The organism is Pseudomonas sp. B21-032, from assembly GCF_024748965.1.
Classification (GTDB): Bacteria; Pseudomonadota; Gammaproteobacteria; order Pseudomonadales; family Pseudomonadaceae; genus Aquipseudomonas.
In genome coordinates this window covers 804509-860740 of record NZ_CP087180.1, presented here as the reverse complement: position 1 = coordinate 860740, position 56232 = coordinate 804509, and the positions used below count along the sequence as shown (strand labels likewise).

General features: G+C 63.0%; 54 protein-coding genes and 2 tRNA genes (2 of these 56 only partly in view). 31 read left to right on the top strand and 25 right to left on the bottom strand.

Annotated elements, in window-relative coordinates:
- The 5 genes from LOY54_RS03805 to LOY54_RS03785 form a co-directional block, all read left to right on the top strand.
- Positions 1–278 carry the 3' end of an NAD(P)/FAD-dependent oxidoreductase gene (locus LOY54_RS03805; RefSeq protein WP_045195999.1) on the top strand. Its footprint begins 709 nt before the window's first position, so 278 of the gene's 987 nt are visible here — the last part of the coding sequence; its start codon lies off the left edge, out of view; it ends in the stop codon at positions 276–278.
- 155 nt (positions 279–433) lie between these two features.
- On the top strand, positions 434–1402 hold the full coding sequence (locus tag LOY54_RS03800) for a DUF523 and DUF1722 domain-containing protein (RefSeq protein ID WP_045195997.1): 969 nt from the start codon (positions 434–436) through the stop codon (positions 1400–1402).
- Positions 1392–2297, top strand: a complete 906-nt coding sequence (locus tag LOY54_RS03795; RefSeq protein ID WP_258609346.1) for a MerR family transcriptional regulator — start codon at positions 1392–1394, stop codon at positions 2295–2297. Before LOY54_RS03800 ends, LOY54_RS03795 begins: the two co-directional genes overlap by 11 nt.
- A gap of 9 nt (positions 2298–2306) precedes the next feature.
- Entirely contained in the window at positions 2307–3749 is a 1443-nt protein-coding gene (gene phrB / locus LOY54_RS03790; protein ID WP_258609344.1) for a deoxyribodipyrimidine photo-lyase, read from the top strand.
- Positions 3746–4468 carry an SDR family oxidoreductase gene (locus tag LOY54_RS03785; protein WP_258609342.1) on the top strand — a complete coding sequence of 241 codons (723 nt, stop codon included), beginning with the start codon at positions 3746–3748 and terminating at the stop codon, positions 4466–4468. Before phrB ends, LOY54_RS03785 begins: the two co-directional genes overlap by 4 nt.
- A 24-nt stretch (positions 4469–4492) precedes the next feature.
- Here the strand turns inward: LOY54_RS03785 and LOY54_RS03780 are convergent, their stop codons facing one another.
- The 6 genes from LOY54_RS03780 to hemA form a co-directional block, all read right to left on the bottom strand.
- On the bottom strand, positions 4493–5011 hold the full coding sequence (locus LOY54_RS03780; protein ID WP_093387937.1) for an acyloxyacyl hydrolase: 519 nt from the start codon (positions 5009–5011) through the stop codon (positions 4493–4495).
- 115 nt (positions 5012–5126) lie between these two features.
- On the bottom strand, positions 5127–5927 hold the full coding sequence (murI, locus tag LOY54_RS03775; protein WP_093387934.1) for a glutamate racemase: 801 nt from the start codon (positions 5925–5927) through the stop codon (positions 5127–5129).
- Positions 5920–6675, bottom strand: a complete 756-nt coding sequence (locus LOY54_RS03770; RefSeq protein WP_093387931.1) for a molybdopterin-synthase adenylyltransferase MoeB — start codon at positions 6673–6675, stop codon at positions 5920–5922. Before LOY54_RS03770 ends, murI begins: the two co-directional genes overlap by 8 nt.
- Positions 6669–7499 (bottom strand): peptide chain release factor N(5)-glutamine methyltransferase, encoded by an 831-nt coding sequence (gene prmC / locus LOY54_RS03765; protein WP_045195982.1) that lies wholly within the window; start codon positions 7497–7499, stop codon positions 6669–6671. Before prmC ends, LOY54_RS03770 begins: the two co-directional genes overlap by 7 nt.
- Positions 7500–8582 carry a peptide chain release factor 1 gene (prfA, locus tag LOY54_RS03760; protein ID WP_045195980.1) on the bottom strand — a complete coding sequence of 361 codons (1083 nt, stop codon included), beginning with the start codon at positions 8580–8582 and terminating at the stop codon, positions 7500–7502.
- Positions 8579–9856 carry a glutamyl-tRNA reductase gene (hemA, locus tag LOY54_RS03755; RefSeq protein ID WP_045195978.1) on the bottom strand — a complete coding sequence of 426 codons (1278 nt, stop codon included), beginning with the start codon at positions 9854–9856 and terminating at the stop codon, positions 8579–8581. Before hemA ends, prfA begins: the two co-directional genes overlap by 4 nt.
- Before the next feature lie 176 nt (positions 9857–10032).
- On the opposite strand from hemA, the gene LOY54_RS03750 reads away from it, so the two are divergent.
- The 9 genes from LOY54_RS03750 (at position 10033) to ppk2 (ending at position 17810) form a co-directional block, all read left to right on the top strand.
- Positions 10033–11757 carry a tetratricopeptide repeat protein gene (locus LOY54_RS03750; RefSeq protein WP_258609339.1) on the top strand — a complete coding sequence of 575 codons (1725 nt, stop codon included), beginning with the start codon at positions 10033–10035 and terminating at the stop codon, positions 11755–11757.
- A gap of 4 nt (positions 11758–11761) precedes the next feature.
- The gene (gene lolB / locus LOY54_RS03745) at positions 11762–12379 is read left to right on the top strand and encodes a lipoprotein insertase outer membrane protein LolB (RefSeq protein WP_045195974.1); all 618 of its coding nucleotides are present in this window, start codon (positions 11762–11764) and stop codon (positions 12377–12379) included.
- Between the two features lie 3 nt (positions 12380–12382).
- Entirely contained in the window at positions 12383–13234 is an 852-nt protein-coding gene (ispE, locus tag LOY54_RS03740) for a 4-(cytidine 5'-diphospho)-2-C-methyl-D-erythritol kinase (protein ID WP_045195972.1), read from the top strand.
- 34 nt (positions 13235–13268) lie between these two features.
- A tRNA-Gln gene (locus LOY54_RS03735) sits at positions 13269–13343 on the top strand.
- Between the two features lie 48 nt (positions 13344–13391).
- On the top strand, positions 13392–14333 hold the full coding sequence (locus LOY54_RS03730) for a ribose-phosphate pyrophosphokinase (RefSeq protein WP_010225730.1): 942 nt from the start codon (positions 13392–13394) through the stop codon (positions 14331–14333).
- A gap of 137 nt (positions 14334–14470) precedes the next feature.
- Positions 14471–15070: a 50S ribosomal protein L25/general stress protein Ctc gene (locus tag LOY54_RS03725; protein WP_045195970.1), complete on the top strand. Its 600-nt coding sequence runs from the start codon at positions 14471–14473 to the stop codon at positions 15068–15070.
- 77 nt (positions 15071–15147) lie between these two features.
- On the top strand, positions 15148–15732 hold the full coding sequence (pth, locus tag LOY54_RS03720) for an aminoacyl-tRNA hydrolase (protein WP_038997179.1): 585 nt from the start codon (positions 15148–15150) through the stop codon (positions 15730–15732).
- 21 nt (positions 15733–15753) lie between these two features.
- The gene (ychF, locus tag LOY54_RS03715; RefSeq protein ID WP_045195968.1) at positions 15754–16854 is read left to right on the top strand and encodes a redox-regulated ATPase YchF; all 1101 of its coding nucleotides are present in this window, start codon (positions 15754–15756) and stop codon (positions 16852–16854) included.
- Between the two features lie 146 nt (positions 16855–17000).
- Positions 17001–17810 (top strand): polyphosphate kinase 2, encoded by an 810-nt coding sequence (ppk2, locus tag LOY54_RS03710; protein ID WP_045195966.1) that lies wholly within the window; start codon positions 17001–17003, stop codon positions 17808–17810.
- A gap of 13 nt (positions 17811–17823) precedes the next feature.
- Here the strand turns inward: ppk2 and LOY54_RS03705 are convergent, their stop codons facing one another.
- Both LOY54_RS03705 and LOY54_RS03700 read right to left on the bottom strand, forming a co-directional pair.
- On the bottom strand, positions 17824–18993 hold the full coding sequence (locus LOY54_RS03705) for an MFS transporter (protein ID WP_093387925.1): 1170 nt from the start codon (positions 18991–18993) through the stop codon (positions 17824–17826).
- Between the two features lie 345 nt (positions 18994–19338).
- A complete protein-coding gene (locus LOY54_RS03700) occupies positions 19339–20556 on the bottom strand; it encodes an MFS transporter (RefSeq protein ID WP_258596387.1) in 1218 nt (405 codons plus the stop codon).
- A gap of 174 nt (positions 20557–20730) precedes the next feature.
- Between LOY54_RS03700 and LOY54_RS03695 the strand changes: the two genes are divergently transcribed.
- The 4 genes from LOY54_RS03695 (at position 20731) to LOY54_RS03680 (ending at position 24878) form a co-directional block, all read left to right on the top strand.
- Positions 20731–21252: an RNA polymerase sigma factor gene (locus tag LOY54_RS03695; protein WP_045195961.1), complete on the top strand. Its 522-nt coding sequence runs from the start codon at positions 20731–20733 to the stop codon at positions 21250–21252.
- Entirely contained in the window at positions 21249–22190 is a 942-nt protein-coding gene (locus tag LOY54_RS03690; RefSeq protein ID WP_258609337.1) for a FecR domain-containing protein, read from the top strand. Before LOY54_RS03695 ends, LOY54_RS03690 begins: the two co-directional genes overlap by 4 nt.
- A gap of 103 nt (positions 22191–22293) precedes the next feature.
- Complete coding sequence (locus tag LOY54_RS03685) at positions 22294–24708, top strand: TonB-dependent siderophore receptor (protein WP_258609335.1); 2415 nt, start codon at positions 22294–22296, stop codon at positions 24706–24708.
- A 93-nt stretch (positions 24709–24801) separates the two neighbouring features.
- Positions 24802–24878, top strand: a tRNA-Met gene (locus tag LOY54_RS03680).
- Between the two features lie 66 nt (positions 24879–24944).
- Here the strand turns inward: LOY54_RS03680 and LOY54_RS03675 are convergent.
- Positions 24945–25559: a LysE family translocator gene (locus tag LOY54_RS03675; protein WP_258609333.1), complete on the bottom strand. Its 615-nt coding sequence runs from the start codon at positions 25557–25559 to the stop codon at positions 24945–24947.
- A 123-nt stretch (positions 25560–25682) separates the two neighbouring features.
- On the opposite strand from LOY54_RS03675, the gene LOY54_RS03670 reads away from it, so the two are divergent.
- Positions 25683–26561, top strand: a complete 879-nt coding sequence (locus LOY54_RS03670) for a LysR substrate-binding domain-containing protein (protein WP_258609331.1) — start codon at positions 25683–25685, stop codon at positions 26559–26561.
- Here LOY54_RS03670 and LOY54_RS03665 read toward each other — a convergent pair.
- On the bottom strand, positions 26549–27166 hold the full coding sequence (locus LOY54_RS03665; protein ID WP_258609329.1) for a D-Ala-D-Ala carboxypeptidase family metallohydrolase: 618 nt from the start codon (positions 27164–27166) through the stop codon (positions 26549–26551). The genes LOY54_RS03670 and LOY54_RS03665 overlap by 13 nt on opposite strands.
- Positions 27167–27254: 88 nt before the next feature.
- Here LOY54_RS03665 and LOY54_RS03660 point away from each other — a divergent pair, with 88 nt between their 5' ends.
- Positions 27255–28394 carry a hypothetical protein gene (locus tag LOY54_RS03660; protein ID WP_258609327.1) on the top strand — a complete coding sequence of 380 codons (1140 nt, stop codon included), beginning with the start codon at positions 27255–27257 and terminating at the stop codon, positions 28392–28394.
- Between the two features lie 42 nt (positions 28395–28436).
- Here the strand turns inward: LOY54_RS03660 and can are convergent, their stop codons facing one another.
- Positions 28437–29075, bottom strand: a complete 639-nt coding sequence (gene can / locus LOY54_RS03655) for a carbonate dehydratase (protein WP_038614773.1) — start codon at positions 29073–29075, stop codon at positions 28437–28439.
- Between the two features lie 120 nt (positions 29076–29195).
- Between can and LOY54_RS03650 the strand changes: the two genes are divergently transcribed.
- On the top strand, positions 29196–29519 hold the full coding sequence (locus tag LOY54_RS03650; protein WP_045195953.1) for a hypothetical protein: 324 nt from the start codon (positions 29196–29198) through the stop codon (positions 29517–29519).
- Between the two features lie 4 nt (positions 29520–29523).
- Here LOY54_RS03650 and rimI read toward each other — a convergent pair whose 3' ends face one another.
- Both rimI and LOY54_RS03640 read right to left on the bottom strand, forming a co-directional pair.
- A complete protein-coding gene (gene rimI / locus LOY54_RS03645) occupies positions 29524–29976 on the bottom strand; it encodes a ribosomal protein S18-alanine N-acetyltransferase (protein WP_258609325.1) in 453 nt (150 codons plus the stop codon).
- Positions 29969–30763 carry a hypothetical protein gene (locus tag LOY54_RS03640; protein WP_045195949.1) on the bottom strand — a complete coding sequence of 265 codons (795 nt, stop codon included), beginning with the start codon at positions 30761–30763 and terminating at the stop codon, positions 29969–29971. The genes rimI and LOY54_RS03640 overlap by 8 nt, the downstream gene beginning before the upstream one ends.
- A 180-nt stretch (positions 30764–30943) precedes the next feature.
- Here LOY54_RS03640 and mksB point away from each other — a divergent pair, with 180 nt between their 5' ends.
- From mksB to mksF, 3 genes are read left to right on the top strand one after another with little or no spacing between them, the layout of a single operon-like run.
- Positions 30944–32221 carry an Mks condensin complex protein MksB gene (mksB, locus tag LOY54_RS03635; protein WP_045195947.1) on the top strand — a complete coding sequence of 426 codons (1278 nt, stop codon included), beginning with the start codon at positions 30944–30946 and terminating at the stop codon, positions 32219–32221.
- Complete coding sequence (mksE, locus tag LOY54_RS03630) at positions 32211–32912, top strand: Mks condensin complex protein MksE (RefSeq protein ID WP_010225708.1); 702 nt, start codon at positions 32211–32213, stop codon at positions 32910–32912. The genes mksB and mksE overlap by 11 nt, the downstream gene beginning before the upstream one ends.
- The gene (gene mksF / locus LOY54_RS03625; protein WP_258609322.1) at positions 32909–35743 is read left to right on the top strand and encodes an Mks condensin complex protein MksF; all 2835 of its coding nucleotides are present in this window, start codon (positions 32909–32911) and stop codon (positions 35741–35743) included. Before mksE ends, mksF begins: the two co-directional genes overlap by 4 nt.
- A gap of 89 nt (positions 35744–35832) precedes the next feature.
- Here the strand turns inward: mksF and LOY54_RS03620 are convergent, their stop codons facing one another.
- The 5 genes from LOY54_RS03620 to rplU form a co-directional block, all read right to left on the bottom strand.
- On the bottom strand, positions 35833–36279 hold the full coding sequence (locus LOY54_RS03620; protein WP_093388208.1) for a CreA family protein: 447 nt from the start codon (positions 36277–36279) through the stop codon (positions 35833–35835).
- A gap of 22 nt (positions 36280–36301) precedes the next feature.
- The gene (gene proB, locus LOY54_RS03615) at positions 36302–37420 is read right to left on the bottom strand and encodes a glutamate 5-kinase (protein WP_045195944.1); all 1119 of its coding nucleotides are present in this window, start codon (positions 37418–37420) and stop codon (positions 36302–36304) included.
- 75 nt (positions 37421–37495) lie between these two features.
- The gene (cgtA, locus tag LOY54_RS03610; RefSeq protein WP_093387895.1) at positions 37496–38719 is read right to left on the bottom strand and encodes an Obg family GTPase CgtA; all 1224 of its coding nucleotides are present in this window, start codon (positions 38717–38719) and stop codon (positions 37496–37498) included.
- A 192-nt stretch (positions 38720–38911) separates the two neighbouring features.
- Complete coding sequence (gene rpmA, locus LOY54_RS03605) at positions 38912–39169, bottom strand: 50S ribosomal protein L27 (protein ID WP_010225698.1); 258 nt, start codon at positions 39167–39169, stop codon at positions 38912–38914.
- A gap of 32 nt (positions 39170–39201) precedes the next feature.
- A complete protein-coding gene (rplU, locus tag LOY54_RS03600) occupies positions 39202–39513 on the bottom strand; it encodes a 50S ribosomal protein L21 (RefSeq protein ID WP_010225695.1) in 312 nt (103 codons plus the stop codon).
- A gap of 252 nt (positions 39514–39765) precedes the next feature.
- Here rplU and LOY54_RS03595 point away from each other — a divergent pair, with 252 nt between their 5' ends.
- The 3 genes from LOY54_RS03595 to LOY54_RS03585 all read left to right on the top strand — a co-directional run bounded on the left by LOY54_RS03595 (position 39766) and on the right by LOY54_RS03585 (position 41551).
- The gene (locus tag LOY54_RS03595) at positions 39766–40734 is read left to right on the top strand and encodes a polyprenyl synthetase family protein (RefSeq protein WP_258609320.1); all 969 of its coding nucleotides are present in this window, start codon (positions 39766–39768) and stop codon (positions 40732–40734) included.
- A 101-nt stretch (positions 40735–40835) separates the two neighbouring features.
- Positions 40836–41177, top strand: a complete 342-nt coding sequence (locus LOY54_RS03590; protein ID WP_045195941.1) for a zinc ribbon domain-containing protein YjdM — start codon at positions 40836–40838, stop codon at positions 41175–41177.
- A gap of 125 nt (positions 41178–41302) precedes the next feature.
- On the top strand, positions 41303–41551 hold the full coding sequence (locus LOY54_RS03585; protein WP_038997219.1) for a hypothetical protein: 249 nt from the start codon (positions 41303–41305) through the stop codon (positions 41549–41551).
- Positions 41552–41618: 67 nt separating this feature from the next.
- Here the strand turns inward: LOY54_RS03585 and LOY54_RS03580 are convergent, their stop codons facing one another.
- The 5 genes from LOY54_RS03580 to LOY54_RS03560 all read right to left on the bottom strand — a co-directional run bounded on the left by LOY54_RS03580 (position 41619) and on the right by LOY54_RS03560 (position 46304).
- Positions 41619–42236 (bottom strand): FKBP-type peptidyl-prolyl cis-trans isomerase, encoded by a 618-nt coding sequence (locus LOY54_RS03580; protein ID WP_258609318.1) that lies wholly within the window; start codon positions 42234–42236, stop codon positions 41619–41621.
- A gap of 86 nt (positions 42237–42322) precedes the next feature.
- A complete protein-coding gene (locus LOY54_RS03575) occupies positions 42323–42628 on the bottom strand; it encodes a DUF6482 family protein (protein ID WP_258609316.1) in 306 nt (101 codons plus the stop codon).
- Positions 42629–42762: 134 nt separating this feature from the next.
- Positions 42763–43251 (bottom strand): TIGR00645 family protein, encoded by a 489-nt coding sequence (locus LOY54_RS03570; protein WP_010226381.1) that lies wholly within the window; start codon positions 43249–43251, stop codon positions 42763–42765.
- A gap of 100 nt (positions 43252–43351) precedes the next feature.
- Positions 43352–43693, bottom strand: a complete 342-nt coding sequence (locus LOY54_RS03565) for a hypothetical protein (protein ID WP_010226382.1) — start codon at positions 43691–43693, stop codon at positions 43352–43354.
- A 172-nt stretch (positions 43694–43865) separates the two neighbouring features.
- Positions 43866–46304, bottom strand: coding sequence for a Lon protease family protein (locus LOY54_RS03560; RefSeq protein WP_045195935.1), 2439 nt, complete (start codon positions 46302–46304; stop codon positions 43866–43868).
- A gap of 277 nt (positions 46305–46581) precedes the next feature.
- Between LOY54_RS03560 and LOY54_RS03555 the strand changes: the two genes are divergently transcribed.
- From LOY54_RS03555 to LOY54_RS03545, 3 genes are all read left to right on the top strand, one after another.
- On the top strand, positions 46582–47070 hold the full coding sequence (locus LOY54_RS03555) for a DUF3015 domain-containing protein (protein ID WP_093387889.1): 489 nt from the start codon (positions 46582–46584) through the stop codon (positions 47068–47070).
- Between the two features lie 77 nt (positions 47071–47147).
- Entirely contained in the window at positions 47148–49001 is a 1854-nt protein-coding gene (locus LOY54_RS03550; protein WP_258609314.1) for a DUF4105 domain-containing protein, read from the top strand.
- Positions 49002–49089: 88 nt separating this feature from the next.
- A complete protein-coding gene (locus LOY54_RS03545; protein WP_045195929.1) occupies positions 49090–49446 on the top strand; it encodes a lipoprotein in 357 nt (118 codons plus the stop codon).
- Between the two features lie 39 nt (positions 49447–49485).
- On the opposite strand, the gene gdhA is transcribed toward LOY54_RS03545, so the two are convergent.
- Positions 49486–50823, bottom strand: coding sequence for an NADP-specific glutamate dehydrogenase (gdhA, locus tag LOY54_RS03540; protein WP_045196574.1), 1338 nt, complete (start codon positions 50821–50823; stop codon positions 49486–49488).
- A 232-nt stretch (positions 50824–51055) separates the two neighbouring features.
- Positions 51056–52720, bottom strand: coding sequence for an energy-dependent translational throttle protein EttA (gene ettA, locus LOY54_RS03535; RefSeq protein ID WP_045195926.1), 1665 nt, complete (start codon positions 52718–52720; stop codon positions 51056–51058).
- Positions 52721–52987: 267 nt separating this feature from the next.
- On the opposite strand from ettA, the gene LOY54_RS03530 reads away from it, so the two are divergent.
- On the top strand, positions 52988–56232 hold the 5' portion of the coding sequence (locus LOY54_RS03530; RefSeq protein WP_093387881.1) for an EAL domain-containing protein. Its footprint extends 586 nt past the window's final position; 3245 of the gene's 3831 nt are visible here — the first part of the coding sequence; it begins with the start codon at positions 52988–52990; its stop codon lies beyond the right edge, outside the window.

Here is a 56232-nt window from a genome sequence, read left to right as displayed (position 1 = left end):
GGAGCAAGCAGCACATCGACCTGCCCAAGGAGGCGGTGATCGAGCAACTGTGGGGCGATTTCGCCGAGCTGGTCGGCTGCGTGGTGCCCGCCCCGAACTTCTCCCTCGCCCACCGCTGGCTGTATGCCCGCCCGGCCAGCAATCACGAATGGGGCGCCCTGGCCGACGCTGACCTGGGCCTGTATGCCTGTGGCGACTGGTGCCTGTCGGGCCGGGTCGAAGGCGCTTGGCTCAGCGGCCAGGAAGCGGCCCGTCGGCTGCTTGAGCATCTGGAGTAACAGCTGCCGGGGCTGCTCCTGTTCAGCCCCGCCTGACATTTTCGACATCCTGCACAAAAGTTGTACAAGTGATTTGACTTGCACAGGTTTGCCCCTATGATGGGATTTACCTGTACATAAAACTTTATTTGTACAATATTTTTCAGGATCTGTTCATGAACGCTCGTGACCTGCCGCGCAAGCCCCGCATTGCTGTCAGCGCCTGTCTGATCGGCCAGGAAGTGCGTTTCAACGGCGGCCACAAAGCCTCGCGCCTGTGCAACGAGGTCCTCAGCGAACACTTCGATTTGGTCCCGGTTTGCCCAGAAGTCGCCATCGGCCTGGGCGTGCCACGTGCACCCATCCGCCTGGTAGGTGATCCTGCCGACCCGCAGGCCGTGTGCAGCCGCGACCCCGGCCTGGATCTGTCCGGCCCGTTGCGCGCTTACGGGCAGCAGATGGCCAAGGATCTCGACGATATTTGCGGCTACATCTTCATGCACAAATCCCCCTCCTGCGGCCTGGAGCGAGTCAAGGTCTATCAGGCCAATGGCTATCCAGCGCCCGAGGGCGGCCGCGGGTTGTTCGCCGCCGCCTTCTGTGAGCAGCGTCCCGATTTACCGGTGGAAGAAGATGGCAGGCTCTGTGATCCGGTGCTGCGCGAGAACTTCATCACCCGGGTATATGCCTACGCCGACTGGCAGCAGCTGATCGCCGCTGGCGTCAGCCGCGGCGCCCTGATCGCGTTTCATTCCCGCTACAAGTACCAGCTGATGGCGCACAACCCGCAGCAGTACAAAGTCCTGGGCAAGCTGTTGGGCAGCATGGGCCGCGACGACGATCCCGAGTTGCTCGCCCCGCGTTACTTCAGCCAGTTGATCCAGGCCCTGAGCCGCTGCGCCAGCCGTGGCACCCACAGCAATGTACTGTTGCACCTGAGCGGTTACCTGCGCGATGCCTTGAGCCGCGCCGACAAGCAGGAAATCCAGCAACTGATCAGCCAGTACCATGCCGGCGTGGTGCCGCTGGTGGTGCCGCTGACCCTGCTCAAGCATCATTTGCGCAACCATCCCGACCCCTACCTGGCGCAGCAGGTGTACTTGCAACCGCACCCGGAAAACCTGAGCCTGCGCAATGCCATCTGAAGCCCTGTTGCCGATCCGCGAGGTGACGCGCCTGACCGGTATCAACCCGGTCACCCTGCGTGCCTGGGAGCGTCGTTACGGCTTGATCGTGCCGCAACGCACCGGCAAGGGGCATCGCCTCTACAGCCAGGAAGACGTCCAGCGTATCCAGCAGATCCTCACCTGGCTTGACCGGGGCGCAGCGGTCAGCCAGGTCAAAGCCTTGCTGCAAGCCAACCCGGGGGAGTCACCGTCGCCGGCCGGCAGCGACTGGCAGGCCCTGCGCGAGCAACTCAAGGGAGCCATCGCCGCCCTCGCCGAGCGCCGGCTTGAGCAGCAGTTGAACCAGGCCATGGCCCTGTACCCGGCGGCAACCCTCTGTGAACAGCTGTTGATGCCGCTGCTTGCCGACCTCGAACTGCGCTGGCAGGGCCAATTCGCCACTGGCCTTGAGCAGGTGTTCTTTTTCTCGTGGCTACGCAGCAAGCTCGGGGCACGGGTCTATCACAACAACCATCAGCTCGGCGGCGCCCCCTTGCTGCTGGTAAACGGCTCTGACCTGGCCTTCGACCCACGGCTGTGGCTGACGGCCTGGCTGGCCAGCAATGCCGGTTACCCGGTGCAGGTCTTCGACTGGCCACCACCGGGCAACGAGCTGAGCCTGGCGGTCGCCCAGTTGCGGCCATGGGCGTTGCTGCTGAGCATCGACAAGTCGCTGGACATCGCCCGCTTACAAAGAAACCTGGCCGACGTCGAAATTCCGAAACTCCTGTGCGGCCGCGCAGTCAGCATTCATAAGCATGCCCTGCAAGCCTGGACGGAGGAGACGCTGTTTGTCCTCGATTCACCCCAGGCGGCGCTTCAGTGCCTGCGCCAACTCAGGGGCGAACAGCCTGAATTTCACCTTCAAGGGTAACCAAACAGCATGCAACTGATCTGGCTGCGCAGCGACCTGCGCGTAATTGACAACACTGCACTGGCAGCAGCCTGCGAACGCGGCCCGACCCTGGCAGTATGGCTGCTCAGCCCTGGGCAGTGGCAGGCCCATGACGATGCGCCGTGCAAGGTCGACTTCTGGTTGCGCAATCTGCAAAGCCTGCGTGCGGCACTGGCGCAGTTGAACATCCCCCTGCTGATCCGTCACGCCGACACCTGGCAGCAGGCACCGCAGGTCTTGCTGCAGCTGTGCCAGGAGCATCAGGTGCAGGCGCTGCACTTCAACGAGGAATATGGCGTTGATGAAAGCGCCCGCGACCAGGCGGTGCAGGCTGCCCTGGGCGAGCACGGTATTGCCGCGCACGACTATCTTGACCAGTTACTGTTCCGCCCAGGCAGCATCCTGACCCGCAGCGCCAGCTACTTTCAGGTCTTCAGCCAGTTTCGCAAAGTGTGTTACGAACGCCTGCACCTGGGCGTGCCACCCTTGGCCAACCCAATCAGGGCGCAAGCGCCGACGGCTGTCGCCAGCGATCCGGTTCCCGTTGAGGTAACCGGTTTCCCACACCCTGCGCAGGCCTTGCGCGAGCTCTGGCCTGCCGGTGAAGAAGAAGCACAGCACCGCCTGCAACGCTTTATCGACGAATGCGCCGAGGACTACCAGAATCAGCGCGACCTCCCCGCCGTCGCCGGCACCAGCCAGCTGTCAGCCTACCTGGCCGCCGGGGTGATATCGCCGCGTCAGTGCCTGCATGCCGCGCTGAACCACAACTTCGGCGAGTTCGACAGTGGCAACCGCGGCCTGGTGACCTGGATCAACGAGCTGCTCTGGCGCGAGTTCTACAAACACATCCTGGTGGGCTATCCACGGGTCTCGATGCACCGTGCCTTCCGCCTGGAAACCGAGGCCCTGCCCTGGCGCCATGCACCGGAGGAACTCAAGGCCTGGCAGCAAGGACAGACCGGCATCCCGATCATCGATGCGGCCATGCGCCAATTGCTTGCCACCGGCTGGATGCACAACCGCCTGCGCATGATCGTTGCCATGTTCCTGACCAAGAACCTGCTGATCGACTGGCGCGAGGGCGAGCGCTTTTTCATGCGCCACCTGATCGATGGCGACCTGGCCGCCAACAACGGCGGCTGGCAGTGGAGTGCTTCGACCGGCACCGACGCAGCGCCCTATTTCCGCATTTTCAACCCTGTGAGCCAGTCTCAGCGCTTCGATAGCGCAGGGCATTTCATTCGGCAATGGCTGCCTGAGCTTGCCGACCTGGATGAAAAAAAAATCCACAATCCCGTGCCAGGTGGCGATCTTTTTGCTACTAATCATTATCCACAGCCTATTGTGGACCTCGGTAGCAGTCGCCAACGTGCGTTGAATGCATTCAGGAATTTACCCACGCGGCAGGAAGAGAGGGCAGTCATGTGAGCGAACCCATCGTGCGCAAGGTGTGGGTCACCGGGGCAAGCAGCGGCCTGGGCCTGGCGCTGGTGCAACAACTGCTTGAGCAGGGCTGGAAAGTCGCTGCCAGCGGACGTCCTTCGCCCGAGCTCAAGGGCCTTTCGCAGCTCAACCCCGAGCAGTTACTTTTGCTTGACGGCAATCTCGATGATGGCACGCAGGCCGCACACGCTGGCCAGCAACTCCAGGCCCATTGGGGCGCCCTCGATTGCCTGCTGGTGAATGCCGGCACCTGCGATTACCTGGACCCTGGCCTGCCGCCGACGGCCATTTTCGAAGCCATCGCCAGCAGCAACCTGAGCGCTTCGGTTCATTGCTTGAACGTGGCAGTGCCGCTGCTGGAAAAAGGCCAGGCGCCACAGGTGCTGGCTGTGCTCAGCCGCTATTCGGCGCTGCAACTCTACGAGCCCAGCCAGCCGGCAACCCCGGACAACAACCTGACACAAGTGTTTCGCGCTGAGCGTCAGAAGCTCGAGAGCAAAGGCATCGCCTTGACCGTGGTCGCACCACAGGCGTTGAAAACGCCACTGCTGGCGGTTCAGGTCCGACCTGAACAATGGACACCGGAAACTGCTGCCGATGTGATCATCCAGCGTTTGCCAGAGCGCGCCCCCGAGCTGCTGCTCGAAGCCCTCAACCTCAACAGCCTCTGGCCACTGCCCGAACTACCTGCAAGCCCTGTGTAAAACACAGGGCTGTGCTCTTTCAGGTCAGAGCGGCATGCGGTAGTGCAACGCGTAACTTTCTACCCCATCGTTGGGCGTTTGCAGCCCGGCGTTGGAGTAGTGGATCGCCCGCACGCCGACTTCATGCCCGCCGGCAAAGCGCAAACCAAAGCCGATGCGATCTTCGAACTGGAACGAAGAGCCGAGTTTGTTGCTTTCAACTTCGGTACTGGAGAATGCGGCCACACCAATACCGGCTTCGATATAGGGTTTGACCGACTCACCGGCGAACTCGTAAACGAACACCGGCGCAAACGACAGGCTGTGGTTACTCGACTTCTCGTCGCCATCCCAATAGGTGTAGGCACCGTCCCAATAGCCGGTGATACGGCCTACGCTGGTTTGCCACCAACTGACATCCCAGTTCGATTGCAGGCCGAGGCGATAGGTCATGGTCGAGTCGCCGGTCTGCCCGACCGAGAACGACACGTCCGCTGCTTGAGTTGTGAAAGATTGCCCCAGGGTAACGGCTGCAAGAGCAGCCAAGCAAAGCAGTTTCTTCATGAAAAACGTCCTTTTTCCTAATGCTGTTGTTGGTTTTTCTGTCTCACCAGACAATAAATAGAAATCGGCAGCGTTGCGTTAGTTCAGTCAATGTTGAGTGCTTTTCACACTTTTTTTACATTGGAAAGCTTCGCACACTGTCAGATTTATTCCACAACATTGGAAGGATCTTTCGCAAATGTTCAGGGCTGGCACTGGTCCAGAATTGCGCATCGCGCGCCGGTCCTGCAGCCAGCAATTCACCCTCGCCCAACAGGCGCTGCAATTGCCGGGCAACGGCGGCGCCAGTATCGATGATCGCCACCGAGGCGGGGATCATTTGCGCCAGCAGAGGCTTGAGGAAGGGGTAATGGGTGCAGCCCAGGATCAGGGTATCGCAGCCGGCGTCGAGCAAGGGCTTTACATACCCCTGGAGCATCTCACGCACCACCGGGCTACTCAGGTCGCCAGCCTCGATGCACTCCACCAGGCCCGGGCAAGGCTGGGTGACCACGCGAATGTCGTTGGCAAAGCGATCGAGCAAGGCAACGAACTTGGCGCTTTGCAGGGTGCCGGTGGTGGCCAGCACGCCGACCACACCGCTGCGGGTCGCGGCAGCGGCGGGTTTGACCGCAGGCTCCATCCCGACGATCGGCCAGTGCGGATACTGTTCGCGCAAATCTGCCACTGCCGCCACCGTAGCGGTGTTGCAAGCCAGGACCATGGCCTTGGCGCCTTGCTCGCGGAAGAACTCGGCGACCATGCGACAGCGCTGGCGGATGAACGCCGGCGACTTCTCGCCATAGGGGATGTAGCCGCAGTCGCCGACGTACAGCAGCGACTCGTCGGGCAGCAGGCGCTGGATCTCGGCCAGTACCGACAGGCCGCCGACTCCGGAATCGAAAACGCCGACCGGCGCCGCCGCAGCGTCAGCCATGATGCTCGCCACACACGCTGCAGCCCGGGTCGCGCTTGACCCGCAGCTCACGGAAGCGGCTGCCAAGGGCATCGATCAACAGCAAGCGCCCCACCAGCGGCTCGCCGAAACCGGCCAGCAGCTTCAGCGCCTCAAGTGCTTGCAAGCTGCCAACCAGCCCCACCAGCGGGCCCAGCACGCCGGCTTCGCTGCAGGTCAGTTCGGCTTCGCTGCCATGCCCGTACAGGCAGTGGTAGCAGGGGCTTAGCGGGTTGCGCGGGTCGAACACCGACAACTGCCCTTCCAGACGAATCGCCGCGCCGCTGACCAGCGGCTTGCCGTGGGCGACGCAGGCAGCATTGACCGCTTCGCGGGTAGTGAAGTTGTCCGAGCAATCGAGCACCAGGTCCACGGCCTTGACCGCTTCAGCCAGGGAGTCCTCATCCAGCGCGCGGCGATGCGCTTTGAGGGTGATTTGCGGGTTGATCGCGGTGAGCCGGGCAAGCGCCGAATCAACCTTGCTCAGGCCTACCGACGCACTGTCGTGCAAGACCTGACGCTGCAGGTTGGTGACATCCACCGTATCGAAGTCGGCCAGGTGCAATTCGCCAACCCCGGCGGCCGCCAGGTACAGCGCCACTGGCGAGCCGAGACCGCCGAGGCCGACGATCAGCGCCTTGCTGTTTTTCAGCCGCAGCTGACCGTCGATATCCACCTGCGCCAGGAGGATCTGCCGGCTGTAGCGCAACAGCTCCTGGTCGCTCAGCACGACAGCCGCCCCAGGGTGATGCGCTCGTGGCCGTTGAGGTCGAGGCGGCTTTCGATCTGCTCGAAATCATGCCTGGCCAGCAGCTCGCGCACGGCGGCGGCCTGGTCGTAACCGTGTTCGAGCAGCAGCCAGCCAGCCGGCGCCAGGTGCGCCGGCGCCTGGCTGACGATGCAGCGCAGGTCGTCCAGGCCGTCTTCGCCAGAGACCAGCGCGCTGCTGGGCTCAAAGCGCACGTCACCGGCCACCAGGTGCGGGTCGGCGGCGGCAATGTACGGCGGGTTGCTGATGATCAGGTCAAAGCGCTCGCCGGCCAGGGCATCGAACCAGTGGCTGCTGCGCACGTTGACGTTGTTCAGTTGCAGGCGCTGGCGGTTGCGCTCGGCCAGGGCCACGGCTTCGAGCACGCGGTCGACTGCGGTGACCTGCCACAACGGGCGCTCACTGGCCAGGGCCAGGGCAATTGCCCCGGTGCCGGTGCCCAGGTCGAGCAGCTTGACCGCACTACCCGGCAGCAACTGCAGGGCGGTTTCCACCAGCAGCTCGGTTTCCGGACGCGGGATCAAGGTATGCGGGGCCACTTCCAGGTCGAGGTTCCAGAACCCCTGCTGACCCAGAATGTAGGCCACCGGCTCACCGGCGCGGCGGCGCTGCAGGTAGTCGGCAAAGGTCAACGCCGCTTCGCTGCTGACAATCCGCTCCGGCCAGGTGTGCAGGTAGCTGCGCGACTTGCCGATGGCCGCCGCCAACAGCAGTTCGATATCCAGACGCGCGGTCGGCGAATCCGGCAGCTCCGCACCGCGGAGCAAGCTGGCAATAATCGTCATTTACTCACCCAGTGCCGCCAGTTGATCCGCCTGGTACTCGGCCAGCAACGGCTCGATTACCGCGTCGACCCCACCGGCCAGAACGTCATCCAGGGAATACAGGGTCAGGTTGATGCGGTGATCGGTCACCCGCCCCTGTGGATAGTTGTAGGTACGAATTCGTTCGGAACGGTCACCCGAGCCGACCAGCAGCTTGCGCTCGCTGGCCATGGCATTCTGCGCCGCGCTGGTCTGGATGTCGTTGAGCTTGGCCGACAGCCAGGACATCGCCCGGGCACGGTTCTTGTGCTGGGAACGTTCTTCCTGGCACTCGACGACAATGCCGGTGGGCAAGTGGGTGATGCGGATTGCCGAGTCAGTCTTGTTAATGTGCTGACCACCGGCACCGGAGGCACGGTAGGTGTCGACACGCAGGTCCGCCGGGTTGATCTCGATCGCCACCTGCTCGTCCGGCTCCGGCAGCACCGCCACGGTGCAGGCCGAGGTGTGAATGCGGCCCTGGGATTCGGTCTCGGGTACACGCTGGACGCGGTGGGCACCGGACTCGAATTTCAGCTTGCCGTAGACGCTGTCGCCTTCGACCCGGGCAATGATTTCCTTGTAGCCACCGTGCTCGCCCTCGTTTTCCGAGAGAATTTCCAGGCGCCAGCCGCGCTTTTCGGCATAGCGCGAATACATGCGGAACAGGTCGCCGGAAAAGATAGCCGCCTCGTCACCACCGGTACCGGCGCGGATTTCCAGGAACACGTTGCGCCCGTCGTTGGGGTCCTTGGGCAGCAACATGCGCTGCAGCTGGTTTTCCAGCTGCGCCAGTTGCTCCTTGGCTTCGCGCACTTCTTCCACGGCCATTTCGCGCAGGTCCGGGTCGCTGTCCTTGAGCAGCGCCTGGGCGCCGGCCAGATCATCCTGGACCTTGCGCCACTGGGCGTAGGCGACGGCGACCGGCTCGACTTCAGCGTATTCACGGGAATAGGCGCGAAAGCGCGTCTGGTCGCAAATGACCTCGGCATCGCCCAGCAGGGCGGTCAGTTCCTCGAAACGGTCCTGGAGCGTGTCCAGTTTATTCAGCAGCGACGCTTTCATTGCGGGGTTTTATCCGTCGAACCCTCGGAGAGGGCAAAGAGTTCCTGGGCCATGGCCAGCGCATCGAGGCGGCCTTCGGCAGAGAGCTTTTTCAGTTGCACGCTGGGCGCATGCAACAGCTTGTTGGTCAGGCCACGGGCCAGTTGCACCAGCACCTCATCGGCACTGGCGCCATTGGCCAGCAGGCGCTGGGCCTTTTGCAGCTCTTCGTCGCGCAGGCGCTCGCTCTGCTGACGGTAAGCCTTGAGTACATCCACCGCGGCCAGCTCGCGCAGGCGCAGCATGAAATCTTCGGCGCCCACCGAGACCAGCTCTTCAGCGGCCTGGGCAGCACCCTGGCGGCTCTTGAGGTTCTCGGCGACCACTTCGTGCAGGTCATCGACGGTGTACAGGTAAACGTCATCGAGCTCGCCCACCTGTGGCTCGATATCGCGCGGCACGGCGATGTCGACCATGAAGATCGGCTTATGCCGGCGCTGCTTCAGGGCGCTTTCCACCGCACCCTTGCCGAGGATCGGCAACTGGCTGGCGGTGGAGCTGATGACGATATCGCTGTTGACCAGCTCCTGGGGAATGTCGGCCAGCAGCACCGCATGGGCGCCGAACTGCTCGGCCAGGGTGCTGGCGCGCTCAAGGGTGCGGTTGGCGACGACGATGCGCCGCACGCCCTGCTCGTGCAGATGGCGGGCGACCAGGGTGATGGTTTCACCGGCGCCGATCAGTAGCGCCTGGCTGCGGCCCAGGTCGCTGAAGATCTGCTTGGCCAGGCTCACGGCGGCAAAGGCCACCGACACCGGGTTTTCGCCGATGGCGGTATCGGTACGCACCTGCTTGGCAGCGCTGAAGGTCGCCTGGAACAGCCGCCCTAGCAGCGGGCCGATGGTTCCGGCTTCGCGCGCCACGGCATAGGCCGACTTCATCTGGCCGAGGATCTGCGGCTCGCCCAGCACCAGCGAGTCGAGCCCGGAGGCCACCCGCATCATGTGCCGCACGGCATCGTGATCTTCATGGATGTAGGCGCTGGCGCGCAGTTCATCCAGGCTCAGTTGATGATATTCGGCCAGCCAGCGCAGGATGCTCTCCGCAGCCAGGTGGTCCTGCTCTATATAAAGCTCGCTGCGATTGCAGGTCGAAAGGATCGCGGCTTCGCGGCTGGCGGTCAGTCGGCAGAGCTGCTGCAAGGCGTCCACCAGCTGCTCAGGGGTAAACGCCACGCGCTCGCGTACGTCTACCGAGGCAGTCTTATGGTTGATACCGAGGGCAAGAAAGGCCATGCAAGGTCGCTGATTGTGACGAGAAGCCGATAATTGTCCTACTTCGCAGAGCGCAGAACAACCACCGCTCGCTATTGTCTCTATAGTCTACCCCTACCGAGACCTTCGCTTATGGGTTTGCCCCGGCGCTTGTGTCATGATGATCCGACCGCTGGTAAGCCGCCCAAATCCCGATTATGAATAGATCCTACGCGTTGCTCCTTGCCCTTGCCTTGCTCCAGGGCTGCCAGACCCTGGCTCCGGATTCCCCGGATGCCAAGGCGCCTGCAGATGCCGCCCCGGTGCAACCGGCCAAGCCCACCGTCTACGGATCGTTCAGCCAGGACACCGTGTACAGCCTGCTGACCGCAGAACTTGCCGGCCAGCGCGATCGTTTCGATATCGCCCTGGACAATTACGTCAGCCAGGCAATCAAGACTCAGGACCCGGGTATTTCCGAACGCGCCTACCGCATCGCCGAATACCTGGGCGCCGACCAGGCCGCGCTCGACACCTCGCTGATCTGGGCGAAAAACGACCCCGGCAACCTCGACTCCCAGCGCGCCGCCGCCATCCAGCTGGCTCGCAGCGGTCGCTATGACGAGTCCATGGTCTACATGGAAAAGGTCCTTCAGGGCCAGGGCGACACCCACTTCGACTTCCTCGCCCTGTCGGCACTGGAAACCGACCCGGACACCCGCGCCGGCCTGCAAAACAGTTTCGATCGTCTGTTGGTGAAGTACCCTGACAACGGTCAGCTGGTGTTCGGCAAGGCCCTGCTGCTGCAACAGGATGGCAAGGCCCAGGCGGCCCTCGACCTGCTCGAAGAACACCCGCCCGAAGCCGGCGAGATTGCCCCGGTGCTGCTGCGCGCGCGCCTGCTGCAAGGCCTGGACCGCGGCAAAGAGGCCCTGCCGCTGCTGCAGAAAACCATTCGCCAGTACCCGGACGACAAACGCCTGCGCCTGACTTACGCGCGCATGCTGGTCGAGCAGGATCGCCTGGCCGATGCCAAGGCCGAGTTTGTCAGCCTGGTCCAGCAATACCCGGACGACGATGAACTGCGTTACTCGCTGGCCCTGGTCAGCCTGGAAACCAAGGACTGGGACGAAGGCGCCGGCTACCTCGAAGAGCTGATCGCCCGCGACAGCCATGTCGATGCCGCGCACCTGAACCTGGGGCGCATCCATGAAGAGCGCAACGACCCCGAAAGCGCCCTCAACGAGTACGCCCTGGTCGGCCCCGGCAACGACTATCTGCCAGCGCAACTGCGCCAGGCCGACATCCTCATTGCCAACGGCGGCAGCGCCGAGGCCTCGCGGCGCCTGGCCGCAGCCCGCGAAGCCCAGCCCGACTACGCCATCCAGCTGTACCTGATCGAAGCCGAAGCCCTGGGCAACAACGACAAGGACGCCCAGGCCGAGCAGGTGCTGCAGCAAGCGATCAAGCAGTACCCGGACGACCTCAACCTGCTGTACACCCGGGCCATGCTGGCGGAAAAGCGCAACGACCTGGCGCAGATGGAAAAAGACCTGCGCAGCATCATCAGCCGCGAGCCGGAAAACGCCATGGCCCTCAACGCCCTGGGCTACACCCTGGCTGACCGCACCAGCCGCTATGCCGAAGCCAAGACCCTGATCGACAAGGCGCACCAGATCACCCCGGACGATCCGGCGGTGCTCGACAGCCTCGGCTGGGTCAACTACCGCATGGGCAACCTCGACGAAGCCGAGCGCCTGCTGCGCCAGGCCATCGAGCGTTTCCCCGATCACGAAGTCGCTGCCCACCTGGGTGAAGTGCTCTGGGCCAACGGCAAGCGCCGCGAAGCCCGCCAGGTCTGGGCCAAAGGTTTCGAAGCCCAGCCCGACAGCCCTATCCTGCGCAAGACCGTCCTGCGCCTGACCGGATCCGAGACTCTATAAGCCTATGTTTTTGCGCCACTGCATCACCTTCTGCCTGATTGCCCTGCTTGCCGGTTGTGCCGGCTTCGGCTCCCGTGAGGCCCTGCGGGGCGAAGGCAACCCCCAGCTGTGGCGCGAGCACAAGCAACAGCTGAGCACCCTCGATGGCTGGCAGATCAACGGCAAGGTCGGCATCCGCGCGCCGAAAGACTCCGGCAGCGGCACGCTGTTCTGGCTGCAACGCCAGGACTACTACGACATCCGCCTGTCCGGCCCGCTCGGCCGCGGCGCTGCACGCCTGACCGGGCGCCCCGGCGGCGTCACCCTCGAGGTCGCCAACCAGGGCCGCTTCGAGGCGCAAAGCCCGGAAGCCCTGCTGGCCGAACAACTGGGCTGGGAGCTGCCGGTGTCGCACCTGGTCTGGTGGATTCGCGGCCTGCCCGCCCCCGACAGCAAGAGCCAGCTGACCCTCGACGGCGACAGCCGCCTGGCCAGCCTCAAGCAGGACGGCTGGGACGTGCAATACCTGAGCTACGCCGAACAGAACGGCTACTGGCTGCCCGAGCGGATCAAGCTGCACGGGCAAAACCTCGACGTGACCCTGGTGGTCAAAGACTGGCAACCACGGCAACTGGGCCACTGATCAATGAACACTGCAACCCTGACCCTGCCGGCCCCGGCCAAGCTCAACCTGATGCTGCACATTCTTGGCCGCCGCGCCGATGGCTACCATGAGCTGGAAACCCTGTTCCAGTTTCTCGAGCATGCCGACGAGCTGTCTTTCGCCCTGCGCGAAGACGGTGAAGTGCGCCTGCACAGCGAGATCGACAACGTCCCCCATGAAAGCAACCTGATCGTCAAGGCCGCGCGCAAGCTCAAGGCCCTGACCGGCTGCGACAAGGGCGTGGATATCTGGCTGAAAAAAATCCTGCCCATGGGCGGCGGCATTGGCGGCGGCAGCTCCGACGCCGCCACTACCCTGCTCGGCCTCAACCATTTATGGCAACTGGGCTTGAGCGAAGACCAGCTGGCTGAACTGGGCCTGACCCTGGGCGCCGACGTGCCGGTTTTCGTCCGCGGCCATGCGGCGTTCGCCGAGGGCGTGGGCGAGAAGCTGACCCCGGTCGACCCCGAAGAGCCCTGGTATGTCGTGCTGGTCCCGCAAGTATTTGTTAGCACAGCAGAAATTTTTTCAGATCCGCTGTTGACACGTGATTCCTTGCCCCTTAAGATGCGCCCCGTTCCCAAGGGAAACAGTCGAAATGACTGCCAACCGGTGGTAGAGCAGCGTTACCCAGAGGTACGCAATTCATTGAATTTGTTAAACGAATTCACTGAGGCTCGGCTTACCGGAACTGGAAGTTGTGTGTTTGGGGCCTTCCCAAACAAAGCTGAAGCTGATAAAGTTTTGGCCCTTCTTGCAGAGACCCAAACAGGGTTTGTAGCTAAGGGAAGCAACGTTTCGATGTTGCATCGCACGCTGCAGAGTCTGCTCTAGGAATCGAGCACCAGGTGCTCGCAGCAACAGATACAGGGGCGTCGCCAAGCGGTAAGGCAGCAGGTTTTGATCCTGCCATGCGTTGGTTCGAATCCAGCCGCCCCTGCCATTTTCCTTATACTCATCCAGGTATACCCTCAGCCTTCAGGTACTGCGCGTGTCCAAGATGATGGTCTTTACGGGGAACGCTAACCCCGATCTGGCTCGGCGTGTCGTACGTCAGCTGCATATCCCACTGGGTGATGTTTCTGTCGGCAAATTCTCCGACGGCGAAATCAGCACTGAGATTAATGAAAATGTTCGTGGTAAGGACGTTTTCATCATTCAGCCGACTTGCGCGCCAACCAACGATAACCTGATGGAACTGGTAGTGATGGCCGATGCCTTCCGCCGCTCCTCAGCTTCCCGAATCACTGCCGTGATTCCTTACTTCGGATATGCCCGCCAGGATCGCCGTCCGCGTTCGGCGCGTGTTGCTATCAGTGCCAAAGTCGTCGCTGACATGCTCACCGTCGTCGGTATCGACCGTGTTCTCACTGTCGACCTGCACGCTGACCAGATCCAGGGTTTCTTCGATATTCCGGTAGATAACATCTACGGCTCCCCCGTTCTGGTGGATGACATCGAAGACCAGCGTTTCGAGAACCTCATGATCGTGTCCCCGGACATCGGCGGCGTCGTGCGTGCACGTGCTGTTGCCAAGTCCCTGGGTGTCGATCTGGGTATCATCGACAAACGCCGTGAAAAGGCCAATCACTCCGAAGTGATGCATATCATCGGCGACGTCGAAGGACGTACCTGTATTCTCGTCGACGACATGGTCGACACCGCCGGCACCCTGTGCCACGCGGCCAAGGCCCTGAAAGAACACGGCGCTGCCAAGGTTTACGCCTACTGCACGCACCCTGTCCTCTCGGGTCGGGCGATCGAGAATATCGAGAACTCCGTGCTGGACGCACTGGTGGTGACCAACACCATCCCGCTGTCCGCTGCAGCACAAGCCTGTGACCGTATCCGCCAACTGGATATTGCACCGGTTGTTGCCGAGGCGGTTCGCCGCATCAGCAATGAAGAATCGATCAGCGCGATGTTCCGCTGAGGGTTTTCCCTCGCGAACCTCTCGTTGACGAAAAGCGCCCCGCCCCAACACCTGTTGTTGGGGCGGGGCTTTTTTGCCCACCCCGTTTGGCGCTGGTCGCAAACGCCTGCGGGAGATGGCTATTTTGGAGATACAAAATGACTGATTTCACTCTGAACGCCCAAGCGCGTACCGACCTGGGGAAAGGTGCGAGCCGCCGCCTGCGTCGTCTCGCCGCCCAGATCCCTGCCGTTGTTTACGGTGGTGACAAAGAAGCTCAATCCCTGACCATCGTGGCCAAGGAAATCGCCAAACTGTTCGAAAACGAAGCTGCCTACAGCCACGTTATCGAGCTGAACATCGACGGCAAGAAAGAAAACGTCGTTGTCAAAGCGATGCAGCGTCACCCAGCCAAGCAGTTCATCCTGCACGCTGACTTCGTCCGCGTTGTTGCTGGCCAGAAACTGACCGCCAAAGTACCTGTGCACTTCGTCAACGAAGAAGCTCCGGTCAAGAAAGGCGGCGAGATCTCCCACGTTGTCAACGAGATCGAAGTTTCCTGCGAAGCCAAAGACCTGCCTGAGTTCATCGAAGTCGACCTGGCCAACGCCGAAGTCGGCGCGATCATCCACCTGTCGGACCTCAAAGCTCCGAAAGGCGTCGAGTTCGTCGCTCTGGCTCACGGTAACGACCTGGCTGTTGCCAACGTTCACGCTCCGCGTGTTGCGCCTGAAGCTGCAGAAGGCGCTGCCGAGTAATCTACTCAGCACGCCGGCGTTGACCGGGTTACAGTGCCCCGCACTGTAACCCACAACTCCAAGGAAGAGCCCCTGACGTGACCGCCATCCAACTGATCGTCGGCCTGGGAAACCCCGGCCCCGAATACGAACAGACCCGGCATAACGCAGGGGCTCTTTTCGTAGAACGCATTGCCAGCGCCCAGCGCGTCAACCTGACCGCTGACCGCAAGTATTTCGGCCTGACGGCTAAATTCAGCCATCAGGGCAACGACGTTCGTCTGCTGATCCCGACCACCTACATGAACCGCAGCGGCCAGGCCGTTGCTGCACTGGCGAACTTTTTCCGCATCCCGCCAGATGCCATCCTGGTGGCCCACGACGAACTCGACCTGCCTCCCGGCGTCGCCAAGCTCAAAAAGGGCGGCGGCCATGGCGGGCACAACGGGCTGCGCGACATCATCGCCCAGCTCGGCAACCAGAATGACTTTCACCGTCTGCGGCTTGGCATCGGCCACCCGGGTGACAGCAGCAGGGTCTCCGGTTTCGTCCTCGGCAAGGCGCCACGCGCCGAGCAGGAGAAGCTGGACGCCAGTATCGATTTTGCCCTCGGCGTGCTGCCGGACATCCTCGCCGGCGACTGGACGCGTGCGATGAGAGAGCTGCACAGCCAAAAGGCCTGACTCCACGAAGAGGGATTCACCATGGGTTTCAATTGCGGCATCGTCGGCCTGCCCAACGTCGGCAAGTCCACCCTGTTCAACGCCCTGACCAAATCCGGCATCGCCGCCGAGAACTTCCCGTTCTGCACCATCGAGCCGAACAGCGGCATCGTGCCGATGCCCGATGCACGCCTGGACGCGCTGGCGGCCATCGTCAAGCCGAACCGCGTGCTGCCGACCACCATGGAATTCGTCGACATCGCCGGCCTGGTTGCCGGTGCCTCGAAAGGTGAAGGCCTGGGCAACAAGTTCCTCGCCAACATCCGCGAGACCGACGCCATCGCCCACGTGGTGCGCTGCTTCGAAGACGAGAACGTGATTCACGTCTCCAACAGCGTCAACCCCAAGCGCGACATCGAGATCATCGACCTGGAACTGATCTTCGCCGACCTCGACAGCTGCGAGAAGCAACTGCAGAAGGTTGCGCGCAACGCCAAGGGTGGTGACAAGGACGCCCTGGCGCAGAAAGCCATCCTCGAAAAACTGATCCCGCACTTCACCGAAGGCAAGCCTGCGCGCAGCCTGATGAAGAACATGGCAGACGACGAGAAGGCCCTGATCCGCGGCTTCCACCTGCTGACCAGCAAGCCTGTGATGTACATCGCCAACGTTGCCGAAGACGGTTTCGACAACAACCCGCACCTGGACGTGGTCAAGGCCATTGCCGAAGAAGAAGGTGCGATCGTGGTGCCGGTGTGCAACAAGATCGAAGCCGAGATCGCCGAGCTCGACGACGGTGAAGAGAAGGACATGTTCCTCGAAGCCCTGGGCCTCGAAGAGCCAGGCCTGAACCGCGTGATCCGCGCCGGTTACTCGCTGCTCAACCTGCAGACCTACTTCACTGCCGGCGTGCAGGAAGTCCGCGCCTGGACCGTGCGCGTCGGCGCCACCGCCCCGCAGGCGGCCGGCGTGATCCACACCGACTTCGAGAAAGGCTTCATCCGTGCCGAAGTGGTCGCCTACGACGACTTCATCCAGTACAAGGGTGAAAGCGGCGCGAAAGAAGCCGGTAAATGGCGTCTGGAAGGCAAGGACTACATCGTCAAGGACGGTGACGTGATGCACTTCCGCTTCAACGTCTGACCCGCTGCCAGCAGCCCGAAACCCCTTGAGGTCATGCCTCAAGGGGTTTTTCTTTGCCTGCGCCATGAGCAAACGCGGGCCAATACCTGGATCTATACTCAAAGCCGCATTCAAACGGCTCTTGTCCACAGATCAGGTATCGGCGCATGGCTAAGAAAAAGGAAAAGCAAGACAGCAGCGAACGCCTCCCCCGTAAAGAATACGAGCAAGCCCTCAAGGCCCTGCACATCGAGCTGGTCAAGTTGCAGCAGTGGGTGGTGGCCAAGGGTTTGAAGGTCTGTATTGTCTTCGAAGGCCGCGACGGCGCCGGCAAGGGCGGCACCATCAAGGCCATCACCGAGCGCGTCAGCCCGCGGGTGTTTCGCGTGGTGGCGCTGCCAGCACCGACCGAACGGGAAAAAAGCCAGATGTACGCCCAGCGCTACATACAGCACATGCCCTCGGCCGGCGAAGTGGTGATCTTCGACCGCAGCTGGTACAACCGCGCCGGCGTCGAGCGGGTGATGGGCTTTTGTACCGAAGAGCAGTCCAGCAAGTTCCTGTCAGTGGTGCCATCGTTCGAGAAGATGCTGGTCGAGTCCGGCATCGTGCTGGTCAAGTACTGGCTGGAAGTCAGTCCTCAAGAGCAGGAGCGGCGCCTCAAGGAGCGCATTACCGACGGACGCAAGATCTGGAAGCTGACGCCGATGGACCTCAAGTCCTTCACCCGCTGGGACGACTACACCCGCGCCCGCGATGACATGTTCGCCGCCTCCGACACCTCCTGGGCCCCGTGGTATGTGGCGGTTTCCGAAGACAAGCGGAGGGTGCGCCTGAACATCATCAGCCACTTCCTCAAGCAGGTGCCCTACGAGGACATCACCCACAAACAGAAGATCGAGCTGCCCAAGCGCGGCAAGATCGGCCGCTACAAAAGCACCCGCTACACCTCGCGCATGGTGCCTGAGCGCTTCTGAAGCGCCATGCGTGCTAGGCAGCGCCCTGCCCGGCACGCTGGGCGCGGAAGGCCCGGCGCCGGGCGCTGCGGGCGAATACCACGAACAGCGCGGCCATGGCCGTCAGCGCCATCGGCAGGCCATGGGGAGCGACGTCCATGGCCGCACCACTGAGCAGCGGCCCGAGCAGGCTGCCGACGCCCCAGAGCAGGCCGACGCTGGCGTTGGCAGTGACCAGGTCCTGACCCTTGAACTGCTGGCCGATCAGCACCAACGCCAGGGTATAGACCCCACCGGCCACCGCGCCGAGCACCACCAAGGCCGGCCACAGCAGCCATTGCATACCGATCAGCCATGGCAGCGCCAGGCCGATCAGCATCGCCACCACACCGCACACCAGGTGTACGGTGGTGCGCTCGCAGCGGTCGGCCAACCAGCCGATCGGCAACTGGAAGAGCATGTCGCCGGTAAGAATCACCGTCACCATCAACGCTGCGACGCCCACGGCGTAGGCATGGTTGGTGGCATATACCGGCAGCAGCGAAAGGATCACCGCGTCGAAGAACGAGAAGAACAGCACGCCCATGCACAAGGCCGGCGCCACGCGGAAAAAGCCCGCCAGGGAAAAGCTCTTGCCACCCTCCTCGCCATGCTCGACGTGGTCATTGGGCACCGTCAGCACGATGCACAGCAGCGCCAGGCCATAGCAACCTGTCACCACCGTGGTCACCCAGGTGCTCTGCGCGCCGAGCAGCGCCAGCATCGCCGGGCCGAGCATCTGGAAGCCGGTAAAGGCGGTGGCGTACAGGGCCATGATCTTGCCGCGGTTGTGTTCCGGGCTCAGCTCGTTGACCCACGACTCGCCGAGAATGATGGCAATGCCCATGCCGATCCCCAGCGCCAGGCGCAACAGGGCAAGCAGGTAGAGCGAGGAAAAGCCCCATTCGAGCAGGCCGATGCTCAAGGTGCACAGGCCGAAACACAGCAGGTAGATGGTGCGCCGGGTCAGGTGCCGGCAGCAGGCATCGACCATGAACGCCGAGAGCATCATCCCCGCCGCCGGAATGGCCGAGACGATACCGATCTGCAAGGTACTGGCACCTGCGTCGAGCAAACGCAGCGACACCAATGGCAAACTCGCCCCGAGACTGAAACCGACTACCGAAACCGCAAACAACAAGCCCAGCAACAAACGCGTATTCATCACCACTCCGAACTCACCGGCGCAAAGCACGACATCGCACCTGCGCAGGCGCATACATGACCGTAACAAGATTTGCATACAGGCGCGCCAGCCACGGCAGAACGCCGGGCATGCAGCTGCCAGGTCAGGAGGTGGGGCGGTGAGGCGAGAAGGTAAAGGCGAACAGCACACTGCGCCGACGCTTGAGGACGGTATCGCTCGGCCAGTCGCAGCAGCGGGTCAGGACGACCGGCTGGCGATGCGCGAATGTGTGGCTGAAGCGGCTCATACGTCGGTTACACCGTAAAGGATGGGCGGCACTCTAGGAGAACCCGTGCCACCCGTCAATAGCCCGTCCTTGAGCCTTCAGCGCTTGCCGGTGGACGGCAGCAGGATCGCCAGCAGGCCGAACAGCGGCAGGAACGAGCACAGGCTGTAGACGTACTCGATGCCCTTGAGGTCGGCCAGATAACCCAGTGCCGCCGCGCCGATGCCGCCAAAACCGAACATCAGGCCGAAGAAGATCCCGGCGATCATGCCGACGTTACCCGGCACCAGCTCCTGGGCGTAGACGACGATGGCCGAGAATGCCGAGGCGAGAATGAAGCCGATGATCACGCTGAGCACGCTGGTCCAGAACAGGTCAGCATAAGGCAGCATCAGGGTGAACGGCGCAACGCCGAGGATCGAGAACCAGATCACCGCCTTGCGCCCGATGCGGTCACCGATCGGGCCGCCAAAGAAGGTCCCGGCCGCTACCGCGCCGAGGAACAGGAACAGGTACAGCTGCGAGCTGGCCACCGACAGGTCGAACTTCTCGATCAGGTAGAAGGTGAAGTAGCTGGTGAGGCTGGACATGTAGAAGTACTTGGAGAACACCAGCAGCCCCAGCACCACCAGGGCGCCGATCACCCGCTGGCGGGAAAGGCCATGGGTGGCGCGCTGGCCCTGCTTGGCCTTGAACAGGTTGAGGTGTTCCTTGTACCAGCGGCTCAGGCCGTAGGTGACCAGCACGGCGCAGACCGCGAACAGGCCGAACCAGGCCACATTGCCCTGGCCGAAGGGAATGATGATCGCCGCCGCCAGTAACGGGCCGAAAGCGGAGCCGGCGTTGCCACCGACCTGGAAGGTCGACTGCGCCAGGCCGAAACGCCCACCGGAGGCCAGCCGGGCGATACGCGAGGTTTCCGGGTGGAAGGTCGACGAACCGATGCCCACCAGCGCTGCCGCCAGCAGAATCATCGGGAAACTGCCGACATACGCAAGCATGACGATCCCCACCAGGGTGCACAGGGTGCCCAGCGGCAACAGGTTCGGCATCGGCTTGCGGTCGGTGTAAAAGCCGACCCACGGCTGCAGCAGCGACGCAGTGATCTGGAAGGTCAGGGTGATCAGCCCGATCTGGGTAAAGGTCAGGCCGTAGTTGGCCTTGAGCAGCGGATAGATCGACGGCAGCACGGCCTGGATCAGGTCGTTGATCAGGTGCGCCAGGGCACAGGCGGCGATGATACGCATCACCAGCGGGCTGCTCTGGGCAGTTGCGGTGCTGGCGGGTGACGTTGACGAGGCAGTGCTCACAGCCATGACAAAAGCTTCCATCCGGGGGGCGGGATCCAATTATCCAGAAATCGTTAGCAAGCGCACTATTCTTTTCGACCAACGTGCTTTTGACGTGCTTGTTAATAATTCTCAATAACGTTAGCATCGGCTGCGTTTTTACAGACTCCACTGCCTGCCTATTCGAGGCCCGCATACGCCATGTCCGACGACCAGGACAACCGCAGCCTGTCGCTGCTCTATCAGCATCATCGCAGTGAACTGCTGGCCTTCCTGACCCGCCGCGTGCGCTGCCGGGAAACCGCCCGCGACCTGCTCCAGGATGCCTTTGTGCGGCTGATGCACAGCGAGCGGGGCGAGGTTGGCAACCTGCGGGCCTTCCTGTACCGCATCGCCAACAACCTGAGCATCGACCATGCTCGGCGCAACCAGGTACGTGGGGTCAATGACGAGCAGGCGCTGGAGCATCTGCTCAACGAAACCTCACCCGAGCGCAGTGCCGTGGCCGGAAATACCCTTGACCATCTTGAACGCCTGATCGACGGCCTGCCCTCGCCGACCCGCGAGGTATTTTTACTCGCCCGGGTCGAGCAATTGAGCTACAAGGACATCGGCGCGCGCCTGGGACTCGACCCGCGTGCGGTCGAGCGTCATTTGAACAAAGCCCTGAGCCATTGCGCCGCGGCTGCCCTGCATAACCGAAACAAGACTGACCAGCCATGAACCCATCGCCAAATTCTGCCCATCCGAACGAGCCTGGCGACCGCGAACAGCAAGCCCTGGACTGGTTTACCCGGCTGCGCGCCCACGATGTTCCGCGGGAGCAACGCCAGGCCTTTGAACACTGGCGCCTGGACCCCGAGAATGCCCGCACCTTTGCCGAGGTCGAGCTGTTCTGGCAACAACTGGAGATGCCCGCGCGTCGCCTGCACAAGGTCAAACGGGGTACGGCCCCACGCTCCTGGGGTGGTTGGGCGGCGGCGGCGAGCATCCTGCTGATCAGCGGCCTGGTGATGTTGCAGTTGCCATTGCTGCAGCGCTTGAACAGCGATGTCGCCACCGCGGCTGGCGAACGCCGGCAGATCCAGCTGGCCGATGGCTCACGGCTGACCCTCGACAGTGCCAGCGCCGTCGATATCGACCTGCGCGGGCCGGTGCGCACGCTGCGCCTGGTGCAAGGGCAGATGTTCATTGAAGTGACCCACGATGGCCGGCCCTTCGTGGTCGATGTCGACGAGGCCCAGGTACAGGTGCTGGGTACGCGCTTCTCGGTCAGCCGCGGCCGCGATCACGATGAAGTGGTGCTGCTCAAAGGCAAGGTCGAGGTCAGCAGCGCCGGCGACAAACGCATGCTCGCCCCCGGTGAACGCGTGACGCTCAGCGGCAGCCGCCTGGACCAGGTCGAGAAGGTCGATGCCGAACGCCTGCTGGCCTGGCGCGAGGGGCAGTTGCGGGTGCGTGAGGTGCCCTTGCGCCGGGTGCTCGAACAGCTTGCCGAGTACCAGGGCAGCCGCCTGCTGTACATCGATGAACAGGTCGGCCGGCGCCCGGTCAGTGGCAGCTTTAACCTCGACCAGGCCGCCACTGCCATCGATGCCCTGGCGCGCACTCAGAACCTCAACGTGAGCAACCTGGCCGGGCAATGGCTCATCGTCCGCTAAGCCGGTGAAAATATATTTCCCAGGCATTCGGTAATTGTCTTTGCTGCTGCGTCACACCTCCACATAAGAAGCATTATCGTTTGTATTCTCTGGGGGAGGACACATGCAGTACCCACGCGATTTCCGATTCAGCCGTCAGCCGCTGGCCCGCGCCATCCTTGCCGCCAGCCTGTTTTCCACAACCCTGGGCCTGCCGCTGCAGGCCGCCGAGTCTGCCCAGACCCAGGCCCAGGCGCAGGAGTTCAACATCCCCGCGCAAGCCTTGGCCGATGCCCTGGACCAGTTCAGCGCCCAAAGCGGGCTGCAGGTGATCTACGACGCCAACCAGCTGGCCGGGCGCTCGTCGCCGGGGGTCAAGGGCCGCATGAGCCCGACCCAGGCACTGCAGGCCCTGACTGCCGGCAGCAGCGCACGCCTGAGCCAACCCAACGCCAGCAGCTTTGTCATCGATTTGCCGATGGAACTGGGCAGCGCCTTGCAACTGGATGCCATGAGCATTTCCGGCAAGGCCCCGGGCTCGACCACTGAAGGCACCGGGCTTTACACCACCTACTCGTCCAGCAGCTCGACGCGCTTGAACCTGACACCCCAGGAAACCCCGCAGTCGCTGACCGTCATGACTCGCCAGCGCCTGGATGACCAGCGCCTGACCAATCTCAGCGATGCCCTCGAAGCGACCCCCGGGGTGATCGTCGTGCGCGACGGCCTGGGCGCCGAGACCGACAGCTACTATTCGCGCGGCTTCGTCATCCAGAACTACGAGATCGACGGCGTGCCGACCGTCACGCGGATGGACAACTACACCCAGAGCATGGCGATGTACGACCGCATCGAGATCGTCCGCGGCGCCAGCGGCCTGATCAGTGGCATGGGCAACCCGTCGGCGACCATCAACCTGATCCGCAAGCGCCCGACCGCCGAGGGCCAGGCCAGCGTCACCGGCTCGGCCGGAACCTGGGACCGCTATGGCACCGGCTTCGATGTTTCCGGGCCGCTGACCGAAAGCGGCAATGTGCGCGGCCGCCTGGTTGCCGACTACAAGACTGAAGGCGCCTGGGTCGACCGTTACAAGCTGGAGAGCCAGCTGCTGTATGGCATCACCGAGTTCGACCTGAGCGAAGATACCCTGCTGACCATGGGCTTCAGCTACCAGCGCACCGACGTCGACTCGCCGCTGCGCACCGGCCTGCCAACCCGCTTCAGCACGGGTGAGCGCAGCAATCTCAAGCGCTCGATCAACATGGCTCCGGACTGGTCGTACAACGACCACGAACAGACCAGCTATTTCGCCTCGGTGGAGCAGCAACTGGGCAACGGCTGGAGCGGCAAGATCGAGTACAGCCATTCCGAGAACAAGTTCGACGAAGTGTTTGGTTTTCTCATGGGCGAGCTGCAGCCCGACGGCAGCGGCCTGAGCCAGTTGCCGGTGCGCTTTTCCGGCACCCCGCGCCAGGACAACCTGGACCTGTACCTGACCGGCCCGTTCAGCCTGTTCGGCCGCGAACACGAACTGATCGGCGGCGTAACCCTGTCCAAGTACAACGAAAACGTGCCGAGCTGGGGCGGCTGGCGCTACGACTACAACGCAACGCCGGGTGCGTCGGTGGAGAACATCTTCGACTGGGACGGCAAGCAGCCCAAGCCGGACTGGAGCATCAGTGGCAAATCGTCAATGGAAGAAACCCAGTACGCCGCCTACCTCACTTCGCGCCTGCACCTGACCGACGACCTCAACCTGATTCTCGGCAGCCGGGTCATCGACTGGAAGCGTGACACCGAGGACCGCCCGTACGGCGGTGAGAAGACCGAGGTCAACCGTAAAGAGACCGGTGTGTTCATCCCTTATGCCGGGGTGGTCTACGACCTTGATGAAACCTGGGCGCTGTACGCCAGCTACACCAAGATCTTCAACCCGCAAGCCTCCTGGGTCACCGACGAGAACAACAAGCCGCTCGACCCGATGCAGGGCGTCGGCTACGAGCTGGGCGTCAAGGGCAGTCATTTTGATGGCAGGCTGAACTCCAGCCTGGCGCTGTTCAAGCTCGAACAGGACAACCTGGCGATCTGGGTGCACGACAACGTCTACGACGCCAAGCAGGACACCACCTCCAAAGGCCTGGAAATGGAGCTCAATGGCGAGCTGGCCGAAGGCTGGCAGGCGTCGGCGGGCTACACCTACACCCTGACCACCGACAACCAGGATGAGCGCATTGCCACCGTGTATCCGCGCCACAGCCTCAAGACCTTCACCAGCTACCGCCTGCCGGGCATGCTCGACAAAGTCACCGTGGGTGGCGGGGTCAACTGGCAAAGCAAGGTCGGCACCGACCTGCACAGCTTCGACCAGGGCAGCTACGCGCTGGTCAACCTGATGGCGCGCTACAACATCAGCGAAAACCTCAGCGCCACGGTCAACCTCAACAACGTCTTCGACCGCGAGTACTACTCGATGGCGTCGTCGTACGGCAACTACGGGGCGCCGCGTAACCTGATGACCACGTTCAAATACGACTTCTGAGCCGGTTTACGGCTAAGCGGTTGATCGCGCGTTAATTTTTTTGAAAAAGAGTGTTGACACAAATCCGTTTCAGGCGAATAATGCGCGCCACTTGGCTACATAGCTCAGTTGGTTAGAGCATAGCATTCATAATGCTGGGGTCCGGGGTTCAAGTCCCTGTGTAGCCACCAAGTACTAAAAAGGGCTTACCGCAAGGTAAGCCCTTTTTTCTTGCCTGCGATTTTTACCCTGCCCGCTTAGCGCACATTGGCGAACACTACCGCCAGCCCCAGGCCGATCAAGGCCACACCAATCACCCGGTCAACCAGACGCTGGCGCTCGAGCATGGCCCGGCGCAACACCACGCTTGAGAAAAACACCGCTACCAGGCTGAACCACAACCCGTGGGCGAGCGACATGAACGCGCCATAGCCGAAGTTGACCGCCAGCGAACTGCCCGGCTGCACCACCTGGGTATAGGCACTGACCACAAAGAGCATGGTCTTGGGGTTCAGGGCGTTGGTCAGAAAGCCCGAACGAAATGCCGCCAGCACGCCGAGCTGACTGGCGCTGGCGCCATCCAGGGAAATCCGCGTAGTGTTGGTCAGCGACTTGTAGCCCAGATAAATCAGGTACCCCGCCCCCAGCACCTTCATCGCCAAAAACAGCGCCGGGCTCTGGCTGATGATCACCGCGATGCCCAGCACCGTGTACAGCACATGCACCTGCACCCCCAGGGCGATGCCCATTGCCGCCGCCAGGCCGGCGCGGCGGCCAAAGGCGTAGCTGCTGCGGGTCACCATGGCAAAGTCGGCGCCCGGGCTGATCACCGCCAGCACGGTAAACAGGGCAACGGCTATGAGTTCATTCACGTAAAGCTCCTCGATCTGCTAGGCCAATGCACAGATAGCTCTGCACGCCGCCATTATCGAAAGCTTCGGGTAAGGCCAAAAGCGATTTATAGTGAGGCAAATCCGCTAGTTTTTCTCACAGATATGAAACTGCCTGCGCTGTCCGCCTTTCGCTATTTCGATGTTGCCGCGCAAACCCAGAGCTTTGTGCGCGCCGCCGAGCTGCTCAATGTCACCCACGGCGCGGTGAGCCGACAGGTGCGCCTGCTGGAAGAAACGCTGGGCGTGCAACTGTTCGAGCGGCGCAACCGGGCGATCTTTCTCACCGCCGCCGGCCGCGCCCTGCACGGCACCACGCTGTCGGTGTTCGAGCAGCTTGAAGGCGCGGTGTACCGCCTGCAGCAACAGGCGCGGGAGAACGTGCTGGTGCTGTCGTGCGAGCCAACCATCGCCATGCGCTGGCTGATCCCACGGCTGCCGGCCTTTCATGCCGCCCACCCGGACATTCACCTGCACCTGGTGGCGGCTGGCGGGCCGATCGATTTTGCCCGCAGCGGCGTCGATCTGGCCCTGCGCCGCGATGACTTTCGCTGGGACGCCAATCTGCACGCACTGAAGATCTGCGACGAATGGGTTGGCCCGGTGTGCAGTGCCACCCATAACTTTCCCGAACACGGCCTGACCGGACAACGCCTGCTGCACAGCGCTTCGCGCCCCAACGCCTGGGCTACCTGGTTGCGTCATAGCGGGGAGTCGGCCAAGGGAAGCAGCCGCGCCGACTACGAGCACTTCTACCTGTGCATTCAGGCGGCGGCAGCCGGGCTGGGCGTGGCCATGGCCTCGCGCCTGATGGTCCAGGATGAAATCGACAGCGGCCAGTTGCAGGCGCCGCGCGGCTTTATCCAGGACCAGTCGGCCTACTACCTGCTCAGCCCCCGGGCGCTGCTCGACGACGACAAAAGCCGCTGCTTCGCCGAGTGGGTGATCGGCCAGTCACAGGCCTGCCTCACTCACCTTGACTGAGCCTTGCTGGCGGTAGCCGGCGCACAGAAGGAGGAGCCGGCACTGAAGTCGCCACCCCAGGTGCGGTAGCCCGCCGTGTCGATGTGAATGCGCCCCGACGGGTAACGCCCCAGGCCCATGTTCCAGTCCTTGCCATGGGCCTGCCAGAAGCTGCACAGCGGGTTCGGGTCGGCCCAGGCCGGTAGCAGCAGGTCGACCGCAAAGGCGCGGGTATGGGCGCTGGCCACGGCGCCACCGGCGCAGCGGTTGAGCACCGGGTCGCGGTAGGCCGAAACCACTTCATAGCGCTTGAGCACGCCCTGCTCGCCCAGGGTCTTGAGCAGCAGTAGGGTCGAACGTACTGCCGGCCACTGCGCCGCGGGCGCAAGCGCAAACGGCTCGGCCTTGCACAAACGCCAGTCACTGGCCGAGCGCAGCAATTGGTGGATAGGCACCACGCCATACAGGCGCGCATCCACCAGCATTTCACGAAAGGGCCGGGTCTGATGATCGCCCGCCCACTGGGCAAACAGGTACAGGTCACGCTCGTCAGCCTGCGCCTGCCGGGCAGCAAGCGCTGTCAGTAAAAGTCCTGCACCGATCCCGGCCGTGCACCACGTTTTCATCAGCCTGCTCCCCCTTCCCAACCCCCGGGAAATTCCTCCAGTATGGCAACCCTCCCGACTGCGGGGAGGAACTGACAAGGAGTTAAGCATGCACACGACTGCTCCACTGACCTTCGCCCTGGCCGCCATGACCCTGAGCGGCGCCGCCCTGGCTGATGCCCGCATCGACCTGGGCAGCCAGGAACGGGTGACCCGGCTGTTTGCCTACCCCAACAACTGCAACGTCATCTGCTTTCGCAACTGGACCCTTGAGCAAACCGTGGAGCACTACCTGACCCAGAGCGTGCAACGCGACGGTTACGCCGCGGCGACGGTAAAGGTCAAGCGCGACAACAACTCACTGCATGCCGACATCCAGGGCGTACCGAGCGACTACAGCAAGCCCCTGCAAGCGCTGCTCGACACCGGCGAGCTGGCCTACCAGGGCGCCACCCGGCTCAACCGCGAAGGCAAGTGGGCCTACAACTGGAACCTGTTCCTGCCCCTGGGCATGGCCCTGGAAAAGCGCCGCAGCATCGAGCTGCTGCATTTTCCACCGGACTACTCGCTGACCCAGGCCCAGGACTACCTGCGTTCCAACACCACCGACCGCTGGGCCACGCTGCTGACCTTCAACGGCATTCCTGCCGAGCAGACCCCGGCCTACCAGACCATCGTCGACATCGCCCCGATCGCCGCGCCAGCCAGCGCCGGCAAAGACCTGGAGGGCGTGTATGGCTACTTCAAGGATTATCAGCTGCAGATGGTCAAAGAGATGACCCGAACCGGCAGCGGCGCCGTCTTGCCGATGGTTGCCTTCGGCTCGCCGGTACGCAGCTGGATCGAGCAGCAGTACGGGCCCAGGCTCTATGTATTGGGCCTGGTCAGCATCAGCCCGACGCCTGGGCAAAAGGTGCCGGTGCTGGGCGCCAATCACCCGAGCGCAATCTGGTATGCGGCAGATAAAACCAACTATGGCGGCGACCAGGACAAGGCCGATCAGGCCGGCCTGAAGATGATGGGCCAGGATTTGAGCGCGGCCTGCTGGCAGGCGGGCATGGGCCGCAACCCGGCGGCGGATGCCAAGGCAACGCTGGGGGCCTGCACCCAGAAGTGGCAGGTGACGGCGAAGAAGCAGACCTGCGAGCTGTATTTTCGCAGCATTCGCAACATGACCCCGGAGCAGGCTGGGGCCAAGTGCAATACCGGGGCGGTGACGCGGACGTTGCGTGATTTGCAGAAGTCTTGAGGTGAAGCCAATCGCGGCGACCCGACTTGCCCCGCGATGGCCTCAGTCCTGCGGACGCAAGCGGTACTGCGGCGGCAACTGGTCGAGGCCGCTGATGGTCGCGTTCAGGCTCTTCCAGCGGCCATCCTTGATGCCGTAGATGCATCCATGCACCGACAGGCTCTGGCCACGGTGCCAGGCATTCTGGACGATGGTGGTATGGCCGACATTGGCCACCTGCTGGATCACGTTCAGCTCGCACAGGCGGTCCACCCGCTCTTCCTCGGTCGCAAGCTTGGCCAGCTCCACGCGGTTCTCGTAGTACAGGTCGCGAATCGAACGCAGCCAGCCGTCGATCAGGCCCAATTGGCGATCCTGCATCGAGGCCCGTACCCCGCCGCAACCGTAGTGGCCGGTGACCAGGATATGCTTGACCTTGAGCACGTCCACCGCGTACTGGATCACCGACAGGCAGTTGAGGTCAGTGTGCAGCACCACGTTGGCGACATTGCGATGAACGAACAGATCGCCCGGCAACATGCCGACGATCTCGTTGGCCGGAACCCGGGCGTCCGAGCAGCCGATCCAGAGGAATTCCGGAGTCTGCTGACGCGCGAGCTTGGCGAAGAAATCCGGATCTTCCTGCTTGATCGCATCGGCCCAGCGCGCGTTGTTATCAATCAGTTCTTGTAGATCGTGCATGTTCAAGCCTCATGGTTGGTGCGCATCTTGTGACAGGCGCCGGCCCGTTCAGGTCACGCCTTTGAATCTTCGGCCAACCGTCAGGTCCACCGCATACGCCCACCCGCAGGAGGATCGACCATGAGCCAGGAACACCGCCCGCTGCACGCCCCGCAACCCGCCCCGATCGACACCGACGAAGACCGCATGGGCTCGGTTGAAGAACTGCACTTTGACAAGGATACCCCCAATGTCGATGCCGGTTTCGACCCAACCGACGACGACCTCGAGCCAGAAACCCTGATCCCTGAAGACGGCGCCCGCTCGCCCGGCGAAGCCGGTGCGGATCACCCGGCAGACTGGGATTTGAGCGTAGTCGACGAAGATGACATCGGCGGCGGCAACGGCCTGGATGAAGCGGAACTGGCCCGGCGCGATCCGCTGGACGGCAAGCGCGAACCCTGAGCCGTTACTCGAACAGGGTGCAGGCCATGACCAGGGCGTCTTCGCGACCGCCGGCAACCGGGTAGTAGTCACGCCGGCGGCCGATTTCATTGAAGCCGTAGCGCTCGTACAGGCGGTAGGCCGACTGGTTGCTGGCGCGCACTTCGAGGAAGCACTCGCGACCGTTGCTCGCGTAGGCGCGCCTCATCAGCTCTTCCAGCAGGCGCAGGCCCAGGCCGCGGCCCTGGCTTTGCGGCTTGATGGTGATGTTGAGCAGGTGCGCCTCGTCGATGATCACGTTGATCACGCCGTGGCCGACCTGTTGCTCGCCTTCGAACATCAGCCAGATTTCATAGGACTTGAGCCCGTCGAGGAAAATCCCGCGGGTCCAGGGGTGGCTGAAGGCGGCGTATTCGATCTTCAGTACGGCATCCAGATCCGCCTCGGTCATCCGGCGAAAGCTGATTGTGTCACTCATTGCTTGGTTTCCAGCGCGCCATCAGCCGGCGCATGGCTTGCCAGACGTGCGCCTTGCGCTGCGGCTCGTCCATCAACAGTTCGAGCCCCGGCAAGGCCCAGGCAGCGCCCAGGCCTTCAACCGGCAACTCGCGGTAATAAGCTTCGGCGTCGGCCTCACCGGCAAAGCGCACGGCAGGCAGGCCAATCAGCCACAGGCAGACGCACGGCGCTTCTTCAAGCCGGGCCTGGATAAAGCCCTGGACAAAATCGGTCGCGGCCTGCGGGCCCTGGTCAAGGTTGCCGCGCACCAGCAACGGCCAGCGCACCGGCTCGCCGATGATCTGCGGGCTGTCCGGCAGGCCGGCGGCGCGCAGCATGTCCTTGAGCAGCAGGTAGGACGGGTCGCGGCTCTGGAACGGCTCGCCGGTGGCAAGCTCGACCAGCAGCAGGCAGTTGCCGGCACGCAGCAGTTGCAGGGCAAAGCGTGGCGGTGGTACCGGCGCAGGCCTGGCAACCACGGGCTTTTCGGCTTCGTCCACCGCCTTGGCCGTCACTTTCGGCGTACTGCCGGGGCGCGGGATCTCGATCTTCGGGCGCTCGCCAGAACGCACCAGCGGCGCGCTCGGCGCAACGCTGGCGGGGGCAGGTGCCTGCTCCTGCGGCTCGAACGCCGGTTCCTCGAGTGCCGCCACCGGCAACAACAGCTGCGGGCGCGACGGCGCGGCGAACGGCAGTTCGGCACGCGGCAGCCAGTGCACCACTTGCATGGCGTTGAGATAAGCGCGGCGGCGGGACTCGATTAACAAGAAGGATCGGCCATCTGTGGATAAGTCAGGGCCGATATTCTAACGTTGTTCGCCGCTCGGCGCCGCTGTTGATCGGCAGAAAACCGCCCGACAGCAGCTTGAAGCGATCAAGGGGGTGAATCGACAGGCGTCTGATGCAGTACAATCGGCGCTTTTATTTGGCAACGAGTCGACCCGCCAATGATCGAACCCAAGCGCGTCCTGCGCGCCCTAGCCGAACACTGGGCCCTGCTCGAGCCGTTGTGCGAGCGCTTCGACGGGGGCACCCTGAGCCTGGCCGAACTGCGCCAGCAACTGGCCACCCAGCAGCTGGAGAGCACGCCCCAGGACATCACCAGCCTGCTCGACGTGTGGATCCGCCTGGATATCCTGGTGCCGGTGGCAAAAAGCCCGAACCGTTTCGAGCTCAACGCCCAGATCCATGACTTTCTCGCTTACCTGCGCCGCGAGCACCGCCTGGGCCTGTGCCTGGAGATCGAAGCCTACCTGCGCCACCTCGAGCGCCTGGCCGGGCACATCCAGGACGCCTTCGAGATTCGCGACGGCAATGACCTGGCGCGCCAGCTGCGCCTGCTCGACATGCGCGTGCGTGACGTACTGAAGAAGCTCGACAACGACGAACAGGCGCTGGTCGCCGTGGCCGAACGCGCCAAGACCAGCGACCGGCAGATCCCCCTGCGCCAGCGTTACGCCGAAGTCCTGGCGACCTGGGACGAATATGTCGAGCCGATGATCCAGCTGGTCAACGCCGATGGCGCCTTCGAGCAAGGCGTGCGCAAGGTCGAGACCGTGCTGCTGCGCTTGCTCGGCGAGCAGGCCCGTCTGGGCCACCTGGTCGACGACGACATGCTCCTGCGCACCCACGCGCGCATCCTGGAGATGCAGACCAGCGCCCAGCTGACCCTGCGCCACGCTCGTGAACTGCTGCTGCCGCTGCGTGAAGAAGCGCGCCGGCACAACGCCGTGACCCGCGGCGCCGCCCTGGCCCTGTCGGTAATCCGCCGCAAAGGCCTGGACGCCGTGCCGCAGGCGGCCATGCCGCTGTTCACCCGTCCGCAGAGTACCTTCCTCGGCAGCGCCAGCCAGGTCGAAGCCTACGTCTACGCCCTGGCCCGTTTCGAGCCCAAGCCTGCGCAGTTTCCCAAGGCCCACAAGAGCCACAAGGGCGATGCCCCGCGTGCGCCGCGTACGGTCAAGGAAATGCTCGAGCGCTGCGAAGACGCCCTGCCGCTGCCGGACCTGATGGTCTGGCTGCTCGACCAGGAGCCCGAAGGCGCCACTGACGAGCTGCTGTACTGGTTCTCGCGCCTGTCGCGGGAAAAACGCTTTACCCGCGCGCGCCTCGAGCGCCGCGAATACACCACCCGCGAACACCTGGTCAGCCTGCGTTCCTTCGCTCTGACATCGAGCCGCGAACCATCGCCTGAGCCAACTGCGAGCCCTGCCCATGCATCTTGATCTTTCCGAACTGTCCCAGCTCGCACCGATCTTCCGCGAGCTGTTCAAGGGCTTTCACATCAGCCGCCGCGACCCGGAGCTGTACGCCCAACTGTCGAATTTCCAGGACCAGTACCGCGGCCTGTTCAAGGCCCTGGGCTTTGAACTGGTGTGCGACACCCGCGGCTTCTACTACTTCGTCCCGGACCTGGCCGCCGCCCAGGTCAACAAGACTGCCCAGCGCCTGTCGCTGTTCACCTTCATCCTGGTCGAGCACCTGGCTGACCAGGGCCGCGACCCGATGTCGGTGCTCGACGGCGGCAGCCTGGGCCGCGACGAGCTGCCTTCGCTGCTGGAAAAATACCGCGACCTGTTCATCCAGGCCGAAGTACAGACCCCCGACGAGCTGGAAGAGAAGATCATGCGCCGCATGACCCAGCTCGGCTTTGCCCACGAAGAGAACGGCATCTACCGCTTCCTGCCGCCGATGCACCGTTTCCTCGACGTCTGCCTGTCGGTGCAGCAGGACCGCGACCTGGCTGCCAGCCTGCACAGCGCCCTGCCGCTTCCAACGCCGGTGCTGGTCGAGGAAGAGAGCCCGGAAGAACTCAACCGTACCGACGACCCGCTGGACCTCAGCCCGTTCGAAGAAAGCGAAGAAGACGCTCTGGCCCGAGCCATAGCGCAAGAGCAACAGGAGATTGACGCATGAGCCAGGAACGCTACGGCATTCGCCGCTTCGCACTGCTCAACACCGCCGGCTACAGCCTCGGCCTGTTCCCCCTGGAACACCCGCTGTCGGTCTACGGTGCCAACAACCTGGGCAAGAGTGCCTCGATCAACGCCTTGCAGTTCCCGATCCTGGCACGCATGTCGGACATGAGCTTCGGCAAGTACAGCCTCGAGCAGTCGCGCCGCTTCTACTTTGCTACCGACACCAGCTACATCCTCTGCGAAGTCAACCTGCCCCACGGCCCGCACGTGATCGGCGTGGTCGGCCGCGGCCCGGGTGGCGGTTTCGGTCACCAGTTCTTCGCCTATGCCGGTGAACTGGACCTGGCCCACTACCAGAAGAACGACACCTGCCTGCGCCAGAAAGAGCTGTTCAGCAACCTTGAGCGCAACGGCCTCAAAGCCTACGAGCTCAAGCCTGACGAGCTGCGCCGCCTGCTGGTCGGTGGCCACACCTCGATCCCGCTGGACCTGACCCTGATCCCGCTGCGCTCCACCAGCGAGCAGAGCCTGAAGACCTTCCGCGCGCTGTTCATCAACCTGCTGCACATGCGCGAGATCACCGCGGCCAAGCTCAAGCAGCTGTTCCTCGACGCCTTCGAGCACAGCCTGCGTTCGGGCAGCGTCGACTACATCGCCGCCTGCGAAGAAGCCTTCCGCGACGTACGGCGCATGGAGCAGGACTACAACTCGCTGGTCGCCGCCGGCCCGCTGGTCGAGGCCCTGGCCAATGGCGTAGCCCAGCGCGACATCCTGCGCGGCAAGCTGCATCGCCTGTCGCCACTGCTCGACTCGCTGCTCGGCACCTGGCAGGACTACGCCAGCGCGCGCAAAGAAGAGCTGGTGATCCAGGCCGAGCACTACAAGAACGAACAGGACAGCCTGCAGAACGACCAGCGTGGCGGCACCCAGGAACTGATGCGCCTGGAGCGCGAGATCACTGGCGTGCAGCGCTGGCTCGGCGAGTTGTCGGTGCTCAAGCATCGCTTCGCCCTGGTCGATGACGTCAAGGTCCTGGAGCAGCAACTGCTGGCCGCCAAGGACGCCCACGACGAACTGGCCGGTGCCCTGGCGCAGTCGCGCCAGTTCAGCGCCGAAGACCTCGAAGAGCGTCTGCGCGAGCTGGAAAAACGCCTCAAATCGGTCAAGCAGCAGCTCGACCACGCCGACAACAACAGCTACGCGCGCCTGCGCGAAGAGTTCTCGCAGCAGGACGTCGAACGCTTGATGCGCCTGTTCAATGGTGCGCTGTTCAGCCTGCCGCTGGGCGAGCGCGGCATCGAGCTGGACGACAGCGATGTCTGGGTCAAATCCCTGGAAGCGGTACTCGACGGCTTCAAGGGCGAGCGCTTCGAGGCCCCGGGTCTGTCCATCGACCTCTCGCACATCGAGCCGCCTGCCCTGCAGGCCCTGGCCGACCGTGCCGCCCTGCGCGACCAGAAAGAACGCCTGGAAAAAGAGCTCAAGCAGCTCAAGACCCAGCAGGCGGTAGCCGCCGACCGCGCCGCGAGCAAGACCCAGACCGAAGCCCTGTACCAACAGGTGCTGGATGCACAAAAAGCCCTGGAAGACTTCCGCCGCAGCGAGACACTGTCCGCCGAGGAAGGCGACAAGCTCGAGCAACTGGCGCAGATGGAAGCGGCCCAGGACGAGCTCAAGCGCTCCAGCGACGCCTTCACCGAACGCGTCCAGCAGCTGTCGGCCAAGCTGCAACTGGTCGGCCGGCAGATCGCCGACATGGAAGCCAAGCAGCGCACCCTCGACGACGCCCTGCGTCGCCGCCAGCTGCTACCCGCCGACCTGCCGTTCGGCACGCCGTTCATGGAACCGGTCGACGACAGCATGGACAACCTGCTGCCGCTGCTCAACGACTACCAGGACAGCTGGCAGGGCCTGCTGCGGGTCGATGGCCAGATCGAGGCGCTGTATGCCCAGGTACGCCTCAAGGGCGTGGCCAAATTCGACAGCGAAGACGACATGGAGCGCCGCCTGCAGTTGCTGATCAACGCCTACTCGCACCGTACCGAAGAGGCCCTGACCCTGGGCAAGGCGCGCCGCGCTGCAGTCACCGACATCGCCCGGACCCTGCGCAACATCCGCAGCGACTACGACAGCCTCGAGCACCAGCTGGCGCTGTTCAACCGCGAGATCAACAAGCGCCAGGTCTCCAACCTGCAGAGCTTCCGCATCGTTTTGGCACCCAACAAGGAAGCGCTCAAGCACATCGACCAGATCATCCACAGCGCCGGCCAGTACGAGGAAGGCGAGACCCTGTCGGTGTTCGACCTCAGCGCCAGCGCCGAGCAGGACAACAAGAACGAAGAGGCCAAGGAATACCTGGCGCGCCTGGTCGCGGCCAACCACAACCAGCTGGGCCTCAAGGACCTGTTCGAACTGGCCTTCGAGATCACCAAGGTCGGTGGCCAGCCGGTGATCCACACCGACATCGACGGTGCGGCGTCCAACGGCACCACCATGACCATCAAGGCGCTGACCAACATGTACTTGTTGCTGCACCTGATGGACCGCGACCTGGCCGGTCGCGTGCGCCTGCCGTACTACCTGGACGAAGCGGCCGACATCGACGAACGCAACCAGGCAGCGCTGCTGGAAACCAGCTTGCAGCTGGGCTTCGTACCGATTCTGGCGAGCGTCAAGCCGCAGGTTTCGGCGCATGTCGCCATCGACCTGGAAGGCGGCAGCGGGCCGAACGGCATCTATATCGACGAGGCAGACTGGAAGTACATCAGCCGTCGGGATGTGGAGAAGGCGGTAGTGCGCAAAGAAGAAGAGGAAGAAGCTTCAGCCTGAAACTAATCGCGGGGCAAGTCGGGTCGCCGCTCCCACCGGCCCAGTGGGAGCGGCGACCCGACTTGCCCCGCGATGAACTCAACCCGGTGTTACTGCTGGGCCCACGGCAGGATCGGAATCGCCGTCACCGCATTCTGCGGGCTGCCTTCGATGATCCGGTCGGAGTACACCAGGTAGACCAGGGTATTGCGCTTCTTGTCGAGGAAACGCACCACCTGCATGGTCTTGAACACCAGCGAGGTGCGCTCCTTGAACACCTCGTCACCGTCCTTGAGCTGCTCCTTGAAGCGAATCGGCCCGACCTGACGGCAGGCGATCGACGCTTCGGCGCGGTCTTCAGCCAGGCCCAGGCCACCTTTCAGTCCGCCAGTCTTGGCCCGTGACAGATAGCAGGTCACGCCCTCGACCTTGGGGTCATCAAACGCCTCGACAACGATGCGGTCATTCGGCCCGACGATCTTGAACACCGTCGATACCTGGCCAATTTCCTCGGCCGATGCCATTACCGGCAACGCCAGCAGCGCCGCTGCAATCATCCCTTTGAACACAGGTAGTTCCTCAGACCAGAATCAGGTTGTCGCGGTGCACCAGCTCCGGCTCGGCGATGTAGCCCAGCAGGCCCTCGATCGCGTCAGACGGCTGGCCAATGATTTTCTGTGCTTCCAGGGCGCTGTAGTTGGCCAGGCCGCGGGCGACCTCAAGGCCATCCGGGCCGACGCAAACCACCATCTCGCCACGGCGGAAGCTGCCCTGCACGGTCTTCACACCGACCGGCAACAGGCTCTTGTTGTCCTTGCGCAAAGCCTTCGCCGCGCCCTCGTCGAGCACCAGGGTGCCGCGAGTCTGCAGGTGCCCGGCCAGCCACTGCTTGCGCGCGGCGAGCATGCCGCGCTCAGGCGACAGCAAGGTGCCCAGGCGCTCGCCCGCCTTGAGGCGGTCGAGCACGCGCTCAAGGCGCCCACCGACGATGATCGTGTGGGCACCGGAACGCGCCGCCAGGCGCGCGGCACGCAGCTTGGTCTGCATGCCGCCACGGCCCAGGGCGCCGCCGGTGCCGCCGGCCACGGCGTCGAGGCTCGGATCGTCGGCACGGGCTTCGTAAATCAGCTGCGCATCAGGGTTGTTGCGCGGGTCGGCGTCGAACATGCCGTCGCGATCGGTGAGGATCACCAGCAGGTCGGCTTCGACCAGGTTGGCCACCAGCGCCGCCAGGGTGTCGTTGTCGCCGAAGCGGATCTCGTCGGTAACCACGGTGTCGTTTTCGTTGATCACCGGCACCACGCCCAGCTCCACCAGGGTGCGCAGGGTGCTGCGGGCATTGAGGTAACGCTTGCGGTCCGACAGGTCGTCGTGGGTCAGGAGGATCTGCGCGGTATGCCGGCCATGCTCGGCAAAGCTCGACTCCCAGGCCTGCACCAGGCCCATCTGGCCGATCGAGGCCGCCGCCTGCAGCTCGTTCATCGCACTCGGTCGCTTGGCCCAGCCCAAACGGCTCATCCCCGCGGCAACCGCCCCGGACGACACCAGCACCAACTCGACACCTGCCTCATGCAACGCCACCATCTGCTCGACCCAGACACCCATGGCCGCGCGATCCAGGCCCTTGCCATCTGCTGTCAGCAGGGCACTGCCGATTTTCACGACCCAGCGCTGCGCACCCGTCACCTTGCTCCGCATCTTCTTCCAACCTATTCAGATCTTTAGATACCAAAACGCCGCTCCTGAGAGCGGCGTTTAGTGTACTGCAACGAATCAGTCGCGCACGTAAATGATTTCCGGGCCGTCTTCGTCGTCCTCGTCCCAATCATCGTCATCGTCGTCGCCGATGTCGTGCACGCTCTTGACCCCGCTGCGGCGCAGGGCGCGAGCGTCGTCCAGGGCCTGCAACTGGGCACGGGCTTCGTCTTCGATGCGCTGGTCGAGCTCGGTCAGCTCTTCGGCGTAGGCCGGGTCGTTGGCCAGGCGGTCGGCGCGGTCTTCGAGGTAGCGCATGATGTCGCGGCTGAGCTGCTCGGTGCCCTGCTTGGAGATGGCCGAGATCACATAGACCGGGCCTTCCCACTGCAGGCGCTCGACCACTTCCTTGACCCGCTCGTCACGCTCGTCGTCCATCAGCATGTCGGTCTTGTTCAGCACCAGCCAGCGGTCACGCTCGGCCAGCGACGGGCTGAAGCGGGTCAGCTCGTTGACGATGACTTCGGCGGCATCGGCGCTGCTGCTTTCATCCAGCGGCGCGAGGTCGACGAGGTGCAGCAGCAGGCGGGTACGCGCCAGGTGCTTGAGGAAGCGGATACCCAGGCCGGCACCGTCGGAGGCACCTTCGATCAGGCCGGGAATGTCGGCGATGACAAAGCTCTTCCAGCGGTCGACGCTGACCACACCCAGGTTCGGCACCAGGGTGGTGAACGGGTAGTCGGCGACTTTCGGCTTGGCGGCCGATACCGAGCGGATGAAAGTACTCTTGCCAGCGTTCGGCAGGCCCAGCAGGCCTACGTCGGCCAGTACTTTCATTTCCAGTTTCAGGTCACGCTGCTCACCCGGTTTGCCCGGAGTGGTCTGGCGTGGCGCACGGTTGGTACTGGATTTGAAACGAGTGTTGCCCAAGCCGTGCCAGCCGCCCTGGACCACCATCAGCTTCTGGCCTGGCTTGACCAGGTCGCCGATGACTTCCTGGGTGGCCGAGTCGATCACCGTGGTGCCGACCGGCACGCGCAGGATCAGGTCGTCGCCCTTCTTGCCGGTGCAGTCGGTGCTGCCGCCGTTGGAGCCGCGCTGGGCTTCGAAGTGACGGGTGTAACGGTAGTCGACCAGGGTGTTGAGGTTATCGTCGGCAACCATGTATACCGAGCCGCCGTCGCCACCGTCACCGCCGTTGGGACCACCGTTCTCGATGAATTTTTCGCGGCGGAAGCTCATGCAACCGTTACCGCCGTCACCGGCTTTGACCCGGATCGATACTTCGTCAACAAACTTCATAAAAACCGCCTCTCGTCAGCTGGACGAGCTGAGTGACACAAAGACATAAGGCTCTTGCAAAAGTGAGCGCGGCGGCCCCGTCACGACAGTAACAACCCACGCCGGCAGCCCATACAAACAGCTTTGCAAGAGACTCACCCCACAAACGAAAAAGCCCCGTCGCGAGACAGGGCTTTTCCAGCGTTCGCGCGATTACTCGGCGACAACGCTCACGTAACGACGACCGAAGGCGCCTTTAACTTCGAACTTGATCTTACCCGCGATCTTGGCGAACAGGGTGTGATCTTTACCCATGCCAACGCCGTAGCCAGCGTGGAATTGGGTGCCGCGCTGACGCACGATGATGTTGCCAGGGATGATAGCCTGGCCGCCATACATCTTCACGCCAAGGCGTTTGGCTTCTGAGTCGCGACCGTTACGGGTACTACCACCAGCTTTTTTGTGTGCCATGGTTCAAATTCTCCAGAAATGGATTCAGGCGATTAAGCCGAAATACCGGTGATCTTGATTTCGGTGAACCACTGGCGGTGGCCCATACGCTTCATGTGGTGCTTACGGCGGCGGAACTTGATGATGCGCACTTTGTCGTGACGACCTTGGGAGATCACTTCAGCAACAACCTTGGCACCAGCAACGACTGGAGCGCCGATGTTCACGTCGTCGCCATTGGCAACCAACAGAACGCGGTCGAAAGTCACGGATTCGCCAGTGGCGATTTCCAGTTTTTCGATTTTCAGGTATTCACCTTCGGCGACTTTGTACTGCTTGCCACCGGTAACAATTACTGCGTACATGGGTATTTCTCCGATAATCCTGCTCACCCAGCTCTTTATAGGAAGAGTATTGGCTGGCATGGCTGCATAGGGCTGGAACGGCCCAGTGCAATTGCGTAAGGCAGGTGCTGCCCAGGAAGTTCAGGGTGCGCGATTGTACGCAAGCCCCGCTTTGCTTGCAAGTCCCACCCCCGGCCCGCGGGCAGCGCGCCTTGACACGCCGGGACCCGCGACCTAGCATGCCGCGCAACCTTTATGGAGCACCTGTGGCCGATGCAACCCCAAGCTTTCTACCGTGCGGTAGCGGACGACTTCAGCGCCGTTGACGAGATTATCAAGAAACAGCTGACTTCGCGTGTACCGCTGGTATCGAAAATCGGCGACTACATTACCTCGGCCGGCGGCAAGCGCCTGCGCCCGCTGCTGGTGCTGCTGTGCGGCAAGGCCCTGGGCCGCGAAGGCGACGACCTGCGCCTGCTGGCCGCCACCATCGAGTTCCTGCACACCGCCACCCTGCTGCATGACGACGTCGTCGACATGTCCGGCATGCGCCGTGGCCGCTCCACCGCCAACGCCCTGTGGGGCAACGCGCCGAGCGTGCTGGTCGGTGACTTCCTGTACTCGCGCTCGTTCGAGATGATGGTCGAACTGGGCTCGATGCCGGTCATGCAGATCCTCTCCAAGGCCACCCGGGTCATTGCCGAAGGCGAAGTCCTGCAGTTGTCCAAAGTGCGCGACGCCAGCACCACCGAAGAAGTCTACATGGACGTCATCCGCGGCAAGACCGCGATGCTGTTCGAGGCCTCGACCCACAGCGCCGCAGCCCTGGCCCAGGCCACCCAGGAGCAGAGCGAAGCCCTGCGCACCTTCGGCGACCACCTGGGCGTGGCCTTCCAGCTGGTCGACGACCTGCTCGACTACAAGGGCGATGCGCAAACCCTGGGCAAGAACGTCGGTGACGACCTGGCCGAAGGCAAGCCGACCCTGCCGCTGATCTACACCATGCGCGAAGGCACTGCCGAACAGGCTGCGCTGGTCCGCCAGGCCATCCAGAAGGGCGGCATCGAAGACCTCGAGAGCATCCGCGCGGCCGTTGAAGCCTCGGGCTCGCTGGACTACACCGCCAAGCTGGCCCGCGACTACGTGGCCCGCGCCATCGCCTGCCTGGACGTGCTGCCGGCCAGCGAATACCGCGATGCACTGGTCGAACTCAGCGAATTCGCCGTCGCCCGCACACACTGATTGCCCCTGCCCGGCCCATCGTTCGATGGGCCCGATTAGCCTCTGACTGACAAAACCCTATACAATGTAGGTTTTGTACCTGTACGTCTTGAGGAACCTTAGTGAGCACTTTGCCACCCTGCCCCAAATGCAACTCCGAATACACCTACGAAGACGGCGCCCAGCTGATCTGCCCCGAGTGCGCCCACGAGTGGTCGGCTGCCGGTGAAGCCGAAGCGGCCAGCGACGAAGCGGTGAAAAAGGATGCAGTGGGCAACGTCCTGCAGGACGGCGACACCATCACCGTGATCAAGGACCTCAAGGTCAAGGGCACCTCGCTGGTGGTCAAGGTCGGCACCAAGGTCAAGAACATCCGCCTGTGCGATGGCGACCACGACATCGACTGCAAGATCGACGGCATCGGCCCGATGAAGCTGAAATCGGAATTCGTCCGCAAGGTCTGATTCTGCCGGGTTTCGGGGTCGCGCTGCGGCCTCGACAACCCACCGGCGGGAAAAAACCGCCAATAGGCACTTGCTATTTTGATAATAAGAATTATTCTCATTGAACGCTTTCAAGGAGAATAGCCATGACTTATCTGATAGACGCCTGGCTTGACCGCCCCCATCCTTACCTGCGCATCCTGCACCGGGAAACCGGCGAGGTGTGTGCCGTGCTTGAAGAAGAAGCACTGGACGAACTGCGCGACCAGGGCGACCTGGATCTCAATGGTTTGAATTCAAGTGAGCCGAGTGTGCTCAAGGAGCTGGTGAGGAACCTGTTCCTGTTTTGCTATGCCCGGGCGTTGCGCCCTGGCGGTGGAACCGATTGGAACTGAACAGCATCGCGGGGCAAGCCCGCTCCTACCCGAATTGTGTAGGAGCGGGCTTGCCCCGCGATCGGTCTTACAGAACGTCCAGCAGCTCGACGTCGAACAACAGCACGCTGTGCGGCGGGATGCTGCCAACGCCCTGAGCGCCGTAAGCCAGCTCGCTCGGCACGTACAGGCGCCATTTGCTACCGGCGTTCATCAGTTGCAGGGCTTCGGTCCAGCCGGCGATCACGCCGCTGACCGGGAACTCTGCTGGCTGGCCGCGCTCGTAGGAGCTGTCGAACACGGTGCCGTCGATCAGGGTGCCGTGGTAGTGGGTACGCACGCTGTCGTCGCGGCTTGGCTTGGCGCCTTCGCCAGCAGTCAGTACTTCGAACTGCAGGCCCGAAGCCAGGGTGGTGATGCCGTCACGCTTGGCGTTTTCAGCCAGGAAAGCCTTGCCTTCGCCAGCGGCAGCTTCGGCCTTGGCCGCAGCTTCGGCTTGCATGATTTCGCGGATAACCTTGAAGCTGGCCGACAGGTCGGCTTCGCTGACGCGGCTGTCCTGGCCGTTGAAGGCGTCGGTCAGGCCGGCCAGGATGGCGTCCAGGTTCACACCTGGTGGCGGGTTGTCACGCAGTTGGCCACCCAGCTGACGGCCGATGCCGTAGCTGACGCGAGTTTCGTCGGTAGACAGGTTGAGTTCGGACATTTGCTTGCTCCGCTGCAGGGCGCACGACAGCCGCGCCCTTTATGAAAAGGGCGAGCAGCCTAGCACACTGCGCTTGCGCAGATCAGCTACCAGGCCGAACGTCGTGGCATCGGGATTTTCAGGTCGCCGTCACCGGCGTCGTCACCACCGCACATCTCGTCGTCCATCGACCAGTGCACCAGGTGCAGCGGTACAGCGGGCAGGCCGTCAATCAATCGCTGCGCGTCGACCACTGAATGCACTTGCAGCCGCCGTCCACGCTTATCTGCCAAGGGATGTGCACGGCCTTTGACCCGGGCTTCGATAATGAAGTCCCCGCCCTCGATGGCGATCAGGTTTAGTTCATCGACATGACCGGCCCTGGCCTCGGTGTTCAGTTGTTGAAGGTTCATCGCGATACCTCGTTACTGGAACTTCGAGTGACCGTTCATTTTTTGTACAGCGGCAGGCAAAGCACAAGGCAAAAACGCAACCGCCCGTCCGTTTTGCAACGGACGGGCGGTTATTTAACTGGCACAACGCCTGATCAGTGCTTGGTGACCTTGTCCAGGTAACCCATGGCAAAGGCCGAGACCACGAAGGTCATGTGAATGATCACGTACCACATCAGGTACTGGGGTTCGATGTTGCGCGCGTCCATGAACACCCGCAGCAGGTGGATCGAGGAAATCGCCACGATCGAGGCTGCGACTTTCATCTTCAGCGAAGACGAGTCCATCTTGCCCAGCCAGCTGAGTTTTTCCTTGTCTTCGTCGATATCCAGCTGCGAGACGAAGTTCTCGTAACCGGAAATCATCACCATCACCAGCAGGCCGCCGACCAGGGCCATGTCGATCAGCGACAGCAGCACCAGGATCAGGTCGGCTTCAGCCAGGGCGAAGACGTTGGGCAGGACGTGGAAGATCTCCTGGAAGAACTTCAGTGCCAGCGCCAACAGGCCCAACGACAGACCAAAGTAGATGGGCGCGAGCAGCCAGCGCGAGGCATACATCGCATTTTCGATAATACGTTCCATTGAAAACTCGTCAGGTTGGCAAAAAAGCGAGCGCGAGTATAACAGCCACCCATGACAGAAAAAGCCCGTGGCACGCTGCCACAGGCGCGGCGCAGGCGTCTCAGGTTTCCGGATGGAACTGGAAGTCGCCGACGTGATGCACGCGTTCGCCGTTGATCCGGCGCAGTTGCGCTTGCAGGTGCACGCACCAGATCTGCGGATCGTCAGCCAGTTGGTAACCGTGCAGGGTCAGGCTGTCGACAATGGCGTTGAGCACCGATTCGGCCACGAATGGCCCGTGAAACGGCCCCTGGGCCTTGATCGCAGAGGGCTGCTCGCCAGCCATGCCGGCGGCAAACAGCAGGGTCCACATGCCGTTGTCACCGGCCAATGGGCGGATGCTGCACTCAATGCGGGTCACCAGGCCCAGGCATTGACGGGTGAGGCTGAGGCTGCGCGGCATGGCGGAGGTCCTCGGTAAACCCTTGTTCAGCCTTCAGGTGAAGGCTGTCTCTTCCTGTACCTACGACTGTCCCTGAACTGAAGAATAGAAGAATTCCGCCCATGCGTGGAAAAACCGGCGCCGAATGGTCATGCTCCATTTAGCGCCGTTTTTTTGACTCGTACCACTCAGATCAGGACGGTTTGACCTGGGCCAGGGCCTGTTCGGCGTGCTCCTTTTCTGCCTCCTTGAGGTCTTCTTCGCTGATCATCTCGGCAATTACCCGCAGGCGCTCGACGACCCGGGCGTTGACGCTGCCTTCCGGGAACTGGCCTTCTTCGTCCGGCTCACCGGCAGGTTCACCGACCAAAAGGCTCAGGGCCTCGTCGGCCTGGCTTACGGCGTAGACGTGGAACATGCCGGCGCGTACCGCCTGCAGCACCCGCTCGTCGAGCATCAGCGTGGCAACGTTGGCACGCGGGATGATCGCGCCCTGCTCGCCAGTCAGGCCACGGGCTTCACAAAGGCGGAAGAAGCCCTCGATCTTCTCGTTGACCCCACCGACCGCCTGCACTTCACCGAACTGGTTGATCGAGCCGGTGATGGCGAAGCACTGCTTGAGCGGGGTTTTCGACAAGGCCGAGATCAGCGTGCAGGCCTCGCCCAGCGAGGCGCTGTCGCCGTCGACATAACCGTAGGACTGCTCCAGGGCGATACTCGCGGAGATCGCCAGGGGGAATTCCTGGGCATAACGGCTGCCCAGATAACCGGTGAGGATCATCACCCCCTTGGAGTGGATCGGCTGGCCGAGGTTGACCTCGCGCTCGATGTCGACGATACCGCTGCCGCCGGGGTAGACCGTGGCGGAGATCCGCGCCGGCACCCCGAAGGCTGAATCGCCGACTTCCAGTACGGTCAGGCCGTTGCACTTGCCCACCGCGGCGCCGTCGGTATCGATGAGGATGATGCCGGCCAGCATGTCGTCGAGAATCCGCGCCGACACACGGCCGGTGCGCGTGGCCTTGGCCTTGAGCGCACGTTCGATGTGCCCGGCGTCGGTCATTTCGTCATTGGCCAGGTGGCGGATAAAGTCTGCCTCGCTGACCAGCTGGAACAAATCACCAATACGCGCCGACAAACGCCCCTGGTGCTCGGCCAGGCGCGCGCTGTAGGTCGCCAGGCGCGCCACCGCGTCGGCGCTCAGCGGCGCCATGCCCTCCTCGCTGGTGCGGGTCTTGAGCAACTGGGCGAACTGCTCCAGGCTCTCGTCGACCATGGGGATGTCTTCGTCGAAGTCGACCAGCACCCGGAACATCTCCTGGAAGTCCGGATCGTGATCCTGCAGGGCGTAGTACAGCTGGCGCGCACCGATGATCACCACCTTGATGTTCAGCGGGATCATCTGCGGGTTGAGGGTCACGGTGGCCAGGCGGCCGAACTCGCCCAACGGCGATTCCATCTTCAGCTTGCGCGACTGCAGGGCGCGCTTGAGCGCGTCCCAGACAAACGGCTCGCTGAGCATCTTCTCGGCTTCCAGAATCAGGAAGCCGCCGTTGGCCCGGTGCAGGGCCCCTGGGCGCAGTTGCCGATAGGTGGTGTACAACGCGCCCTGGTCGGTGCTGTATTCGATACGGCCGAACAGGTTGTCGTAGGTCGGGTGCGGCTCGAACACCACCGGCGCCCCGCCGCTGGCGTGATGGCCGACCACCAGGCTCGGTGCGTACTGCTCTTCGAGCAGCTTGCGCGCCTGGGCGTCGGTCTTGCTGTCATCAACCAGTTGCTCGACCACTGTGCGCAGCAGGTAGACCTGCATGGCTTGCAGGTAGGCACAGACGGCGGCGTTCTCGGCGTACTTTTCAGACAGCGGCGCCAGCAATGGCTGCAAGGCCAGGGTGATGGTTTCTTCGTTAAGTTGACGCAGCTGGTTGCTCGATTCGCGCTTCCATTGCGGCAGGCTCGCCAGTTCTTCGTTGAGGCGTTCTTCCAGCGCGGCGATATCGTCGTGGAAACGCTCGCGCTCGGCTTCCGGCAGCTGCGCAAATTCCGCTTCGTCCAGCGCCTTGCCGTCGGCCATCGGGGTGAAGGCAACGTTGCTGCTGTCGCGGTACAGGGCCACGTCCTTTTCCAGCGAGGCGCGCTCGATCACATCCAGGGCACGGTCGTATCGCTGGTTGAAGGCGCGGTCGATGGCGCTTTTTTTCTGCTGGTAGGACGGGTGCTCGAACACTGCCGGAAAGGTTGCCAGCAGGTTGTCGATCAGGCCACCGATGTCGCTGATGAACGCCCCGGCGCTGCCCGGTGGCAACTCCAGCGCGCGCGGCTCGCGTGGCTCGTCGTAGTTGTTGACATAGACCCAGTCCGACGGCGTTTGCAGGCGCTTGCCTTCGGCCTTGAGGTAGCGTTTGACGAACGAGAAACGGCCAGTGCCGGGCTCGCCCATGACGAAGACGTTATACCCGGGACGCGGCATGGCGACGCCGAACTGCAAGGCTTCGACTGCACGCTCCTGGCCAAGCACACCGCGAAAAGGCTCCAGATCATTGGTGGTGGAAAAAGCGAACTGTTCAGCGGAAAACGGCCGGGTCAGGGCTTCGGGCGCAAGACGCAGGCTCGCAGCGACAGGATCGGGCATCGGGCTTCCTTACTTCGGCGGGGCGGATGTCAGCATTCTGGCGCCGTGCGCGTGCACGTTGCAAGGCTCATCGCTGCTAATTGTCGCAGGGGCGAAAAGCCGATCTACGTCAATATTTTCAGGCAATCTTTCGCAATAAATCACGGAACCCTTAGATCGTGCCTAAACTCCAAACTGCGCGGCTGGGTAAATAACCGACCCGCCCTGGCAACTGGTCCTACAGATATGCCAGACAACCCTGACCTTTGGTATGTAATTCTAGAAAGAGAACAATGCTATGAAACGGATTCTTCTGGGTACTCTGTTCACCGCGGTCTCCCTCAATGCCATGGCCCAGGCCCCTGGCGGACCGGATTGCGGCTGGGGCAACATGCTGTTCGAGGGCCAACGCGGCACACCGGCCCACTTCCTTGCATCCACCACCAACGGCACCTCCGGCAACGCCACTTTCGGCATGACCTCGGGCACCAACGGCTGCTCGACCAACGCTGCGCTGACCTATGGCGGTAAATCATGGTTCGCCATGAACGGCATGATGAACGAACTCTCCGAAGACATGGCCAAGGGTCAAGGTGAAGCACTGACCACCTATGCCGTGGTGCTCGGTGTCGCACCGGAAGATCGCGCGCACTTCGCCGCGGTTACCCATCAACACTTCCAGGACATCTTCAAGACCGCCGATGTCACGGCTGAAGATGTACACAGCAACACCCTCGCGGTACTGAAAAGCGATCCACGTCTGGCCAAGTACGTCACCCAGGCTTAAGCTCGGCCCACCCGCCCCTTCACCGGGGCGGGTTGTTGTCCGCCTCTATCGGCATCATTCAGACTTAGTTGCCCGACATGCTCAAACGCCTTGCCTACCTGGCGCTCTGTGCCTGCGCCCCGCTGCATGCTGCCCCTTCATTCGATGAAGCACGCCTTAAGCAACTGGCGGCCGACCGCTACTGGATCGCCCTCGGCCATTACGAGACGGCCAAGCTGGGCGGCTGGCGCAGTTACGTCGATGACCAACGCTTCTTTCTTGCCGAAGACGGCGCCCATCACCCCGACCAAGAGCTGCGCGCCACCGTCAAGGCGCTGTACGCACCGGCGAGCCTGGGCGACAAACATGCCCAGTGCGTGTTCCCGGCACGTACCCGCTGGCTGCGCGAGCAGTTGCAACTGAACGACCTGCCGAGCCCGGACTGCAAGGACTACACCCAGTGGTTCAAGGACGTCTCGCCGCACAGTGCGGTGATGATCTTCCCGGCCGCCTACCTCAACAGCCCCTCGTCGATGTTCGGCCATACCCTGCTACGCATCGACCAGGCCGACGTGCAGAGCAACGAAACCGCCCTGCTCAGCTACGCGATCAACTTCGGCGCCTATATCGAAGGCAGCGACAACAGCATCCTCTATGCCTGGAAGGGCCTGATGGGCGGCTACCCGGGCCTGTTCGCCCTGGTGCCCTACCAGGAGAAACTCTCCGAGTACCGTAGCCTGGAAAACCGCGACCTGTGGGAATACCGGCTGAACCTGACCCCGGAAGAAACCGGGCGCATGGTCGAGCACGTCTGGGAACTCAAGCAGATCCAGTTCGACTACTTCTTCTTCGACGAAAACTGCTCCTACCGCCTGCTCGAACTGCTGCAGGTGGCGCGTCCGAGCCTGGACCTGACCTCGCAGTTCCCGCTGACCGCGATCCCCACCGACACGGTCAAGGCGGTCAAGCAGGCCGGCCTGGTCGAGCGTATCGACTACCGGCCGTCGCGCGAGCGCGAACTGCTGGAGCGCGCCAAGCCGCTGGAGGCCGAGGAACAGCAACAGGTGCTGGCCGTCGGTGCCGACACCGCGCAGCTACAGAGCCCCGCGTTCACCGCCCTGCCCCGCGAGCGCCAGGCCCTGGTGCAGGACGCCGCCTACCGCCTGGAGCGTTACCGCGCCAACGGTCAGGAGCGCGACCCGGCGCGGACCAAGCGCAGCTTCGAGCTGCTACGGGCAATCAACCGCAACCCGCCGCCGGAGCTTGAGATCGAGCGCCCCGGCTTGCCTGAGGACGGCCACCAGTCACGTACCTGGCAATTGGGCCTGGGCAGCCGCGATGATCGCGCCTACGCCGAATATGGCCTGCGCATGGCCTATCACGACCTCAACGACAACGCCTACGGCTTCCCCCTCGGCGCACAGATCGAGATCCTCCAGCTCAAGCTGCGCCAGTACGAAGGCAACGACTGGCAGGTGCAGCGCCTGGACCTGGCGACCATCCGCTCGCTGACCCCGCGCAACGCCCTGCTGCAACCCTGGTCCTGGCAGGTCGCCGGGGGGCTTGAGCGAGTGCTGGGCAAGCACGGCGACGAGGTGCTGGTCAGCCACGTCAACGGCGGCGCCGGCGCTACCTGGCAGTTGGCCGATGACGTACTGGGCTTTGCCCTGGGCACGGTGCGCGTCGAGCACAACAATGACTTCGCCGGCTTCATTGCGCCGGCTGCAGGCTTCAATACCGGGATGCTGTGGCGCAACCCGCTGGGCAACCTGAGCGTCGAGGCCAAGGCCGACTACTTCACCAATGGCGAGGTGCGCCGTAGCCTGAGTCTGAATCAGCAGTGGGAGCTGTCCCGCGATCTGGGTGTACGTTTGAGTGCCAGCCGCGACTTCAGCAAGCTTGCGTCAGCGCAGAACGAGGTGATGCTGGAGCTCAAGTGGTATCACTATTAGCAAGGCCCCAATACCTTGATCACATCCTTTTGACACGCCGCCGACAATTGCCCGCCTAGACTTTCCCTGGCAAGCGGAGAGTCTGAACATGCGGCGGTACTGGCTGGTAATGGTGGTAATGGGTGTGCTCACAGGTTGCCAGACAACCCATGAGCAATTGATCAATCAAGGTTACCCACCGGCCTATGCCGATGGCTTCCAGGACGGTTGCAGCAGCGGTCGCCAGGCCGCCGGGGTGATGGCCGGGGACTTTCGCAAAGACGTGCCGCGCTACCTGCACAACCGCCAGTACGAGTCCGGCTGGGACGACGGCTTTCGCCAGTGCCACGCCATGCAGGAGAACCAGGACCTGCAGGAGTATCGCGCCCGTCACTGGGATGAGCGCGATGAGCAGTGGCAGGAAGAAAAGGATCGCGACGCCGCGCGCGCCTATCGACACAAATAGGCCACAAGCACCCGAAGTCGTCGCCGTCGAACCCGAGGCTTAAACCACCCCCTGGGCCAGCATGGCATCGGCAACCTTGACGAAGCCGGCGATGTTGGCGCCTTTGACGTAGTTGATGCGGCCGTTCTCTTCGCCGTAGTGCACGCAGGCGTGGTGGATCGACTGCATGATGTTGTGCAGCTTGCTGTCCACTTCACCGGCGGTCCACAGCAGGCGCATGGCGTTCTGCGACATCTCCAGGCCACTGACGGCCACACCGCCGGCGTTGGAGGCCTTGCCCGGGGCGAAGAGAATGCCGGCCTCGATGAAGATATCCACAGCCTCGAGGGTGGTCGGCATGTTGGCGCCTTCGGCCACGCAGAGGCAGCCGTTGCGCAGCAGGGTGCGGGCGTCTTCGGCGTCCAGTTCGTTCTGCGTCGCGCATGGCAGGGCAATGTCGCAGGCTAGGTTCCAGGGGCGCTGGCCCTTGCGGAACTCCAGGCCGAAACGTTCGGCCAGCTCGCTGATACGGCCGCGCTTGACGTTTTTCAGCTCCATCAGCGCATCCCACTGCTCGTCGCTCATGCCGGCTTCGCAGTACAGGGTGCCTTCGGAGTCGGACAGCGAGATCACCTTACCGCCCAGGTCCATGACCTTGCGCGCCGCATACTGGGCAACGTTGCCGGAGCCGGAGATGGCCACCCGGCGACCGTCGATGCGCAGGTCCTGGCGCTTGAGCATTTCTTCGGCGAAGTACACGCAGCCGTAGCCGGTGGCTTCCGGGCGGATCAGGCTGCCGCCGTAAGTCATGCCTTTGCCGGTCAGCACCGAGGTGAACTGGTTGGCCAGGCGCTTGTACTGGCCGAACAGGAAGCCGATCTCGCGGGCGCCAACGCCGATATCGCCGGCCGGCACATCGAGGTCGGCACCGATGTGGCGGTACAGCTCGCTCATGAATGCCTGGCAGAAGCGCATGACTTCGGCATCGCTCTTGCCCTTCGGATCGAAGTCCGAGCCGCCCTTGCCGCCGCCCATGGGCAGCGAGGTCAGGGAGTTCTTGAATACCTGTTCGAAGGCCAGGAATTTGAGCACGCCAAGGTTCACCGAGCGGTGGAAGCGCAGGCCGCCCTTGTACGGGCCGATGGCACTGCTCATCTGGATGCGGTAGCCGCGGTTGACCTGGACCTTGCCCTGGTCATCGACCCACGACACGCGAAACAGGATCGCCCGCTCAGGCTCGACCATACGCTCGAGGATACCGGCCTGCAGGTAGTGTGGATTGGCTTCGAGGAACGGCCAGAGGCTGCGCAGCACCTCTTCGACCGCCTGATGGAATTCAGGCTGGGCCGGGTCGCGTTGCTTGAGGCGGGCGAGGAAATCTTCGACAGATTCGATCATGTAGACATTCACCAGATGGAGTTGGACTTATGTTTTTTCCTCGACTTTACCAAGAAGCCACGGCACCGCAACAGGGCGCAATGTCGTTTTTATGAAATTAAATGGTGCATTTGTATAAGTGTATACATGTTAAGCCGTATCGCGGGGCAAGCCCGCTCCTACAGGGCAGGGGTAAATTTCGGGCAAAAAAAACGGGACCCGAAGGCCCCGTTTCAGTGCAAACCCCTGAGGGTCATGCCAGTTTTTTGTGCCGTACGCGGTGCGGCTGGGCAGCCGCTTCGCCCAGGCGTTTCTTGCGATCGGCTTCGTACTCGGTGTAGTTGCCTTCGAAGAACACCGCCTGCGAATCGTCTTCGTAGGCCAGGATGTGGGTCGCCACACGGTCCAGGAACCAGCGATCGTGAGAAATCACGATAGCGGCGCCCGGGAAGTCCAGCAGGGCTTCCTCCAGCGAACGCAGGGTTTCGACGTCGAGGTCGTTGGACGGTTCGTCGAGCAGCAGGACGTTGGCGCCCTCTTTCAGGGTCAGGGCCAGGTGCAGACGGCCGCGCTCACCACCGGAGAGGTCCTTGACGAACTTCTGCTGGTCGCCGCCCTTGAAGTTGAAACGGCCAACGTAGGTGCGCGACGGAATCTCGTAGGTGCCGATGCGCAGCTGGTCGGAGCCGTCGGAGATCTGCTGGAACACGGTCTTGTTGCCGTCAAGGTCTTCGCGGCTCTGGTCGACGCAGGCCAGTTGCACGGTTTCACCGATCTCGATGCTGCCCGAGTCCGGTTGTTCCTTGCCCATCAGCATGCGGAACAGAGTCGATTTACCGGCACCGTTACCGCCGATCACGCCGACGATCGCGCCTTTTGGCATGGAGAACGACAGGTTGTCGATCAGCACGCGATCGCCATAGCCCTTGCTGACGTTCTTGAACTCGATCACCTTGTCACCCAGGCGCGGACCGGCCGGGATGTAGATCTCGTTGGTCTCGCTGCGCTTCTGGAATTCCTGCGACTGCATTTCTTCGAAGCGTTGCAGGCGGGCCTTGGACTTGGACTGACGTGCCTTGGCGCCTTTGCGCACCCACTCCAGTTCTTCCTTCATGGCCTTTTCATGGGCCGACTGCTGCTTGGATTCCTGGGCCAGACGATCGGACTTGGCTTCCAGCCAACCCGAATAGTTGCCTTCATACGGAATACCGGCGCCGCGGTCGAGCTCGAGGATCCAGCCGGCAACGTTGTCGAGGAAGTACCGGTCGTGGGTAATCGCGACCACGGTGCCCGGGAAGTCGTGAAGGAAGTGTTCCAGCCAGGCGACGGAATCGGCGTCCAGGTGGTTGGTCGGTTCGTCGAGCAGGAGCATGTCGGGGGCCGACAGCAGCAGGCGGCACAGGGCCACACGGCGCTTCTCACCACCGGACAGGTGCTCGACCTTGGCTTCCCACGCTGGCAGGCGCAGGGCGTCGGCGGCCACTTCCAGCTGGCGCTCGAGGTTGTGACCGTCGCTGGCCTGGAGGATGGCTTCGAGTTTGGCCTGTTCGGCGGCCAGCTTGTCGAAGTCGGCATCCGGCTCGGCGTAGGCGGCGTAGACCTCGTCCAGGCGGGCCTGGGCGTCCTTGATCACGCTGACCGCTTCCTCGACCACTTCACGCACGGTCTTGGACGGGTCCAGCTGTGGCTCCTGTGGCAGGTAGCCGATGTTCAGGTCCGGCATCGGACGGGCTTCGCCGTCGAACTCGGTATCGACACCCGCCATGATTTTCAGCAGGGTGGATTTACCCGAGCCGTTGAGGCCGAGCACGCCGATCTTGGCGCCGGGGAAGAAGGACAGCGAAATGTTCTTGAGGATTTCCCGCTTCGGCGGGACAACCTTGCCCAGCCGATGCATGGTATAGACGTATTGAGCCATGGAAAAACCTAGCGTCAGAGACGAAAAAATAGAAACGAAACAGATGAAGGGCGCCGTGGCGCCCAGGAAAGGGCCAAAGCTACCGTAATGCGCCGGGTTGGGCAAACCGCCGACGAACAGGGCTGGCACTTTGCCACGTTTGCGGGCATGCTAGCCGCCCTTCGGGCGTCCGGCTTATAGTGCGCAACCGGAGCCGTCGCCAGGAACGCGGCACTTGCCAACCAGCAGCTCTAAACCTGCCATCCAGCCATACCGCAGGATCAACGTTTGACCAATCTCACTCAGCCGTCATCCCTGCGCAAGCCGGCCACTGCGTCAGGCTCGCCGCTGCGCGGCTCATTGAAAGGCGCGCTGGCCCTGTTGGTGCTGTTGCTGCTAGGCCTGCTGCTGTGGCAGTTGATCGCCCAGTTCCGTCATACCCAGGCTGACCAGTACCAGCACAGCCTGAACGCCAGCGCCGAGCTCGCCGACCACATGAGCCTGAACATGGCGCTCAAGGCCCAGGTGGCGCTCAACCAGATCCAGCCCTACCGCTCATCGCCTGCCCCTGAGCAACTGGCGCAGGTCATCGCGCAACTGCGCCAGCAGCAGCCCAAGCTGCTCAGCGTCGCCTGGATTGGTGCCGATGGCAGCCTGCAGGCCGACAGCCTGAAGGATACACCCGATTACCAGGCACTGGACGAACTGCTGCGGCTCAACCAGGGCCGCGACTTCTATTACAGCAACAGTGCCGACAACCAACAGGTCTACCTGTTGCTGCGCCAGCCGGGCGAGGCGCCCAGCGGCTACTGGTTCCTGCGCCTGGCCCCGGGTTACTACAGCGACCTGACCAACCACCTGGACCGCCCCAATCACCCGTTGTGGCTGCTGGAAAACAGCCGCACCGGCGAGATCATCAACCGCCACCAGCCGACCCCCGGCAGCGACGAGCCGCTGCAAAGCGTGATGCTGGCGTTCCTCGACAACAGTACCTGGCAACTGCGCGGCCTGTTCGATGCCGGCCTTGCCCGCCAGCAACTGCTGCCGGCGCTGATCGGCAAATGCATGCTGGGGCTGTTCTGCGCGCTGATCCCGCTGCTGGCGCTGATCAACATGCGCCGCCGCCATCGCCTGCTGCAGGAAAGCCGCCGACGTTATCACGATATCTTCGAAGGCACCGGGGTCGCCCTGTGCGTGCTCGACCTCTCGGGCCTGCCCGGCCAGCTCGAGCGCTATCGCCTGCGCAGCCGCCCGGCGCTGGAACAGCGCCTGGCCTTCGACCAGCCATTGCGGCGGATTTTGCTCCAGGAGCTGAAAGTCACCGAGGTCAACCAGGTGGCCTTGCAACTGCTGGGCGTCAACTGTTGCGACAGTGCCTGGCAACGCCTGGTCGAAGGCTCGCAGACCGGTAACGAAGGCATCGGCATCCAGCTCCTCGGGGCGATCCTCGACAACCAGCAGCAGCTGGAGCTGGAAGTGCGCCTGCCGGTGCCCGGTGGCGACGACCTGCACCTGTGGCTGATGGTGCGTTTCCCGCAGCAGCGCCGCGATTACCAGGCAGTGATCCTCAGCATCAGCGACATCACCAGCCGCAAGCAGGTCGAGCTGTCGTTGCTCGAGCGCGAAAGCTTCTGGTCGGATGTGGTGCGCACCGTGCCCGACCAGTTGTACGTCCAGGACGTGCATAGCCAGCTGATGATCTTCAGCAACCGCAACCTCGGCCAGACCCTGGGTTACAGCCGCACCGAGCTTGCGCAGATGGGCGACCATTTCTGGGAGGTGCTGCTGCACCCGGACGACGCCCAGCTCTATCACCAGTTGCGCCAGCAGCAACGCGATTCGGGCTACGTCGAGCAACTGCATTGCCAGCTGCGCTTCCGTCACCACGACCAGCGCTGGCTGCGTTTCGACATCCGCGAGCAGGCCCTGACCCGCGACAGCGCAGGTTGCGTGACGCGGATCATCGGCGTCGGCAAGGACGTTACCGAGCAGATCGAGGCCAGCGAGTCTCTGCGCGACAGCGAACAGCGCTACCGCATGCTCGCCGAAAGTATCAGCGACGTGATCTTCTCCACCGACAGCCAGTTGCAACTGAACTACGTCAGCCCGTCGATCCAGGCGGTGCTGGGCTTTGAAGTGGAGTGGATTTTCGAGAACGGCTGGCACTCGACCATCGCCAACCCGGCCCAGCTCACCGGTATCTACAGCCTGGTCGAGCGGGTCAACAAGGCCCTGGGCGACCCCGAACAGATGGAACTGCTGCGCACCCAGTTGCCGACTCAGCTGTTCCTGTTCGATTGCCTGCGCGCCGACGGCCGCAAGATCCCGATCGAGCTGCGCCTGGTGCTGGTCTGGGATGACCAGGAGCGCTTCGAGGGCATCCTTGGCGTGGGCCGCGACATCAGCCAGCAGCGCCGCGCCGAGAAAGACCTGCGCATGGCCGCCACGGTGTTCGAGCACTCGACCTCGGCGATCCTCATTACCGACCCGGCCGGCTACATCGTCCAGGCCAACGAAGCCTTCAGCCGCGTCAGCGGCTATGCCGTGGCCGACGTGCTGGACCAGTTGCCGAGCCTGCTGACCGTCGATGAGCACCAGGATGCACACCTGCGCTACGTGCTCAAACAGCTGCACCAGCGCGGCACCTGGGAAGGTGAAGTGTGGCTCAAGCGCCGCAGCGGCGAACATTACCCGGCCTGGGTCGGCATTACCGCGGTGCTCGACGATGAAGGCGACCTGGCCAGCTACGTGTGCTTCTTTACCGACATCAGCGAGCGCAAGGCCAGCGAACAGCGCATCCATCGCCTGGCCTACTACGACGCCCTGACCCACTTGCCCAACCGCACCCTGTTCCAGGACCGCCTGCACACTGCCCTGCAGCAAGCCGAGCGACAAAAGGCCTGGGTGGTGCTGATGTTCCTCGACCTCGACCGCTTCAAGCCGATCAACGACTCCCTCGGCCATGCCGCGGGCGACCGCATGCTCAAGGACATGGCCGAGCGCCTGCTCGACTGCGTCGATGACGACGACACCGTGGCGCGCATGGGCGGCGACGAGTTCACCTTGCTGCTGCAACCGCGCGCCACCCGCGAAATGGCCCTGAACCGGGCCATTCACGTGGCCGAGCAGATCCTTGGCAGCCTGGTGCGGCCATTCGTGCTGGAGAACCGCGAGTTCTTCGTCACCGCCAGTATCGGCATCGCCCTGAGCCCGCAGGACGGCAGCGAACTCAGCCAGTTGATGAAGAACGCCGACACCGCCATGTACCACGCCAAGGAGCGCGGCAAGAACAACTTCCAGTTCTACCAGGCCGACATGAACGCCAGTGCCCTGGAGCGACTGGAGCTGGAAAGCGACCTGCGCCATGCCCTGGAGCAGAACGAATTCATCCTCTATTACCAGCCGCAGTTCAGCGGCGACGGCAAGCGCCTGACCGGTGCCGAGGCGTTGCTGCGCTGGCGTCATCCGCGGCGCGGGCTGGTACCGCCGGGGGATTTCATCCCGGTGATCGAGGAGCTGGGCCTGGTGGTCGA

Bases quoted from the DNA above. Each gene is read 5' to 3' on its own strand.
- LOY54_RS03665 (WP_258609329.1), bottom strand. From the start codon at position 27,166: ATGAAAACGTGGTGCACGGCCGGGATCGGTGCAGGACTTTTACTGACA.
- mksF (WP_258609322.1), top strand. From the start codon at position 32,909: ATGAGCCAGGAACGCTACGGCATTCGCCGCTTCGCACTGCTCAACACC.
- rpmA (WP_010225698.1), bottom strand. From the start codon at position 39,169: ATGGCACACAAAAAAGCTGGTGGTAGTACCCGTAACGGTCGCGACTCA.
- LOY54_RS03585 (WP_038997219.1), top strand. From the start codon at position 41,303: ATGACTTATCTGATAGACGCCTGGCTTGACCGCCCCCATCCTTACCTG.
- rimI (WP_258609325.1), bottom strand. From the start codon at position 29,976: ATGAGTGACACAATCAGCTTTCGCCGGATGACCGAGGCGGATCTGGAT.
- cgtA (WP_093387895.1), bottom strand. From the start codon at position 38,719: ATGAAGTTTGTTGACGAAGTATCGATCCGGGTCAAAGCCGGTGACGGC.
- LOY54_RS03795 (WP_258609346.1), top strand. From the start codon at position 1,392: ATGCCATCTGAAGCCCTGTTGCCGATCCGCGAGGTGACGCGCCTGACC.
- LOY54_RS03780 (WP_093387937.1), bottom strand. From the start codon at position 5,011: ATGAAGAAACTGCTTTGCTTGGCTGCTCTTGCAGCCGTTACCCTGGGG.
- gdhA (WP_045196574.1), bottom strand. From the start codon at position 50,823: ATGATCGAATCTGTCGAAGATTTCCTCGCCCGCCTCAAGCAACGCGAC.
- LOY54_RS03800 (WP_045195997.1), top strand. From the start codon at position 434: ATGAACGCTCGTGACCTGCCGCGCAAGCCCCGCATTGCTGTCAGCGCC.
- LOY54_RS03550 (WP_258609314.1), top strand. From the start codon at position 47,148: ATGCTCAAACGCCTTGCCTACCTGGCGCTCTGTGCCTGCGCCCCGCTG.
- mksE (WP_010225708.1), top strand. From the start codon at position 32,211: ATGCATCTTGATCTTTCCGAACTGTCCCAGCTCGCACCGATCTTCCGC.
- can (WP_038614773.1), bottom strand. From the start codon at position 29,075: ATGCACGATCTACAAGAACTGATTGATAACAACGCGCGCTGGGCCGAT.
- LOY54_RS03545 (WP_045195929.1), top strand. From the start codon at position 49,090: ATGCGGCGGTACTGGCTGGTAATGGTGGTAATGGGTGTGCTCACAGGT.
- LOY54_RS03670 (WP_258609331.1), top strand. From the start codon at position 25,683: ATGAAACTGCCTGCGCTGTCCGCCTTTCGCTATTTCGATGTTGCCGCG.
- mksB (WP_045195947.1), top strand. From the start codon at position 30,944: ATGATCGAACCCAAGCGCGTCCTGCGCGCCCTAGCCGAACACTGGGCC.
- ettA (WP_045195926.1), bottom strand. From the start codon at position 52,720: ATGGCTCAATACGTCTATACCATGCATCGGCTGGGCAAGGTTGTCCCG.
- lolB (WP_045195974.1), top strand. From the start codon at position 11,762: ATGTTTTTGCGCCACTGCATCACCTTCTGCCTGATTGCCCTGCTTGCC.
- ppk2 (WP_045195966.1), top strand. From the start codon at position 17,001: ATGGCTAAGAAAAAGGAAAAGCAAGACAGCAGCGAACGCCTCCCCCGT.
- ychF (WP_045195968.1), top strand. From the start codon at position 15,754: ATGGGTTTCAATTGCGGCATCGTCGGCCTGCCCAACGTCGGCAAGTCC.
- phrB (WP_258609344.1), top strand. From the start codon at position 2,307: ATGCAACTGATCTGGCTGCGCAGCGACCTGCGCGTAATTGACAACACT.
- prmC (WP_045195982.1), bottom strand. From the start codon at position 7,499: ATGACGATTATTGCCAGCTTGCTCCGCGGTGCGGAGCTGCCGGATTCG.
- LOY54_RS03660 (WP_258609327.1), top strand. From the start codon at position 27,255: ATGCACACGACTGCTCCACTGACCTTCGCCCTGGCCGCCATGACCCTG.
- LOY54_RS03575 (WP_258609316.1), bottom strand. From the start codon at position 42,628: ATGAACCTTCAACAACTGAACACCGAGGCCAGGGCCGGTCATGTCGAT.
- LOY54_RS03555 (WP_093387889.1), top strand. From the start codon at position 46,582: ATGAAACGGATTCTTCTGGGTACTCTGTTCACCGCGGTCTCCCTCAAT.
- LOY54_RS03695 (WP_045195961.1), top strand. From the start codon at position 20,731: ATGTCCGACGACCAGGACAACCGCAGCCTGTCGCTGCTCTATCAGCAT.
- LOY54_RS03650 (WP_045195953.1), top strand. From the start codon at position 29,196: ATGAGCCAGGAACACCGCCCGCTGCACGCCCCGCAACCCGCCCCGATC.
- LOY54_RS03595 (WP_258609320.1), top strand. From the start codon at position 39,766: ATGCAACCCCAAGCTTTCTACCGTGCGGTAGCGGACGACTTCAGCGCC.
- LOY54_RS03685 (WP_258609335.1), top strand. From the start codon at position 22,294: ATGCAGTACCCACGCGATTTCCGATTCAGCCGTCAGCCGCTGGCCCGC.
- LOY54_RS03580 (WP_258609318.1), bottom strand. From the start codon at position 42,236: ATGTCCGAACTCAACCTGTCTACCGACGAAACTCGCGTCAGCTACGGC.
- LOY54_RS03560 (WP_045195935.1), bottom strand. From the start codon at position 46,304: ATGCCCGATCCTGTCGCTGCGAGCCTGCGTCTTGCGCCCGAAGCCCTG.
- LOY54_RS03565 (WP_010226382.1), bottom strand. From the start codon at position 43,693: ATGCCGCGCAGCCTCAGCCTCACCCGTCAATGCCTGGGCCTGGTGACC.
- prfA (WP_045195980.1), bottom strand. From the start codon at position 8,582: ATGAAAGCGTCGCTGCTGAATAAACTGGACACGCTCCAGGACCGTTTC.
- hemA (WP_045195978.1), bottom strand. From the start codon at position 9,856: ATGGCCTTTCTTGCCCTCGGTATCAACCATAAGACTGCCTCGGTAGAC.
- rplU (WP_010225695.1), bottom strand. From the start codon at position 39,513: ATGTACGCAGTAATTGTTACCGGTGGCAAGCAGTACAAAGTCGCCGAA.
- LOY54_RS03750 (WP_258609339.1), top strand. From the start codon at position 10,033: ATGAATAGATCCTACGCGTTGCTCCTTGCCCTTGCCTTGCTCCAGGGC.
- LOY54_RS03700 (WP_258596387.1), bottom strand. From the start codon at position 20,556: ATGGCTGTGAGCACTGCCTCGTCAACGTCACCCGCCAGCACCGCAACT.
- ispE (WP_045195972.1), top strand. From the start codon at position 12,383: ATGAACACTGCAACCCTGACCCTGCCGGCCCCGGCCAAGCTCAACCTG.
- LOY54_RS03690 (WP_258609337.1), top strand. From the start codon at position 21,249: ATGAACCCATCGCCAAATTCTGCCCATCCGAACGAGCCTGGCGACCGC.
- LOY54_RS03620 (WP_093388208.1), bottom strand. From the start codon at position 36,279: ATGATTGCAGCGGCGCTGCTGGCGTTGCCGGTAATGGCATCGGCCGAG.
- proB (WP_045195944.1), bottom strand. From the start codon at position 37,420: ATGCGGAGCAAGGTGACGGGTGCGCAGCGCTGGGTCGTGAAAATCGGC.
- murI (WP_093387934.1), bottom strand. From the start codon at position 5,927: ATGGCTGACGCTGCGGCGGCGCCGGTCGGCGTTTTCGATTCCGGAGTC.
- LOY54_RS03705 (WP_093387925.1), bottom strand. From the start codon at position 18,993: ATGAATACGCGTTTGTTGCTGGGCTTGTTGTTTGCGGTTTCGGTAGTC.
- LOY54_RS03725 (WP_045195970.1), top strand. From the start codon at position 14,471: ATGACTGATTTCACTCTGAACGCCCAAGCGCGTACCGACCTGGGGAAA.
- LOY54_RS03570 (WP_010226381.1), bottom strand. From the start codon at position 43,251: ATGGAACGTATTATCGAAAATGCGATGTATGCCTCGCGCTGGCTGCTC.